Origin of the sequence: Pseudomonas sp. MWU347, assembly GCF_017947305.1 — a bacterium.
In the GTDB taxonomy this organism is placed as follows: domain Bacteria; phylum Pseudomonadota; class Gammaproteobacteria; order Pseudomonadales; family Pseudomonadaceae; genus Aquipseudomonas; species Aquipseudomonas putida_A.
This window is the reverse complement of the sequence record NZ_JAFGZB010000008.1, coordinates 224948-281487: the sequence shown is the minus strand read 5'-3', so window position 1 is coordinate 281487 and position 56540 is coordinate 224948. Positions and strand designations below refer to the sequence as shown.

Here is a 56540-nt window from a genome sequence, read left to right as displayed (position 1 = left end):
TTGGCGATACGCTGCGACGTGCCCTTGAGCACCAGCCCCGTGGCGAGAAAGGCCAGCAGCTGCACCACCGCAGCAATCACCGCCCACAGCACGAAATCGAGAACGTTGACCGAAAACGCGATCACGTTGCTGGCCGGAATCGCGAAGCCGATGATCGCGCCCGCCAGAGCGATGGCGGCAGCGATGTTGCCGGAGCGAATCAGCTCGAACTCCTTGTGTGGCGTGATGCGGGTGTAGACGAACTGAAACAGCATGAACAGCAGCACGGCGCCGATCAGGTAGACGACGAAACCGACCAGTGCGGTCTTGTTCAGGGAAACGGCCAGCACTTCCAGCATGGAAAACTTCCTTATTTAAATGGTGCTCAAATCAGTCGTGTACAGCGAAATGCCCAGCGAGGTGCTCAGGCTGACGGTGCCTTCCTCGTCCTGTTCGACGGAGAACAGCAGCAGTTCGCGGCGATCGGTCAGGCCGGTCTCGCGCGCGTAAAGCATGGAGTGGTGTTCGATGGTGTAGCTCTCGTCCGGGTTGACCACATGTTCGGTCATCGGTACGAGTTCGGTCTGGCCTTGTTCGGTGCCCCATTCGCGGCTGTACTGGACGCCGTCGTGGGTATAGATCGGCAGGCCGATCGGGCTTTCGGGGCCGGCCAGGCGCTGCAGCTCGGCGTCACTGTTGACGGTCACGTAGCTGAGGTAGTTGAACAGGGTGACCGACTCGATCTGGTCGTCACCGGTGACGTGGATCTGCAGCCAGAAGTCTTCGTTATTGAGGTAGTAGCGATGCAGCTTGTTGGATTGGCCGAGGTCGATCCAGCCGGCGCTCCAGATTGCCTCTGCCGCTGGAACCTGCACCGAGGTGCTGCCATCGAGCAGCAAGGCCAGAGTCGAATCGAATCGCACACCTTTGCCTTGTGCCATCCCGAGTGGGCCACTGGCAACGGTTGGCGTTGGCGCAGCGGTCTGCCAGTTGCTGGTACCCAGCAAGTCTTTGAACCATCCCATGGGTACATTCCTTGAGGCGGGTGGAGGTGTTCGTCGTAAAAAACGCCGCCAGTGTACCGGGCCGGGCGACGAACGACACGCCGTAAACCATGTGGGAGCGGGCTTGCTCGCGAAGGCGGTGTGTCAGGCAGCTAAAGTAACGACTGACAAACCGCTTTCGCGAGCAAGCCCGCTCCCACAGGTTTTGTGCAAACGCTTACTGCGCGGACTTCTGCTTCAGACGCTCGAGGATCGCATTGGCGCTGCCTTCGTTCGGCGTGATGCCGGCGTCGCGCAGTTTGCGTTCCAGGTCATTGCCGGTCGAAGCGTCAGCCAATTCATCGGCGGCACTCAGCTCGGCAGCGCGTTGCTGCTGCTTGGCCTGCAGACGGTTCAGCGTGCCCACCGCGGTTTCCAGCTTGCCATTGGCGCCGCCGCTGGCGATGGATGCGCTGACCTGTGCTTTCTGCACGCTTTCACGGGCCTTGGCCATGTCCACCTGCTGGCGCAGGCTCTTGATCCGCGACTCGGCCTTGCTGATGTCCTTGCGCATGTTTTCGGCGTAGGTGCCGAATTCGTCGCTCTGGGCTTTCTCGGCGGTCAGGTCGTTGGTCAGGGTCGAAATCGCTTCAGCCACTTCCATCGCCAGGTCTTCGCGGCCGGCGTTCAGCGCTGAAACCGCCTTGGCTTCCAGATCCTTGATCTTGGCGTCGTACTCGCTCACGCGATCAGCGGCCAGCTTGTGCTTGGCCATGATGGTGACCAGCTCACGGCGGGCATTCGACAGCGCGGTGTCGGCGTCGCGGATTTCCTGGTCGAGGATGCGCAGGGCCTGTTGGTCGACGATCGCTTCGCCGACTTCATTGGCGCCGCCGCGCAGCGCGGTGAACAACTTGCTCCAGATGGACTGAGTCATTGGATATTCCCTGTTGATTACTTGAAGAAGTGTTCGAAGGCTTCGCTCGCGCGCTGCACGTTGTCGACCAGGGTTTTCACCTCGGTGACGACGTTGGTCAGGCTCGAGTCGGCGCTGAGGGCGCCAAACATGTTGTAAACGGTCTGGCCGTTAGGCATCGACTCGATACCGATCGACGACAGCGGGAACATTTCCCGGCTGCGCAGCACGGCGTCGTTGAAGGCGCGCACGTCAGTGATCGAATCGATGTCCACCAGCACGGTGTCGACGATGATCTGCTGACCGGCCACAGCGATGTGAATCGGCAGACCGCCGAATTCGTTCATTTCCAGCTTGATGCTGGGTTCGGAGCTCTGGATCAGAGACAGCGTGATCTCGTGCGAAGCCACCTCGTCCAGTGCCTTGAGGGCGTTGAAGAGGCTATCGATGTTCCAGTTGTTGCCTGCGCTCATGTAATTCTCCGACATGAATGAGCCAGCCAGAATCGGTTGGCGTAGCTGTTGCTCCATCTGCTTGAGCAAGCTTCGGTTTTCCGGAAGTACCCAAGTTTCGTGTTTCACATAACCGGCGGCAGCCAGGCCCGCGCGCATCTGCTTCATGTAGAAGCTCGACGGCTTTTTCGCGGACGGTTTCGAGCGCTCTCCCTGTGGGCTCTCTGATGCAACGGTGGGGGAGCGACTTTTCATGGCAATGACTCCGTTATGAACATCTCACGCGTGAGCCACACTACAACCAATTCAAAATGCCATCAATGGCTCACGCGTGAGATTTTTTCGGCATGTCGACATCGCTGATGAGGTGGTGGTCGCAAGCGTTGTGCCGGGTGGGGAGTGTATTTCTGATTAATCACTGATGTTTATTGTCTGGAAGGCGAGTTTGTTTCTCAATTCTCGCGCTGTGATTTTTTATTGTTTAAGTATTGAAGATAATTCCTACATTGTTTTTGCATGTTTCCGTAAGAAGTAATAGCGGCCCTTCGTAAGAGTGTAGAAATTTTTTTTTTGTGAGTAATATTAAGAAACAAGGTCGGTTCGCAACCACTAAGAACTTATTCTAGTTTTGGGGTGTGCACACCTTCACTCCGGTGGAACACAGCTTGGACTACCGGCCCTTCAACTTTTGAGGAAATCATTATGACTTTCGAAAAAGCATCTTCCGCTGGCGATTCTCAGATCGGCTGATCTGATCAGTAAGAACCGGGGCCTTCGCGGCCCTGGTTCTTTTACTAACTTGTTTTAATAGCGATCGAGGCTCGAATATGAAGCTTTGTCTTAAACCGACGATTATTCCGTTCAAACTGGATGGTCAGGTAGTTCTGCGTTTTAACGGTCAATACGCAAAAATCCCCGACCTACACGGTGCTGTCTGGGAGTTCATCAAGGCACTTGATGGCCGTACACCCTTTGAGGAGTTGATTACCCAAGTGGCAGACCGTTACCCCGCGGTGGATCAGGACGAAATCCGAAGCGTCGCGCAAGATCTGATCAAATACCGGCTGGTCGAGAGTCCGGATGCCTTTGAGACTACTTCTCTTTCGGATCATGATCGCATCAGATTTTCCCGCAACATCGACTTTTTCGGGTCGATGGCGGCTGTGGGCGAGAACAAGTTCACCCACCAGGAAAAACTGCGCACGGCCAGGGTCTGTGTCCTGGGCTGCGGCGGTCTGGGCACCCATATCCTGTTCGACCTGGTAGCGCTGGGTGTCCACCATCTGACGATCCTCGATTTTGACACGATCGAGTTGAGCAATTTGAACCGGCAGATCCTTTACAAGGAAACCGACGTTGGCATGCCGAAGGTTGCAACGGCCAGGCGCAGGTTGCTTGAATTCAACAGTCACCTCGACATTACTGCTCACGAAACCCGCCTCCAGTCGGCGCAAGACGTCGCCGGCATCGTACGCGGCCACGATATTGTGATTTGTGTCGCCGATAAACCCGCGAACTACATGGCCGACTGGCTGAATGAGGCCTGTGTTGAACAGGGCGTACCCTTCATTTCAGGCGGGCTTGATGTACGGCGCTCGGTGTTTTATTCGGTGGTGCCTGGCTCCTCGGGCTGCGGTGCTTGCTGGCTGACGTCGGCGCGTAACAAGAGCAGCCTGGTGAACAGCGTTTCGACCATGGCCAAACAGCACGACATCACTTATGAGCATCCCGGCCCGGCTCTTGTGACTTTGGTGGCTGTCACCGCCGGGATGATGGTCAGCGAAACAGTCAAGATCATCACCGGCTGCCAACCGCCACAATTGACCAACAAGCTAAAGGAATTCACATTCGACGACCTGGACGTCAGCGTCGCCGAAGTCTGGCAACAGAATCCGGACTGCACGGTGTGTGGACATCTCGCGGACGCGCAACGGTCGCCGCAGGCGGAGACTGTCTAGATGTTCAAACTCCTGGCGTCCTATGCCATCACGTCCATCTGTTCATGGGCCATCGCGTTTCTGATCCCGCTTTATGTTTATGAGCAGACCGGCTCCCCAGTCTGGACGTCGCTGGCTTTTTTCGCCGCGATGGCGCCGTACATACTGGTCACGCCCTTCGCCGGTGTGTGGAGTGATCGCTACAGCAAACGGCGTTTTTTGATCGGTGGTGATCTGATCAACATCGTCACCGGCTGCCTTATATATGCTGCCGTGATTACGCTGTCCGGGAGCAGCTTGAGTATTACTCTGTTACTGCTGAGCTTTCTGTTGGCAAGCGTCGGTGCCACCCACCACCCGGTCTTCCAGAGTATTGCGCCCGCACTGATCGAAGGGCCCAAACTCCACCGGTTCAATGCAATCGTCAATGCCAGTGACAACATCATTCGCATCGTTGCACCAATCGGCGTTGCAGCCTTGCTGGCCTTCAGTACCAAGGAGCAGTTGCTGATTGGCAGCATTGTCGGATTTGCGCTATCCCTGCCGCTTTGCTTCTTGCTGAAAGAGCAGGGTAAGCCTGCGCCGGCCACCACGCGGGTATTCACGGAAATCAAAGCCGGACTGTTGTATGTCATCCAGCAGCGAGAACTGTGTTCGTTTGTCATGCTGTTCTTTTTCTGCAATTTCGGTTTTGCCTTGATCGGTGCCAGCCTTGTCTATGTCTACACCACGCTACTGGCCGTGCCATTGAGTGATGTCGGCTATTACTACGGGCTCATTGGTGCAGGTGCCGTCGCCGGATCAGCTATGGGTGCGTTTCTGGTGAAGAGATATCCGGCCGGCATTCTTATCCGTCGAAGCTGTTTGCTGGCCGGAGTGTTCACGCTGATGGGGGCGATGGCCAACGATCCGTGGTCACTTTCGGCACTGTGGGCGCTTTCTACCGGTTGCCAATCCGTGGTGGTCATCGCTTTTTTCACCTATCGCCAGCAAGTGGTTCCGCAAACCATTCTTGGGCGAACGGTAGGAGTTACACGGCTCATTGCCTACCTCGCGATTCCGCCGGCGAGCCTGCTGAGTGGATGGCTGTTACTGCATTTCTCAAGCAGCGCTGTGATTCTTGCGTCAGGCGGTCTGTGCATCATTTTCGCCTCTCTATGTGCTTACTTTCTGGCCAGGTTTGAGCGCCCGGTCATTTACAGCGACGCACAATGAATACGGTTTTGTAAGTTTTTCGGGGTTTCGGAATAACTGGAAAGTTGCGATCGGCTGGATGGCTGATAAAGAATTAAAAGGAATTTAAAGTTGGAAGTAGATAAAAAGTTGAATCGCGGCGATGGGGCGAAGGTCATTAACTTCATGACCGGAGGCACATTATGGGACCAATGGCTGGACGCTGATGCGTTAGATAGATTGGTTAATCATGAACTGTTGCTGGCAATGCAAAACGGTCATGTTTCCCTGAAGGGGATGCGTTACTTTCTGATCCAGCATCATTACTACTCGCGAAACTTTACCCGCTTTCTATGCGCAATCCTCAATCGCCTCGAGTCCCTTGGCGACATCAAATTACTGTTGGAAAACATGCAAGAGGAAATGGGCATAGATGGTGACAACAAGCTCACGCATTCCGAGCTGTTTCAAAGGTCGCTGCGGATCCTGGGCACCCATCCCTTGGCTGAATTGCCTTTACCTCAGACCGTGGATTTCACCCAATGCATCATGCAGCTTTGCCGCAGTGAAAATCCTGTCGAGGGCCTCGCAGCACTCTGCCTGGGAGCCGAAGCCATTGTGCCGCTGATTTACAAACCGATTCTGCTGGCACTGGAGGGACTGAATGTCAGTGAGGAAGGCCTGGAGTTCTTTCGCCTGCATATCGAAGAGGATGAGGACCACGCGATAACCATGCTGGGAATTCTGCAACGCCTGACTCACCAGACGCCTGAAGCCAAGCGGCTTGCGATTCAAATCGGGCGTCAGGCTATGCTCAAACGTTGTGTCATGTTCGATGCCATCTGGAAGGAAGTCAGTCAGCAGTAGTCGACGTCCCGTTTCGTGCAAATTGCCGCGGATTCGCTGGCAGTCGTGCAGATTGAAACAGGCCTGATGCCACCATGCTTGTTCCAAGCGATTGAATCATTGGGCATTCCCGGCGCCAGGCGATTGGCCTGATCTCTGCACTTCTCTCATTACATTCATCAATTGGCTTGAAGGGGGACGCATGACCCCGATGTCGAGCAGGAAAGTGGTCGTCGCCCATTCGGTTCGGGCCGGGGCGCCGCAACATGAAGTGCAGACCAACAAGGCACTTGCCCGCTGGCTGGCGCAGATTCTGGGACTCAGCTTCGGCGGAAGTTTTGACCCGCAGAAGCATCGCGGTCGCGATTTATATTGGCTGCCGACCCAGACCATTGTTGGCCCGGCCAGCGCGCGTAATCTGGGGATCAGGGGTCCCGGCGATTTGTGGGGCGGGTACGTCGAACACGATTTCATTTGCACCAAAGCCATCAGTCACGACTTGCGCAGTCATCTGGCTCACGCGCCACAAGGCTGGGCGCCGCAATTCTCCGAGCGCGTGCGCGATGTGGTGCTCGACGGCTTGACGGTGTTTGCCGTGGAAGATGCGCGACCCGCTGCCGAGCATCTGCTGTACAGCGGACCGATCCGCCTGAAGCCGATTCACGCCTGTGCCGGTCGTGGCCAGGAAGTTATCAACAGCCTCGACGCGTTCGATGAAGTACTGGCCCGTGCAGAAGCGGAAGCGTTGTTTCGCGATGGCGTGGTGCTCGAACAGGACTTGAGCAAGGTCTTCACCCACAGCGTTGGCCAGTCATTCATCGGCGACAAAGTGCTTAGCTACTGCGGTGATCAATACTTGACCAAGGATGCCCATGGCGAAGACGTCTATGGTGGTTCGAATCTGTTGGTAGTGCAGGGCGGCTACGAAGATCTGCTGGCGCTGGACTTGCCGGATGACGTGCGACTGGCCATCAAGCAGGCGCAGATTTTCGACCGGGCGGCGGATGAGGCTTATCCAGATTTCTACGCCTCGCGGCGCAACTACGACATTGCCCAAGGCCTGGACAGCAATGGCAAACCCCGCAGCGGGGTGCTCGAACAATCCTGGCGCATGGGCGGTGCCAGCAGCGCTGAATTGGCCGCGTTGCAAAGCTTCGTCAATGATCCGCAGATGCCCGCGATCCGCGTGTCGACCGTAGAAACCTATAGCGATCAAAGCCTGCCGGCGGACACCATCGAAATCTATCGCGGGCCAGCGGAGAACAGCGACTTCCTTCTCAAATACGTAACGGTCAAATCTTATGACGGCTAGAAGCGAAAGCATTCAGATCGACATTGATGATGAACAGATGAGCGGGACGTTTCTCAGTCCAAAATCGAAAGTCCCCGGCGTGTTGTTTGTGCACGGCTGGGGCGGTAGCCAGGAGCGTGATCTTGAACGCGCCAAGGGCATCGCCGGGCTTGGTTGTGTATGCCTGACCTTCGACCTGCGCGGTCACACCGGCGGTACCGGCATTCCGCTGACGCGGGTGACGCGCGAAGACAACCTGCGTGACCTGCTCGCAGCCTACGACCGCCTGCTCGCGCATCCGGCGCTCGACACCTCGGCGATTGCGGTGGTTGGCACCAGTTATGGCGGTTACCTGGCTTCGATCCTCACCTCGTTGCGCCCGGTGCGCTGGCTGGCGCTGCGAGTGCCGGCGCTGTATCGCGACGAGCAATGGCACACGCCCAAGCGTGAACTGGACAAGGCCGACCTGCGCGACTACCGGGCGACGTTGGTCCGTGCAGACAGCAACCGTGCGCTGCACGCCTGTTCGCAGTTCACCGGGGATGTGTTGCTGGTGGAATCGGAAACCGACGACTACGTGCCCCACGCGACGATCATGAGCTACCGTGCCGCCTGTCAGCAGACGCATTCGCTGACGCACCGGATCATCGATGGCGCCGACCATGCCTTGAGCGAGCCGGTTTCGCAGCAGGCCTATACTTCGATTCTGGTGGACTGGATTACCGAGATGGTGGTGGGTGAGCGGTTGAGCATCATCCAGTCCACATGATTTGTTGTGGCTCTTCGGACGCCTTCGCGAGCAAGCCCGCTCCCACATTTGGAATGCGTTCTACCTGTGGGAGCGGGCTCGCTCGCGAAGGGGCCATCAGCCATAGCCACAAAATCAGGACGGTTTCTTCTCGATCCGCAACGCCTTGGCCTTGGCTTCCACCAGCAAATACATCACCACCGTAATCAACAACGGCAACAGAAAATAAATCGCCCGATACGCCAGCAACCCCGCCACCAGACTGCCCCGCGAAGCCTCGTGCTGCAGCAGCGCGACAAACACCGCTTCCAACACTCCAAGCCCCGCCGGAATGTGCGTGATGACTCCGGCAATCGCGCTGATCAACAGCACGCCGAGCACCAACGGATAATCCAGTTTGCTCGGCAGCAGAGTGAAAATCACTGCCGCCATCAGCGACCAGTTCAATGCACCGAGCAGCAACTGCAGCACGGCCATGCGAAGTGATGGCAGGTTGATTTCCACCCCGCGAATCGACCACTCGCGGCGCTTGGAGAACTGGCACGCGGCGAGGTAACCGGCACTCAATAACAACAGCAGCACGCCAATGCCCTGCAACGCGGCGCTGCTGATTTTCCAGCCCGGCGGCATGCTCACCAGGCCGCTGCTGAACACCACGCCGGCAATCGTCATGTAACCGAACCAGTTGGTGGCCAGGCTCAGACCGAGAATCTTGGCGATGTTGCTTTTGCTCACCCCCAGGCGCGAATACAGCCGATAGCGCATGGCAATCCCGCCGACCCAGGCGCTGAGATTGAGGTTGAACGCATAACTGATGATCCCCACCGGGAGGATCTGTTTCCAGGTCAGGTCCTGGCGAATGTAGGTGCGGCCGATCAGGTCGAAACTGGCGTAGGTGAGAAAGCTCAGCAGGGTCAGGCTGGCGGCAATGATCAGCGTGCGCACCTTGAAGTCAGCCAGGGTTTGCAGAACTTCCGCCCATTCGATACGGGTGGCGAACATCGTCAGCAACACGATCAGCGCGAGGAAGAACAGCAACGTTAGTGGGCGTTTCCAGCGACTCCAGCGAGAGTGAGTGGCGGGCGCAGACTGTGCGTGGGAATGGCTCATGACGTGCGCCCCCGAAACGGCTTGAGCCGCGGTTTGTGCGCCGGCAACCAACCGGCCATTGACGGGAAATGCCGCAGGAAGTGAAACACCAGAAATCCCACGGTCATGTGCCAGATCCGTCCTCGCGGGGACATGCTGGCGTCCATGGCCTTGCAGTGATTCTGGCTCAGGTCTTCGAGGCGCTGAAACAAATGCTGATTGAACGCGCGATCGCGGATCAGCACATTGGCTTCCAGGTTCAGCGACAGGCTCAGCGGGTCGAGATTGCTCGAGCCGACGGTGCTCCATTCCTCATCCACCAATGCGACTTTGCCGTGCAGCGGGCGCTGGCAATATTCGTGGATCTGCACGCCGGCCTTGAGCAGGTAGTCGTAGGTCATGCGTGCCGCGAGTTTGGCCACCAGCATGTCCGGTTGACCTTGCAGAATCAGCCGCACCTCGACGCCACGGCGCGCGGCGTTGCGGATCTCGCGCAGCAGGCGGTAGCCGGGGAAGAAATAGGCGTTGGCGATCACCACCCGGCGTTTGGCCCGGCGCAATGCGTGCAAGTACACATCTTCGATGTCGGTGTGATGCTGATCGTTGTCGCGAAACACCAGACGTACCTGACCGTCGTGATCGTTGAAAGCCATGTCCGCCCGGCGCTGACGCCGGCGCTGCCACCAGAACCGTGCGCGTCCCGGACGACCACTTTGCAGCAGGGCGAAATGATGGATGTCAGCGACCGCTGGCCCTTGAATCTGCACCGCATAATCCTGTTTCGCCTCGGGGCCGAAATCGGCCAGGTGATCGCCGGAAAAGTTGATCCCGCCAATGAACGCGATCAGTCCGTCGACCACCACAATCTTGCGGTGCAGGCGGCGGAACCAGTTGGTGCGAATGCCCAGGTGCTTGGGCGCCGGGTCAAACATTTGCAGATGCACGCCCGCTTCGCTCAGTGCCGCGAGATAACCGGTGGTCAACTCGCCGCAACCAAAACCGTCGAGGCTGACAGTGGTGCGCACGCCACGCCGCGCGGCGTCGATCAGGATCTGCTGCAACTCTGCGCCGACCTTATCTTCGAAAACGATGAAAGTCTCCAGCAGAATTTCACTCTTCGCCGCACGCATGGCGTCGAACACCCGTGGGAAATATTCCTCGCCGTTTTCCAGCAACTCGACGCGGTTATTGCCCTGCCAGCCGTACTCGACATCGACATGCCCGGGCTCGCGTACCGGCGGGTTGATGCTGATCGGTTCCACGGCGGATTTCTCCAGCGGTGCGCTGCTCATAGTTCGATCTCCACCGATAACGGGACGTGGTCGGAAAGGTGTGACCAGGGCCGGTTGTCCAGGACTTTCGGTTGGCTGGCCTTGAGGTTGCGTACGTAAATACGATCGAGCCGCAGCGTCGGCAGACGCGCCGGAAAGCTGCGCGCCGGTTTGCCGTGATGCTCGGCGAACACCTCGCGCAGACCGCAGGGTTCAAGCAGCGCGTCGGCGCGCTGGCGCCAGTCGTTGAAGTCACCGGCGACGATCACCGGCGCGTCAACCGGCAGCTCCGCCAGACGCTCGCCGAGCAGTTTCAATTGCGCATTACGATGGCTTTCGCGCAGACCCAGATGCACGCAGATCGCATGCACTTCGACGCCATCGCCGGGCAGGCGCAGCACGCAATGCAGCAGCCCGCGGTTCTCGTGGCCGCTGATCGAGACGTCGAGGTTGTCGTGGCGGATGATCTGGAATTTCGACAGCAACGCATTGCCGTGATCGCCCTCCGGGTACACCGCGTTGCGCCCGTAGGCGAACTGCGGCCACAGACTGTCGGCGAGGAACTCGTATTGCGGCATCGTCGGCCAGTTGCTGTAGCGCTTGGGATGATGCTCGTGGGTGCCGTGGACTTCCTGCAGAAACACCACGTCGGCGGCCACGCTGCGCACCGCTTCGCGCAACTCCGGGAGGATGAAACGTCGGTTGAGCGCGGTGAAACCCTTGTGTGTGTTGACCGTCAGCACGGTGAAACGACGCACCGACACTTCAACGCTGGTCTGCTCGTCGGTGAACCCGACCGGCTCTGGAATACTCATGCCAGCACCCCTTCGGCAGCCGGTTCACCGGGGGTGGTGGCGAGCGTTTTATCCAGCTCGAATCGGTGGAGCAAACTGCGCGCGTCGTAGGGCGCGCGGACTTTGATGTCGTTGTCGAAATAGCAGAACACTTCGCGGGATGTACGCGCCCGCGGCTTGAGGCGCGGCGCGATCAGATGCGCATCGCCGGGTTGCCGGCCGTGATGCCAGGCGTCGATGCGTTCAGCCCATTTGTTCAACGCGGCGTCGGTGTAACCGCTGGCGTACAGCTCTTCGGCACCGTGCAGGCGCAGGTAGACGAAATCGCTGGTGAGGTCTTCGCGGTACGGCCATTTGCCGGCGGTGTCGGCGATCACCAGAGCGGTGTTGTAGCGTTTCAACAAGCGCACGAAGTCGGGGTCGATGAACGTGTCATTGCGCACTTCCACGGCATGGCGCAGCGGTTTTTTGCGCCAGGCTTTGAGGCTGGCGTGGCCGTGAAGATGTGAATCGTGTTGGCGGGCGAGGGCGGCAGCGGCTTCGGTATCGTGGGGCAACAATGAGAGGAAGTGTTCGAAGAGCTCAGGATCGAATTTGAAGTTCGGTGGAAACTGCCAGAGGATCGGCCCGAGCTTTTCCTTGAGTTCCAGCACCCCGGAGGCGAAGAAATTCGCCAGCGGCTTTTCGATCTCGCGCAGGCGCCGGACGTGGGTGATGAAGCGCGGCGCCTTGACGCTGAACACGAAGTCGTCCGGCGTTTCGTTGTACCAATGGGCGTAACGTTCGGGCCGTTGCAGGGCGTAGAACGATCCATTGATTTCGATGCTGTTGACCGCCCGCGAAGCGAACTGCAATTCGCGCTTCTGCGTCAGTCCTTTCGGGTAGAAATCCCCTCGCCACGGAACGTAGCGCCAGCCGGAAATACCGATGTGAATCGTTGCCATGCCGCCCTCCCGTTGTCAGTCCTCGTACAGCCTGTGTCTGTTGATGACTGCGGGCGGTTCGGGAAAGTTTCGGTGGCGTTACGGACGGTACATTCTCAAGAACATCACACAACCAATGTGGGAGGGGGCTTGCTCCCGAAGGCGGTCGTTCAGTCAACATCAATGGCGACTGATACACCGACTTCGGGAGCAAGCCCCCTCCCACAGGGTTACTCAGTGGCCCGTGAATACTCGGCCTTGAGCCGGTTCGGCATAGGCCGGACCGAGCCGATCCAGTCGACCGCTCCATGCGGTGAGTACCAGCGCCACCAGCACCACCAGACCACCGATCCACGCCGTATGAATCAGGCCCAAATGCTCGACGATCAACCCGCCACCCCATGCCCCACCGGCAATCCCGAGGTTGAACGCAGCAATGTTCAGCCCGGATGCCACGTCCACTGCCTGCGGTGTGTGATGTTCAGCCTGACGCACCACATACACCTGCAACCCCGGCACGTTGCCAAACGCCACCGCGCCCCACACCAGCACTGTCGCCAACGCCAGCCATGGATTGGCGGCGGTGAAGGTCAGCACGAACAGCACGGCGGCGAGCAGGGCGAAGATGATTTTCAGGGCGCTGATCGGCCCGCGCTTGTCCGCCAGTTTGCCGCCCCAGATATTGCCGACCGCCACCGACACGCCGTACACCAGCAACACCAGGCTGACGGTGCCGGCGCTGAAGCCGGAGATGTCCTGCAGGATCGGCGCGAGGAAGGTGAAGGCGATGAACGAGCCGCCGTAACCGATCGCGGTCATGGCGTACACCAGCAGCAGACGCGGTTGTTTCAGCACTTGCAGTTGCTGCAGCAAGGACGCCGGTTTGCTGTGGGCGATGTTGTTCGGCACATACAGCAGGCTGCCAATGAAGGCGATCACACCCAACGCCGAGACGGCGAGGAAGGTTTCGCGCCAGCCGAAATGCTGGCCGATGAATGTGCCCAGCGGTACGCCGGTGACCAACGCCACAGTGAGGCCGGTGAACATTATGGCAATCGCGCTGGCAGCCTTTTCCTTGGGCACCAGACTGGTGGCAATGGTCGAGCCGATAGAGAAGAACACCCCATGCGCCAGGCCGGTAACGATCCGCGCCAGCACCAGCGATTCATAACCCGGCGCCAGCCAGGCCAGCAGGTTGCCGAGGGTGAACAACACCATCAGCGACAGCAGCAACAATTTGCGCGGGACTTTGCCGGTGAGGGCGGTCAGCACCGGCGCGCCAATGGCGACGCCCAGTGCATACAGACTGACCAGCAGCCCGGCGGACGGCAGGCTGACGCCGAGATTGGCGCCGATGGTGGGCAACAGGCCAACGATGACGAACTCGGTCGTCCCGATGGCGAATGCGCTGAGAGTCAGCGCGAGCAAGGCAATGGGCATGACAGCACTCCGGTAGAGGTTTGAATGGAGCGCAGTGTCGGAGTTTGGGTTGTGCGGAAAAATACGGGGTTGGGCATTTGATATTTGCCTTGGAGGCAAAGGTCAAAAGCGCTCCCCCTCACCCCAAACCTCTCCCCCAAAGGGGCGAGGGGGAAAGGAGCGGATCTCGGTTGCACTCAATATTGAGTTCGGCTGGATATTTCAGGTCGATGTAGCTCGAGAGCACAACTCGGTCGGCTCCATCTCACCCAAGGGGGTGAGGGGGAAGGGAGCGGATCTCGGTTGCACTCAATATTGAGTTCGGCTGGATATTTCAGGTCGATGTAGCTCGAGAGCACAACCCGGTCGGCTCCCTCTCCCTCGGGGAGAGGGCTGGGGTGAGGGTGCTCTTGAACTTGCCAGACAATTACCGATCAGTTCCTTACAGGTTCAGCCAAGAGGGATCAGAGTTTTGATCAAGTTCAGGATCGCCATTTTGCTGGGAGCGCTGCTGTTTCTCGGCGCCAGCGAACTCGAAGCCGCCACGCTGCCGGGGGTTCCGGCCGCTGCTGAAGAACCGGCCAAACCCGAGCCGATTGTGCAGGGCGGTCTGCTCGGCGCGATCAGTTCGAGCATCGACGACGTGCAGGACAAACTCGATCTCAACGAGCATCTGGTCGACGCCTGGCGCCTGCGTGCCGATCGAGCGGCGGACGAGGTCGACAAACTGGTCAACCAGCCGTCGAACCGCTCCGGCTGGAGTGTCGCCGGGGATTTCCTGATGTTGTCCGGCGTGTGGCTTGGCGCCTTCGCGCTGCTCACGGTGCTCGGCAGCCTGCTGGCCAAACGGCTGAGTCAGGGTCGTTGGCTGCGCACCCGCCAGCGCAGTCAGGACTTGGTTGGCTACCTGCTGCCGTACACGCTGCCAGCGCTGATCTGCCTGCCGCTGACACTGTACGTCAGCCACTTTCTGCAGGCCTCGGTCGGTCGGGCGCTGGCGCTGTGTCTGGCGTACGCCACCAGCAGCGGGATTTTCTCCACCTCGATGTTGTTGTGCGTGGTGGTGATGTTCAACGTCGGCCACAAACGGCCGGCCGCGCGGATCATCCGCGACTATTGCCCGAAGCCGCTGTTCCTGATTGGCTTTCTCGCCGCCCTCAGTGACGCGTTGACCAGTCCACAGATCGCCCGTCAGTTGGGTGGCAACATCACCAGCAGCGTCGCGGTGTTCACTGGGTTGATCGCCTCGATCATCTTCGGTCTGCTGGTGATTCGCCTGCGCCGGCCGGTGGCGCACCTGATCCGTAACCGGCCACTGGCGCAACGTCTTAAACAGCCTTCGTTGCAGGAGTCGCTGCGGATTTTTTCCGGGCTCTGGTACTGGCCCATCGTGCTGATGGTGCTGGTTTCGGCGGTCAATCTGATCGGCATCGGTGAGGACAATCAGAAGGCCCTGCGCTGTGCGCTGTTCACCACCGTGCTGCTGATCGGCACGGTGTTCCTCAGCACCATCCTCCAGCACCTGTTCAAGTCGCGAAAGGCCGAAGCGATCCAGCGCAGCAGCGCCTACAAGGAACGCTTTCTCAGCCTGTTGCACGCGTTGCTGCGGATCGTTATTGCGATTGCCTTCATCGATATTCTCGGGCGGATCTGGGGCGTTTCACTGCTCGATTTCGCCCAGAGCAGCACGATCGGCCGGGCGATCAGTAATGCGTTGAGCAGCATCGGCCTGATCTTCCTCGTCACGTGGCTGTTGTGGGTGGTGCTCGACACGGCGATTCAGGAAGCGCTGAAACCACCGGTCAGCAAACGCTCGTCGCGCCAGCCCAGCACCCGGGTGAAAACCATCCTGCCGCTGCTGCGCAACGCGATCAAAATCATCCTGGTGGTGATCTGCGCGATCACCACCATGGCCAACCTCGGCATCAACGTTGCGCCACTGCTGGCCGGTGCCGGGGTGGTCGGTCTGGCCATCGGTTTCGGTTCGCAGCAACTGGTGCAGGACGTGATCACCGGGCTGTTCATCATCATCGAAGACACGCTGTCGATCGGCGACTGGGTGGTGCTTGATTCCGGGCATGCCGGTACGGTCGAGGGCCTGACCATTCGCACCCTGCGCCTGCGTGACGGCAAGGGCTTCGTGCACTCGGTGCCGTTCGGCCAGATAAAGGCAGTGACCAACCAATCACGCCAGTTCGCCTATGCATTTTTCTCGGTGCAGTTCACCTACGACACCGACGTCGACAAGGCCATCGAGCTGATCCGCGAGACTGGCGATTCGATCCGCGAAGACCCGTTCCTCAAGTACAACCTGCAAGGGCCGCTGGATGTGTTTGGCGTGGACCGGATGGACTTGAACGGCGTGGTGCTGACGGCGCAGTTCCGTACTGTGTCGGGCGGGCAATATGCGGTGAGCCGGGCGTTCAATCAGCGTTTGAAAAAGCTTGTGGATAACAGTCCCGAGGTGCATTTCGCGCAGACTTATCCACAGCAGGTTTTGTTGCCCAAGCGGCAGGGTGAGGGGGAGTTGGTGGCGAGCGAGGTGCCGCAGAAGTCGAGTACTTGATTGCCGATTTTGCAGTGGGATTGCCGGCCTCTTCGCGGGCGAGCCCGCTCCCACATTGGATTTGTGAACGACGCAGATCCCCTGTGGGAGCGAGCTTGCTCGCGAAAGGGCCGGAACTGTCGACATCAATGCCGGATCAGCTTGCTACGCACCTGCTCCATGACCACCTGATCCAGCTCAGTCCAGAAAACCTGCTTGCCGGCAATCTCGGCTGCCACCGGCAAGCCATCCCGATACACTAACCGATTACTCACCAAAGCTGGCACCTTCGCTCCTGGCAGCAAAGTCCCCGCCAGATTCAACGGATCCACCCCGCACACCGCGATCAAACTGCCGTCATGCGCCCGCCGTCGTACTTCGCGCAGCAATGGAATCGCCTCCGTCAAGGCAAACTGTTCCCCCGCCAGACCACTGACAAAGCGCCCGCCGCGAATCTCGCCACGGGCCTCCAGCCGATGAAACGTGCGCAGCAATTCGCGCCAGCTCGGCAGCCAATCCGCCTCGCGCTCCAGCAGACGCCAGAACACCACACCGTAGCGGCGCAGCAACGCCATGGCGACATGTTCGAGGGTTTCCGGCGAAGCGCTCTGGCTGTTCTCCACGAGCGACCCTCGGCGCAACAACGCCCAGCGCCCGGCATCGTCCATGCCACCGACAAACGCCCCGCGCCCGCGTCGACTGCTGCGTTGCTGGCGCTTGCTCGCCGGGGTAATCAGGGCGCGCAAACCGGCGAAGCTGTCGGCGTTCACCAGGCCGGCACCGACCAGTTCCTGCAAGGCGATTTCCAGCTCGGTGCGCAGCAGATGCGCTTCATGGATCAACTCATCGAAAAACAACGCGCCGTGCTGACTCAGCGCCTCGTAGACCTTCTGCGTTTTCGCTGACAGTTCGCTGACCGGTGTTTGCTCGGCCAATCCACTCCACAGTCCGACCTGACTGCGCGGCAACAGCACAATCGGCGTACTGCGCAACGCCGTGCCGCTGACTTTCTGTCGGGCACTGAGGCGCGTCCACACCAGTTTGCCGTTGCGGCACAGGTCATCCAGCCAGCTCGGCGAGTAGTCTTTCAGGCGCGCCGGGAGAATGTCGCTGTCCCACGCGGAGGCCGCTGCCGGGTAACCTTCGAACTGGCCGACAATCGCCGGCAACACCGCGCTGCCCTGACCGCGGGTAGCGGAGGACAGATGCTGCCAGTCGAACAGAAAACGCATGAAATCCTGCAGAGCCACCGGCTCGATTTCCCGGCGCAAACGCTTGACCGTGTAGCGATGAATGCGCGCCAGCAGATGCCGTTCGCACCATTCCTCAACCGTCGCGCCCGGGGTGAATTTACCGCGCAGCACGTAGCCTTCGCGCTCCAGTTGCGCGAGGGCCTGATTGACCTGCGGTATCGGCAACGCGAGTGGTTCGGCAATGGCGGCTAACGGCAGCGGGCCAAATGCGCCCAGTCGCGCGCGGAGCACTTCGACCAGCGCTTCCTCTAACGTCCAAGGTTCGTTGAAACCGGGCAAGGCCTCTTGCTGCGGTTGCAGCGTGGCCTGTGGATAAAGCGCCAACAGGCAGGTCAGGCGTTCTCGCGCCAGCCACAACGAGCCAGGCTGTGGATGTGTAGTGACGGTGAGGCCGTCTTCGCGAGCAGGCTCGCTCCCACAGTTGACAGTGTTCCAACTGGCGGAATGCGGTTGAATGTGGGAGCGAGCCTGCTTGCGAAGCTTTTCTTTTGCCGTTACTGGCGGAACGGCCAAGCGGCAGGCGCGACCGCTCGCAGTCAGCGCGTCAAGCCATTCGCGCCAGTGTTCGCCAGCCTGAACTTCAAGGTCGCTGATGCAGGCCAGGCTCACCAGCGCCTCGTGCATTTCATCGACGTTGGCCGGCGTCGGCCATGCTTCCTCGCGCACCGCGTTGATAGCGTCCGCGTCCAGCGCACCGAGGTCATCGGTGGATTGCGGATCGCTCCAGCGCCGGTTGATCACCGCTTGGGTGCGGCGTTCTTCCAACGGCGCATCGTCGAGAAAGCTGTACGGCCGCGCGCTGAGAATTTCTGCCGCCAGCGGTGACGGCGCCGGCAGATCGCGGCTGATTAACCGCACCTCGCCGCGCTCCATGCGCCGCAGCAGATTGAGCCAGCCGTCGCTGTCCATGGCCTCGTGCAGGCAATCGTCGAGGGTCTGTTCCACCAGCGGATGTTCGGGAACCTCCCGTTCGCCGGCGAGGTTTTCCAGGCATGCGATCTGGTCGGGGAACACGCTGGCAATCAGGTCCTCGCTTTTCATCCGCTGCAATTGCGGCGCAACTTTGCGCCCGCCGGTAAAACGCGGCAGCGCCAACGCCACCCCGGCATTCCAGCGCCAGCGCACGCCGAACAACGGCGCGTCGAGAATTGCCTGAATCAGGATGTGTTCGGCGCTGTTGCTGTGCAGGTAACGCCAGACGTCGTCCAGCTCGAAACTGTGGCTGGTGGACAGCGACAGGACGATCGCATCTTCGCTGGCGGCTGCCTGCAACTCGAAGTTGAACGTGCGGCAGAAACGCTTGCGCAGCGCCAGGCCCCAGGCGCGGTTGATGCGGCTGCCGAACGGTGAATGGATGATCAACTGGGTGCCGCCGGATTCGTCGAAAAAACGCTCCATCAGCAGCGTGTCCTGCGAGGGCAGGGCGCCGAGCGTCAGGCGAGCGCGGGCGAGATAGTCCACCAGCTGTTCGGCGCTGGCGCGGTTCAGGCCGAGGGTTGCGGTCAGCCAGTCGAGCGCCGGTTGCAGATCGCCGGGGCTGGCGCCGAGCAACAGGTCGAGAGTCGCTTGCAGGCGCGCCACCGCCGCCGACAATTCATCGCTGCGCCCCGGGGCTTCGCCGAGCCAGAACGGAATGGTCGGCGGCTGGCCTTGGGCATCCTCGACCCGTACCTTGCCGGTTTCCACCCGCAAGATGCGATAGGAGGTATTGCCGAGCTGGAACACGTCGCCAGCAATGCTTTCCACGGCAAAGTCTTCGTTGACGCTGCCGATGCTCAGGCCCTGCGGCTCCAGCAACACGCTGTAGTCGGCGTTGTCGGGGATGGTGCCGCCACTGGTCACGGCGGTCAGTTGCGCGCCACGGCGGCCACGCAGGGTGCGGCTGACCGCATCGCGGTGCAGGTAGGCGCTGCGGATGCCCTGACGACCGTTGTAGCCTTCGGCGAGCATGGTCAGCAGCGCCTGATAGTGTTTTTCGTCGAGATCGCGATACGGCGAGGCTTTGCGGAACAGCGCCAGCAATGCGTCCTCCGCCCATTCCTTGCAACTGACTTCGGCGATGATCTGCTGCGCGAGTACATCCAGCGGCGCTTCGGGAATGTGCAGGGTGTCGAGTTCGCCACGGCGCACGCAGTCGAGCAGGGCGGCGCACTCGATCAGGTCGTCGCGGGTGGTGGCGAACAAGCGGCCCTTGGGTGTGCCGCCGACTTGGTGCCCGGAGCGCCCGACCCTTTGCAGAAACCCGGCAATCGAACGCGGCGAGGATATTTGGCAGACCAGATCGACTTCGCCGATATCGATGCCCAACTCCAGCGACGCAGTGGCGATCAGCACTTGCAGCTCGCCGCGCTTGAGTCGCTGTTCGGCGTCGAGGCGGAATTCCTTGGCCAGACTGCCGTGGTGCGCGGCGACTGCGTGCTTGCCGAGGCGCTCGCTGAGGTGGCGGCTAAGGCGTTCGGCCAAGCGCCGGGTATTGACGAAAATCAGCGTGGTTCGGTGTTCGCGGGCCAGTTCGGCGAGCCGGTCATAAACCAGCTCCCAGACGTCGTTAGCCATCACTGCCGACAACGGCACCGGCGGCACCTCGATGCCCAGATCCCGTGGCCGGGCGTGGCCGATGTCGATGATTTCGCAGGGGTGATCGGTGCCGACCAGAAACTGCGCCACGGCGTCGATCGGTTTTTGCGTGGCGGACAAGCCGATGCGGGTCAGTGGTTCTGCGCACAGCGCCTGCAGGCGTTCGAGGCTCAGCGCCAGATGACTGCCGCGTTTGCCAGCAGCGATGGCGTGAATCTCGTCGATGATCACCGTGCGTGTGCTGCCGAGCATTTTGCGTCCGGACTCGGAGCCAAGCAGCACGTACAGCGATTCCGGAGTGGTCACCAGAATGTGCGGCGCGCGCTTGCGCATGGCGGCGCGGTCTTTTTGCGGGGTGTCGCCGGTGCGCACAGCGGTGGTGATTTGCAGTTCGGGCAGGCCCATCTGGCGTAATTGTTCGGTGATTCCCGCCAGCGGGTTCTGCAGGTTGATGCGGATGTCGTTGGACAACGCCTTGAGCGGTGAGACGTAGACGACGAGGGTTTCGTCTGGCAGGCCTGCGGGGTTTTCCAGACCCCGGTGGACGAGGTCGTCGAGCACGGCGAGAAACGCGGTAAGGGTTTTACCGGAGCCGGTGGGCGCGGCGATCAGCGTCGAGCGGCGCTGGCGGATCAACGGCCATGCGCGGGCCTGGGCGGCGGTGACCGTCGGGAAAGTGCTGCTGAACCAGGCGCTGACGGCGGGGTGAAAGCCTGCCAGGGCCGCGTCCTTGGGGATGGGCAGATTCATGGCTCAAGTTATGCGGGTGGGGGCGGCAAGATGCAAGTACCGCTGGGATATTCAGCTTTTGGCCGGGCCTCTTCGCGAGCAAGCCCGCTCCCACAGTTGACCGCATTCCCCTGTGGGAGCGGGCTTGCTCGCGAAGAGGCCTGCTGCAACGCCACAAATGCCAGGGATCTACACTTTACGGGTGACGGTTGCGCACTAAACCCGCAAAATGCAACGATTCCGGCAATTATCGATGACGGTGTCACCAGCACCGTCGCTAAAGCCATCGTTCCAATCAGACTGGGCCTGCTGACTCTATGCGAATGCGCCTTATGTTACTGGGCGGCGGAAATGCCCTTGGGCAGGCGCTGATTCGCCTCGGTGCGGAAGAAGACATCGGTTTCCTCGCCCCCCGCCCGCCAGAAGACGGCTGGGATGCCGCGAGCCTGACGCAACTGCTCGACGATACCCGTCCGGATGCGTTGATCAACCTCGCCTACTATTTCGACTGGTTCCAGGCCGAGACCGTCAGCGAAAGCCGTCTGGCCGGGCAGGAACGCGCCATCGAACGGCTGGCCGAGCTGTGCCAGCACCACAACATCATCCTCGTGCAGCCTTCCAGCTATCGGGTGTTCGACGGTTCGCGGGCGACCGCCTACAGCGAAAAAGACGAGCCGGTGCCGTTGGGCCTGCGCGGTCAGGCGCTGTGGCGCATCGAGCAAAGTGTTCGCGCCACTTGCCCGCAACACGTGTTGCTGCGCTTCGGCTGGCTGCTCGATGACAGCCCTGAAGGCACCCTCGGGCGCTTCCTCGCCCGCGCCGAACAACCGGACGAATTGCTCATGGCCGATGACCGCCGGGGCAATCCGACTCCGGTGGATGACGCGGCACGGGTGATCATTTCGGTGCTCAAGCAACTCGATTGCGCGGCGCCGCTGTGGGGCACTTACCATTACGCCGGCCACGAAGCGACCACGCCGCTGGCGCTCGGGCAGGCGATTCTGACCGAGGCGCGCAGCCTGCATCCGCTGGCAATCGAAGCACCGACCGCTCAGGCCCACGCCGCGCGGCCGGACGCCGCCGAGGAGCCGCAGCACGCGGTGCTCGCCTGCAAGAAAATTCTGCACACTTTCGGGATCAAGCCCCGCGCCTGGCGCGCCGCGCTCCCGGCTTTACTGGATAGGTTTTATCGTCATGGCTGAAGGCCCTGTTTTAATCACCGGCGGCGCCGGTTTCATCGGCTCGCACCTGACTGACGCGTTGCTCGCCACCGGCCACTCGGTGCGGATTCTCGATGATCTGTCGACCGGCAAACGCGGCAACCTGCCGCTGGACAACCCGAAGGTCGAACTGATCGTCGGTGACGTCGCCGATGCCGCGCTGGTCGCGCAGGTCATGCAAGGCTGCAGCGCCGTCGCGCATCTGGCGGCGGTGGCCTCGGTGCAGGCGTCGGTGGACGATCCGGTGAAGACGCACCAGAGCAATTTCATCGGCACCCTGAATGTCTGCGAAGCCATGCGCCAGGCCGGGGTCAAGCGCGTGCTCTACGCCTCGAGCGCAGCGGTGTACGGCAACAACGGTGAAGGCGAGTCGATTGACGAAGAGACGCCAAAAGCCCCGCTGACGCCATATGCCTCGGACAAACTGGCCGGCGAGCACTACTTCGATTTCTACCGTCGTCAGCATGGTCTGGAGCCGGTGATCTTCCGCTTCTTCAACATCTTCGGCCCGCGCCAGGATCCGTCCTCGCCGTACTCCGGGGTCATCAGCATTTTCAGCGAGCGGGCACAGAAAGGCCTGCCGATCACGGTGTTCGGCGATGGCGAGCAGACCCGCGATTTCCTCTATGTCGAGGATCTGGTCGATGTGCTGGTGCAGGCAATCGACAAGCCTGAAGTGGAAGTGGGGGCGATGAACGTCGGCTGGAATCAGGCGATGAACCTCAAGCAGATGCTGCAAGCGCTGCAGGAAGTGGTCGGCGAGTTGCCCCCGGTCAGCTACGGCCCGGCGCGCTCCGGCGACATCCGTCACTCGCGGGCGAATAACGCGCGTTTGCTGCAACGCTTCAAGCTGCCAGAGCCGACGCCGATGCGTGTGGGGCTGGCGCGGTTGCTGGGCAAGTAGGTTTACCGCAGACATGAAAAAGGCGCCTTGTTACAGGCGCCTTTTTCACGGCCGGAATTTGTCGCTAATCCTGTGGCGAGGGGATTTATCCCCGATCGATCACGAAGTGATCGTCGTCAGTTCTAAGCCTGCTCACCCAAAGCCTCATTCACCACCACGTGAACGTTCCTGGTTGAATCTGCCTTAGAACTTGTAGCCCAGACCCACCATGTACACAAACGGATCGACATCGACATTCACCTTGGCACGGGTGCCCGGCGCCACGGCGTTGTTCTCGACAGTCGCGCGGGTATCGATGTCGATGTAGCGCACCTGGGCGTTGAGCATGATGTTGTCGGTCAGCATGTAGTCGGCGCCGACCTGCCAGGCCAGGCCCCAGGAGTTTTTCGCCTTGAAGTTGCTGAAGCCATTGGACTGGGCTTCGCTGCCGACGTGCTCGTCGTAGATCCAGGTGTAGTTGATGCCGCCGCCGATGTACGGCTGGAATGGCGATTTCGCATCCAGCGGGTAGTACACGACGCTGAGGGTGGGCGGCAGGTGTTTCAGGGTGCCGAGTTTGCCGTTGGCGGCTGGCAGCGCAGTGCCTTTGATTTTCACGTCATGCTCGAACGGCGAGGCGGCCAGCAACTCGATACCGATGTTGTTGGTCAGCATGTAGGCGAAGTTCAGACCCAGTTGGGTGTCGCTGCTCATGGTCGCCTTGCCGCCCAGGTTGGTGCCGCTCAACGGACCCTGATCGACCTTGACATTGGAGCTGTCGGCCTTCGGGTTGACGGTGATCGCACCGGCGCGAACGATGATGTCGCCGGCTTCGTGAGCGTGGGCGAGCGGGGCTGCGAGCGCGAGGGCAAACAGCGAGGCGCTGAGCAAGGACTTGTTCATGGGGGCTCCAAAAGGACGTTAAAAGTTTCTGATGTCCTATGGTATGAAGCCAACTGATACGGTCTTTTGACTCAGCTCAATGAAACAGTGATGCCGCGGTTTTTTGTGGAACCTTGGCCGGCCCCTTCGCGAGCAAGCCCGCTCCCACTTTGGAACGCGGTCACCTGTGGGAGCGGGCTTGCTCGCGAAGAGGCCGGATCAAACAATACAAAAACTACCGGGATTCACTCCGGCAGCTCATACACATAAATCTTGTCCGCCGCCATCTGATACCCGGCATCGGCCAGTTCGCTGGTGGACGCCTTGACCTGCAACGGTCCCTCGACCCAGTACGGCTGATACAGCTCGTCGAGCTTCACGCCCAGCTCGCTTTTCACATGCACGATCTGGTTCGACGGCGGTGGCGGCACGTGGATGCAGGCGCCGAAGTACGGCACCAGCAGGAAGTCGGTGGTGCGTCCTTCTTCGTTGACCTCCAGCGGCACGATGTAGCCCGGCAGGCGGATGTTCTGCCCGTCGAGACTCTGCACCACCGGCGCGTTGGGCATGTCCTGTTTCGCCGCCGGCGCCGACTCGGCGGACAGCGCATCACTCATCTTCGACATGTCGTGCAACGGCGTCATGTTCGGCACTTCCGGCGCGGCGTCCGGCGGGATCATCTCCGACCAGGTCAGGTCTTTCGGCGCCGCTGCCCACACAGGCAGGGCAACCAGCAACAGCAGCGCAAGCACGGCGCGGGGCATGGTGAACATCCTCATAAACGGATCGACAGGCCATCGGCCAGGGATTGGCGATACGCGCGCCAGGCCGGCACGCTGCCCATCAGCAGCGCGGCCGCCAGAATGCCACCGAGCAGCGTCCATTCATACTCGCTCGGCCACGCCAGTGGCAGATACAAACCGTAATTGGCCTGCACATAGCCCTGCGCGGCGGCGATGCCGATGTACAGCAATGCCAGCCCCGCGATCACTCCGGTCAGCGCCAGGGCGAAGGCCTCCAGCACCAGCAGGCTCGCGATGTGCCACGGCCGCGCACCGACCGAACGCAGAATCGCCATCTCGCGGCGACGCTCGTTGAGGCTGGTGAGAATCGCCGTGAGCATGCCGATCAACCCGGTCAGCACCACGAACAGCGAGACCACGAACAAGGCTTTTTCCGCAGTACTCATCAGGCTCCACAACTCCTGCAAGGCCACGCCCGGCAGGATCGCCAGCATCGGCTCACCACGGAATTCGTTGATCTCGCGTTGCAGGGCAAAGGTGGAAATCTTGCTGTTGAGGCCGAGCATGAACGCGGTGATCGCCTGTGGCGTCAGGTCCATGTTGCGTGCCTGATCTGCGGTGATCCGGCCGTTGCCCCGGGCCGGCACGCCGTTGTGCCAGTCGATGTGAATCGCCTCCATGCCGCCGAGGCTGATGTGCAGCGTGCGGTCCACCGGCGTGCCGGTGCGCTTGAGAATGCCGACCACGGTGAACGGTTTGTCGTCGTGCTTGACCAGACTGATCGCAGCCACGCCGTGAGCCAGTACCAGTTGGTCGCCGAGCTTGTAATGCAGCGCCTCGGCCACTTCGGCACCGAGCACCACTTCGAACGGGTCGGTGGCAAATGCCCGGCCATCAGCCAGTTGCAGATGCTGCTGGCGCCCGTACTGGTAATGCTCGAAATAGGCTTCGGTGGTGCCCATCACCCGGTAGCCGCGATGGGAGTCGCCGAGGGACATCGGGATCGCCCACTTCACTTTCGGGTTGCTGGCGAAATGTTCGAAGCTGTCCCAACGGATGTTGTTGGTCGCGTTGCCGATGCGGAACACCGAGTACAACAGCAGGTTCACCGAACCTGAGCGGGCGCCGACGATCAGGTCGGTGCCGCTGATGGTGCTGGCGAAACTGGCCTTGGCCTCGGTGCGCACGCGCTCGACGGCGAGCAACAGGCACACCGACAGGGCAATGGCGAACGCGGTGAGCAGGGCGGTAAAGCGGCGGTTGGCCAAGCTGGCCATGGCCAGACGAAACAGATACATCTCAGACCTCGGCAGACGTGGCGGCGCGATTGAGCTCGGCCAGGGACAGGTGACGGTCGAACAGCGGCGCCAGGCTCTGGTCGTGGCTGACGAACAACAGGCTCGAGCCAGCTTCGCGGCATTCGGCGAACAGCAGACGGATAAAGTTTTCCCGGGCGTCGTAATCCAGCGCCGAGGTCGGTTCGTCGGCGATCACCAGTTCCGGTTGGCCGATCAAGGCACGAGCGGCGGCGACCCGTTGCTGTTGACCGATCGACAGCGAATCGGCGCGACGACCGAGGATGCTTTCATCTTTCAGGCCCAAGTGGGCGAGCAGGGTGGTGGCGGCCTGATCGACGCTGCCGTGACGCTGTTTCGCCCGCTCGGCACGCAATCTGGAGAAGTGGCACGGCAACTCGACGTTCTCACGCACCGAGAGAAACGGCAGCAGGTTGAACTGCTGGAAGATGTAGCCGGTGTGATCGACACGAAAGCGGTCGCGGGCGCCGGCACCCAGCTCGGTCAGTTCCTGGCCGAGCAGGCGAATGCTGCCGCGCCCGGGCTTCTGTACCCCGCCCAGCAGGCCGAGCAGGGTGGTCTTGCCACTGCCGCTCGGGCCTTTGAGGAACAGGGTTTCGCCCGGCGCTAGGCGAAACGCCGGGATGTCCAGCAGCGGCGGGTGACCGGGCCAGTTGAAGCCCAGGTTGGACAGTTCGATGAGTGCTTGGGTCATGGCACCAATTTCAAGGAGTGAACACTTAACCCTGTGGGAGCGGGCTTGCTCGCGAACGCGGTGGATCAGCCAAATCTATGTTGACTGACACACCGCATTCGCGAGCAAGCCCGCTCCCACAGGGGATTATCGGTGTGATCAGAAATTCAAGGCAGCCGCCTTGGCCGTCACTTCCGTGCCTTGCTGGCCGCTCGGGCCGATCAGTTGTACCTGAATTTTCTGCGTGGCCGGGAAGGTATTGAAGAGGTTCGCCAGATCCAGCGTCTTCAGAGCACCCGGGGCCGCGCAACTGAACTGATAGTGCGCGTGGATTTCGCTGTGATCGTGGTGATGCGCTTCACCGCCCTTGGCATCTTCGTCGTGATCATCATCGTCATGCTCGTCGGCAGCCGGTTTGTCGCCGAACAGCGGGCTTTCCAGTTCCTGGCTGGTGACCTTGCAACCGGCGGCGGCTGGCAGGCTGAACAGCGCCAGCGGGTTTTCCAGTTTGGTGCGCGCGGCCAGGACTTTGGCTTTGTCGGCGTCGCTGGCGGCAGCGTGTTCGAAGCCCACCAGGTTCATCGCCGGGCTTTCCAGTTCCAGCTCCAGGGTCTGGCCGTCGAGTGCGGCGTTCAAGCGGCCGACGCCATGTTCGTGGGCGCCGAGGCTGCCGTGCTCATGGTCATGATCGTGCTCATCGGCGGCATGGGCGATGGCCAGCGGCAACAGGGCAAACGGCAAAGCGAGCAGCAGACGACGCATGGCGGTCTCCGGAAAGTAAAGTGAAGAGTTTGTTATGTAATCTTATAACGAAACTTCGCAGAGTTTGCCCGTGCGCTTGGCGTTGCACAAGTCCCGTGGGAGCATGCAGGTCAGAAATGTGCAGGAGCGAAGCAGATGTTGCGGATACGCGGAACCGTTGGCGCGACGCCGGTGGATTTGACGGTGGAGCTGGATGACAGCGATTGGGTGAAGCTCGGCGCAGCCCTTGGCGCGCAGCCGCAGGGCGATCAGCCTGAAGCGGCATTGAGCACGCCGGCAGTGAAGCCACTGAACCAGGACGATGCGTTGTGGCAGGTCGCGCAGGATCTGTTGCGCAAGGCCGGGCAACTCAGCGGGCCAGATCTTCTGGAGCAGCTTGAGGGATTGACCGGCAGCGCGGCCGCAGGCAAACGCCTGCTGGTGCGCTTGCGCCACAGTTCACAGGTGAAAGTGGCGAGCGGCGGCGATACGCCGCTCTACAGCTGGGTCGAGTGAGCGCTTAGTACAGCGCAGCGAAGACCTTGCGCCGGTAAGCGGTCACCAGCGGATGATCGTTGCCCAGCAGTTCGAACACCTGCAGCAACGTCTTGTGCGGCAACCCTTCGCCGTAGCTGCGGTTACGGATGAACAGCTTGAGCAAGGCCTCCAGCGCGGCTTCGTATTGCTGACGCGCCAGTTGCTGGATCGCCAGTTGATACACCGCTTCGTCGTCCTGCGGATCTTTGGCCAGACGCGCCTTGAGGTCGGCAGCATCCGGCAGATCACGGGCAAGTCCCAGAAATTTGATCTGCGCCTTGGCGCCGGCCAGTGCAGCCTTGTGCTCATCGCTCTTGACCGCGTCGAGCACGGTTTGCGCTTCGCCCAGTTCGCCGCGTTCGGTCAGGCAGCGGGCGTAGAGGATCAGCGCCTTGGCGTTGCTGTTGTCTTCGGTGAGCATGACCACCAGCGCGGCTTCTGCTTCAGCGAAACGTCCTTCATCGAACAGCGCCTGCGCCTGTTCGAACGGATCGGTAGCGGCCGGCGGCGGCATTTGCACATGCGGCTCAAGCAACGCGCGCACTGCGGATTCCGGTTGCGCACCGGCAAAACCGTCCACCGGTTGACCGTCCTTGAACAGCACCACGGTTGGCAGGCTGCGGATGCCGAAGCGGGCGACGATGTCCTGTTCGATGTCGCAGTTGACCTTGGCCAGCAGCAGTTCGCCCTGATAGCTCTCGGCAATGCCTTGCAGCATCGGCATCAACGCCTTGCACGGCGCACACCACTCGGCCCAGAAATCCACCAGCACCGGTTTGTTGAAGGAAGCTTCGATCACCGACTGGTCGAAATCGGCAGTCGTGGCGTCGAAGATGTACGGCGTTTGCTGACTCATGGGGGATCTCGTAAAAGCGTGGATGGGGCAACTATACGGCTTGGCGGGGTGTGGCCGGAAGCGGGGGCAGGTTTAGAGATGTGTTGCCTGATAGGACGCCTTCGCGAGCAAGCTCGCTCCCACAGGGGGAACGCAATCCAAATGTGGGAGCGGGCTTGCTCCGGGCGGCGATCCGACGAAGCTTTTTAGCTCCGCCGCGCGTGGTACAGGCTCACATGCCGAAATTCTTCCGGCTCTGCCAGATCCGGCAAGGTCATCGCCTCAAGCATTTCGATTCGCTCATACAACGGATGGCGAAAATCCCGGACCCGTGAGTCTGCCACCAGCGCCTCGCGGCCACGGCTGAGAAACGCATCGAGCAGCGGCAGGTTCTCACGGTCGTAGAGCACATCCGCCACCAGGATCAGATCGAAGCGATCAGCCTCGGCAAAGAAGTCCGTCGAATAACTCATCTGCACATCATTGAGTTCAGCGTTGGCCCGGCACGCAGCAATCGCCAGCGGATCCAGATCACAGGCCACCACCTCCAAAGCCCCGGCCTTGACTGCAGCAATCGCGGCGATGCCGGAGCCGGCGCCGAAATCCAGCACCCGCTTGCCGCGCACCCACTCGGGGAACTCCGCGAGATAACGCGCCACCGCCAGACCGCTGGCCCAGCAGAAACTCCAATAGGGCGGCTCGTGGAGAATGCGTCGGGTTTCATCCGAGCTGAATTCACGATCCATGTTCTCGCCGTCGATCAGCCAAAGCTGCAAATCGGTGCCCGGTAAAGCACAGGCCTTGAGCCGCGCATCACCGAGCAATTCACCCAACGCCTGTTGCAGGTCGAGCGGTACGGTCATGGTGCTTTGACAAATTGCAGCTGGCCCAGCGCCTGGGTGGTCGGCTGGGTAATGGTTTGCGACGGCAGGTGCAGGATCAACTGGCCCGACTGCGTGGCACGACCGCGCAGCTCAACCCGTGCGCCGGCCGGAAATGACTCCGGATTGAAGCGCAGGCGAAACGGCAGAATCTGGTTGTTGCCGATCAGGCTGGAACTGGCGAGCAGTTGTTGCGGGCGCGACTTTTCATCGATCACCAGCAGCGCCAGTTCGACTTCGGCCCCGGCCGGCACGCCTTGCAGGGTGCCGCTCAGTTCCCGTTGATAGGCCGGCAGCGGACCAAGATCAGCGGCCTCGCGGGCTTTTTTTTGCGCCTGTTGTGGTGCAGGTCCCGGTGTTGGCGGTTGCGGTTTGGGCTTGTCGCTGCCGCAGGCCACCAGCAGGGCGAAAAGACTGAGCAAAACGAGCGGTCGTAGCGACATTGGCAGCTCCAGAAAATGAAATCCGTGGATCAAACGATCATGGCAGTCTGTATACCGCAAACCCTATGGCTTGTCTTGCCACCGGGATGCGCTACCATGGCCCTCCCTTTTTTTGTTGCCAGCCACCATGCACTGTCCCTTCTGCGGTGCCAACGACACCAAGGTCATCGACTCGCGTCTGGTCGCCGAGGGCGAACAGGTGCGCCGCCGGCGTGAATGCCTGGCCTGCGGCGAACGTTTCACGACATTCGAGACGGCCGAACTGGTGTTGCCGCGCCTGATCAAAACCGACGGCAGCCGCCAACCGTTCGACGAAGAAAAACTCCGCGCCGGCATGCAACGCGCGCTGGAGAAACGTCCGGTGAGCGTCGAGCGCCTCGAATCCTCTCTGGTTCACATCAAGCACAAGCTGCGCGCCACCGGCGAGCGCGAGGTCAAATCCCTCGTGGTCGGCGAACTGGTGATGGCCGAGCTGCAAAAGCTCGATGAAGTGGCCTACATCCGTTTCGCTTCGGTATACCGGCGCTTCCAGGACCTTAACGAGTTCCGTGAAGAGATCGACCGCCTCGCCCGCGAACCGGTGAAAGAATGACCCGCGCCGCCGAGCAGGCGATCCTCGACGCCCACTTCATGGCGCGCGCGCTGGAACTGGCGCGCAAGGGCCACTACACCACCCATCCCAATCCACGGGTTGGCTGCGTGATCGTGCGTGACGGGCAGATTGTCGGCGAAGGCTTTCACGAGCGCGCCGGCGAACCCCACGCCGAGGTCCACGCCCTGCGCGCTGCCGGTGAACTGGCCCGGGGTGCCACGGCTTACGTGACCCTTGAGCCGTGCAGCCACCATGGCCGCACACCGCCGTGCGCCGATGCGTTGGTGACTGCCGGGGTTGCTCGGGTGGTCGCCGCGATGCGCGATCCGAATCCGCAGGTCGCCGGGCGTGGCTTGCAGCGTCTGAGCGATGCCGGGATCGCCACCGAAAGCGGCGTGCTGGAAGTCGAGGCGCGCCAGCTCAATCAAGGTTTCCTGAAGCGCATGGAACATGGCTTGCCGTTCGTGCGGGTCAAGTTGGCGATGAGTCTCGACGGGCGCACGGCGATGGAAAGTGGCGAGAGCCAGTGGATCACCGGCCCGGCCGCGCGTTCCGCCGTGCAGCGTTTGCGCGCGCAGGCGGCCGTGGTGTTGACCGGCGCCGACACCGTACTGGCCGACGGCGCGCGCCTGACCGTGCGCGCCGACGAACTGGGTCTGGATGCCGAACAAACCGCACGGGCCATGAGCCGTTCGCCGCTGCGGGTGCTGATCGACGGGCGCTTGCGAGTGCCGCTGGATGCGCCGTTCTTCAAGGCCGGCCCGGCGCTGGTCGCCACCTGCATGGCGGTCGAAGAGCAATACGCCAATGGCCCGGAATGCCTGATCGTGCCGGGTGACGACGGTCAGGTCGATCTGCATCAACTGCTGATCGAACTGGCCAACCGTGGCGTCAACGAAGTGCTGGTCGAGGCCGGCCCGCGTCTGGCTGGTGCATTCGCTCAGCTCGGTCTGGTCGACGAGTTCGTGATCTTCATCGCCGGCAAGTTTCTCGGCTCCTCGGCGCGGCCGCTGCTGGACTGGCCGCTGGCCTATATGAAGGACGCTCCCGAGCTGAAAATCACTGAAATCCGCGCGGTTGGCGATGACTGGCGAGTCACTGCGACGCCAGTCGTTTCGGCGAGCGTATAATTCCCGGCCATCGCCTTAGCGCTGGCTTCGTTCTCAAGGAGAACCCCATGTTTACCGGCATCATCGAATCCATCGGCAGTATCCGTGCACTGACCCCCAAGGGCGGTGATGTGCGGGTGCATGTCGAAACCGGCAAGCTCGACCTGAGCGACGTCAAACTCGGCGACAGCATCGCGGTCAACGGCGTGTGCCTGACGGCGGTTGAACTGCCGGGCAACGGTTTTGCCGCCGACGTCAGCCGCGAAACCCTCGACTGCACCGCCATGAATGACCTGAAAAGCGGCAGCCCGGTCAACCTGGAAAAAGCCCTGACCCCGACCACCCGTCTCGGCGGGCATCTGGTCAGCGGTCACGTCGACGGTGTCGGCGAAGTGGTATCGCGCAGCGACAATGCCCGCGCCGTCGAATTTCGCATCCGCGCGCCGAAAGAACTGGCCAAGTACATCGCCCATAAAGGCTCGATCACCGTCGACGGCACCAGCCTCACCGTGAACGCGGTCGATGGCGCCGAATTCCTGCTGACGATCATTCCGCACACCCTGAGCGAAACCATCATGGCTTCCTACAAGCCGGGCCGCCGGGTGAACCTGGAAGTCGATTTGCTGGCGCGTTATCTGGAGCGTTTGCTCCTCGGCGACAAGGCTGCTGAGCCAAGCGCTGGCGGTATTACTGAAAGCTTTCTGGCCGCCAACGGCTATCTCAAATCCTGACTGAAGGGGGTGCCTTGTGGCGCTCAATAGCATCGAAGAACTGGTTGAAGACATCCGCCAAGGCAAGATGGTCATCCTCATGGATGACGAAGACCGCGAGAACGAAGGCGACCTGATCATGGCCGCCGAATGCTGCAAGGCCGAGCACATCAACTTCATGGCCAAGCACGCCCGCGGCCTGATCTGCATGCCGATGAGCCGCGAGCGCTGCGAGCTGTTGAAGCTGCCGTTGATGGCCCCGCGCAACGGTTCCGGTTTCGGCACCAAGTTCACCGTGTCGATCGAAGCTGCCGAAGGCGTGACCACCGGTATCTCCGCCGCCGACCGTGCGCGCACCGTGCAAGCGGCGGCGGCCAAAGACGCCAAGGCTGAAGACATCGTCAGCCCGGGCCACATCTTCCCGCTGATGGCCCAGGCCGGCGGCACCCTGGCGCGCGCTGGTCATACTGAAGCGGCCTGCGACCTGGCGCGCATGGCCGGTTTCGAACCAAGCGGCGTGATCTGCGAAGTGATGAACGACGACGGCACCATGTCCCGTCGCGCCGAGCTGGAAGCGTTCGCCGCCGAACACAACATCAAGATCGGCACCATCGCCGACCTGATTCACTACCGGATGATCCACGAACGTACCGTTCAGCGGATTGCCGAGCAGCCGCTGGACAGCGAACTGGGCCAATTCAACCTGGTGACCTATCGTGATTCGGTGGAAGGCGACGTGCACATGGCCCTCACGCTGGGCACCGTTTGCGCCGAGGAACCGACCCTGGTTCGCGTGCACAACATGGACCCGCTGCGCGACCTGCTGATGGTCAAGCAACCGGGCCGCTGGAGCCTGCGCGCCGCGATGGCTGCGGTGGCCGAGGCCGGCAGCGGTGTGGTGCTGTTGCTCGGCCACCCGCTGGACGGCGACGTGCTGCTGGCGCATATCCGCGAAACCGGTGAGCAGGCGGCGGTGAAAAAACCGACCACTTACAGCATCGTCGGTGCCGGCTCGCAGATCCTGCGTGACCTCGGTGTGCGCAAAATGCGCCTGATGTCGGCGCCAATGAAATTTAATGCGATATCCGGTTTCGATCTGGAAGTTGTAGAATACGTGCCCTCCGAATAATGACCCGGTGAATTCGGCATTGTTGATGTAGATCCTTGTGGTGAGGGGATTCATCCCCGACGGGCTGCGTAGCGGCCCTATTTGGTTGGGACTGCTGCGCAGTCCATCGGGGATGAATCCCCTCGCCACAGGGGTGTAGTCGAACAGCAATGCGGTGTTTCCGGTCATGAATTTGTGGCTAATATCACTGAGGGATGCGTACGAAACGCGTCCCGGCTCTTTAAGAGATCTGACGAATGACCCTGAAGACCATCGAAGGTACCTTCATCGCCCCTAAAGGCCGCTACGCTCTGGTAGTGGGCCGTTTCAACAGCTTCGTGGTTGAAAGCCTGGTCAGCGGTGCAGTTGATGCCCTGGTTCGCCACGGCGTGAGCGAAAGCGACATCACCATCATCCGCGCGCCTGGCGCCTTCGAAATCCCGCTGGTTGCGCAGAAAGTCGCCCAGAAAGGCGAGTTCGCAGCCATCATCGCCCTCGGCGCGGTCATTCGTGGCGGCACTCCACACTTCGAATACGTGGCAGGCGAGTGCACCAAGGGTCTGGCCCAGGTGTCCATGGAGTTCGGCGTACCGGTCGCGTTCGGCGTCCTGACCGTTGATTCCATCGAGCAAGCCATCGAACGTTCCGGCACCAAGGCCGGCAACAAAGGTGCTGAAGCTGCCCTGTCCGCTCTGGAAATGGTCAGCCTGCTGGCGCAGTTGGAGGCCAAGTGATTAGCGACGATAGCGATCGTTTCAACCCGCGCGATCCGAAACCTGCGGATGCCGGCAAGCCATCGAAAAGCGTCAAGCGTCGCGAAGCCCGTCAGCTCGCGACTCAGGCCCTGTATCAGTGGCACATGGCCAAGGCTTCGCTGAACGAGATCGAAGCGCAGTTCCGCGTTGATAACGATTTCACCGATGTCGATGGCGCGTATTTCCGCGAAATCCTCCACGGGGTTCCGGCGAGCCGCACCGAAATCGACACCGCGCTCAAGCCGTGCCTGGACATCGAAATCGAAGAGCTGGACCCGGTTGAACTGGCGGTTCTGCGCCTGTCCACCTGGGAGCTGCTCAAGCGCGTCGATGTGCCGTACCGCGTTGTGATCAACGAAGGTATCGAGCTGGCGAAAGTCTTCGGTTCGACCGACGGCCACAAGTTCGTCAACGGCGTACTCGACAAGCTGGCTCCGCGCCTGCGTGAAGCTGAAGTGAAGGCGTTCAAGCGCTGATACGCGCTTGAGACCTCATGGGCGAGTTTGAGCTGATCCGCAATTTCTTCGCCGTCGCGCCTTGTGCGCAGGGCGGCGAGGGCGTTGCCCTGGGGATCGGCGACGACTGCGCCTTGCTCGCGGTTCCCTCCGGGGAACAGCTGGCGATTTCCACCGATACGCTGGTGGCCGGCGTGCACTTCGCCGATCCCTGCGATCCATTTCTGCTCGGTCAGCGCTCGCTGGCCGTTGCGGTCAGCGACCTGGCCGCCATGGGCGCCACGCCCGTTGCCTTTACCCTTGCCCTGACTGTGCCGACGGTGACCGCCGATTGGCTGCAAGCCTATGCCCGCGGTTTGAACCGCATGGCGCAGTGCTGCAGCGTCGCGCTGGTCGGCGGCGACACCACGCGTGGGCCGTTGAGCCTGACGGTCACGGTGTTCGGTCGGGTGCCGGCCGGGCAGGCCTTGACCCGCAGCGGCGCACAACCGGGTGATCTGCTTTGTGTTGGCGGCGAACTGGGCAATGCCGCCGGTGCCTTGCCGCTGGTGCTTGGCCAGCGTGAAGCCGACACTGATATTGCCGAGCCGCTGCTCAGTCATTACTGGGCGCCGCAACCGCAACTCGGGCTCGGTCAGGCCTTGCGCGGCAAGGCCACCTCGGCCCTGGATATCTCCGATGGCCTGCTTGCCGATTGCGGCCATATCGCTCTGGCTTCGCAGGTGCGGCTTGAGGTTGAACGCGAGCGCGTACCGTTGTCCGATGCTTTAGTGGCGTTTCTCGGTCAGCGCGGTGCCGAACGGGCGGCGTTGAGCGGCGGCGATGACTATGTGCTGGCCTTCACGCTACCGTCCGTCGAGTTGCCGGCGCTGCTGGCCGATGGCTGGCCGATCCATGTGATCGGGCGTGTGGCGCAGGGCCAGGGTGTGGTCCTGCTGGATCGCGAAGGACACGACATCACCCCGCAAATCCGGGGTTATCAACATTTTCAGGAGACACCGTGACAGATCACCCGAAACAGGTTCCGGCCGAATTCGTTCCGCCGTCGGTCTGGCGCAATCCCTGGCATTTCCTCGCGTTCGGCTTCGGCTCCGGCACCTTGCCGAAAGCGCCGGGCACGTGGGGTTCGTTAGTTGCGCTACCCTTTATCCCGTTGTGGCAGATGTTGCCCGACTGGGGTTACTGGCTGATGCTCGGAATCACCATGCTGTTCGGCTTCTGGCTGTGCGGCAAGGTCGCCGACGATCTGCGGGTCCACGACCATGAAGGCATCGTCTGGGACGAAATGGTCGGGATGTGGATCACCCTGTGGCTGGTGCCGGAGGGCTGGTACTGGTTGCTCGCGGGTTTTCTGGTGTTCCGTTTCTTCGACATTCTCAAGCCGTGGCCGATTCGCTGGATCGACCGGCATGTCCATGGCGGCGTCGGCATCATGCTCGACGACGTGCTGGCCGGCGTGTTCGCCTGGCTGGCGATGCAGGGACTGGTGTGGATTTTCGCCTGATCCGGATTGTCCGGGTTCAGTGAGGAGACTAGGGATGGCTCGACGCTGGCTGGCGCTGGTGTTTCTGACTTTGCTGGGCACTGTCGCCAGTGCGCAGGAAACCGCGCACGCGCCGTCGGTCATCCATCTGGCCAGCGAAGACTGGGAAGACTACACCGCCGCCGACGGCCACGGCCTGGGCTGGGACGTGCTGCGCAAGGTGTTCGAACCGGCGGGAGTGAAACTCGACATTCGCAGCGAACCGTACACTCGTTCAGTTGGGCTGGCCCAGCGTGGCGAGGTCGATGCTTGTGTCGGTTCTTATCATGAAGAATTCAGCGACCTGCTCTATCCGCGCTGGAATTTCGACACCGACCACATCTACGCCCTGGGCCTGGCGAGTAATCCAGCACCGACCCCGGAAACCCTCGGTCAATATCGGCTGGCCTGGGTTCGTGGTTACGACTATCAGAATTATCTACCCGGCGTGCGCAACTTCAACGAGGTCGTGCGACGTACCGGGATCCTCTCGATGCTCACCCACAACCGCGCCGACTATTACATCGATGCTTTGACCGAAATCGATTACGTGCTTGGCCGGGCCAGGGAACCGACGCAGTTTCGCAAGACGCATATCGCCGAACTGCCGCTGTACCTGTGCTTCGCCAACACACCGCAAGCGCGCATGTTGATGGCAGTGTTCGACCGGCGCATGGAGCAGTTGGTCAAGAGCGGCGAGCTGAAGCCAATTTTCGAACAGTGGAAGCAGCCGTATCCGTTCGAGCCGAACTGACAGGGCAGTCCCCCCTGTGGGAGCGGGCTTGCTCGCGAATACGGTGGTTCCGCCAGCCTATTGCCGACTGACACGACGCCTTCGCGAGCAAGCCCGCTCCCACAGGGGGGCCAGGCAAGTCGGGTGTTATCAAACTTTTTGATCGTTATGCCCGATAATTCAGCCTAAGCGTCTGCAGGAACCTGCTGTTACAATGCCGGCCTGCGAATTTTCAGACTTTTAGATCAGGAGCACACCGGTGCCTGTCGTTTTTGTCGCCGCTTCCAAGCTGCCAACGCCTTTTGCGCAATTCACCATGCACGGTTTTCTCGATGAGGCTACCGGCCGCGAGCACGTTGTGCTGAGCCTGGGTGATTTCGCCGACGGTGCCCCGGTTCTCGGCCGGTTGCACTCCGAGTGCCTGACCGGTGATGCGCTGTTCAGCCAGCGCTGCGACTGCGGCTCGCAACTCGAAGCGGCGCTCAAGGCCATCGCCCGTGAAGGCCGTGGCGTGCTGCTGTACCTGCGTCAGGAAGGTCGCGGCATCGGTCTGCTGAACAAGATCCGCGCCTACGAGTTGCAGGACGGCGGCGCCGACACCGTTGAAGCCAACGAGCGTCTGGGCTTTGCCGCCGATCAGCGTGACTACGCCATGTGCCTGCCAATGCTCGAGCATCTGGGTGTGAAGTCGCTGCGTCTGATGACCAACAACCCGCGCAAGGTCAAAGCCCTGACCGACATGGGCATCGTCGTCGCCGAGCGCGTGCCGCTGCACACCGGCCACAACCCGCACAACAAACTGTACCTGGCGACCAAGGCCAGCAAGCTCGACCACATGATGGGCAACGAGCATCAGGGCGAGGTCGACCGCGCGTGACCCGCGGTCAGGTGCGCCGCCGTCTGGCGGTCGATTGGTGGAAGTATCTGGCGCTGGCGCTGGTACCCCTGTTTGTCCTGAATGGCCTGTTCGGCCAGGGCGAAGGCATTCTGCCGGTGCTGACCATGCCATTGTTCATCGCCGGCGTTGCGTCGATGTTTGTCAGCCTGAAGTTCTTCGGGCGCTACAAACACGCGTTGATCGCCACGCAGAAAGCCCTCGACACCCCTGATGAACCGGCGGCCTGGATTGCTTTGGCCACTCAGCGCCGTATTGCATTGCTCGCGGCATCGTTGCCGGCATGGATCGGTGCGCTGGCGGTGTTCGTCGGCCTCGAAGCCGTACCGCTGATGCTGCTGGCGTTGTCCACGGCGGTGCTGTTCTACCTCTATCGCATCCCGCGTCAACTCGGCTGATGCGTCGTCTGTGGCTGGCGGTTCTGCTGCTGGCCTGCGCCGGCCCGGTGCTGGCGAGTCTGCGAGTGGTCAGTCTCGCGCCTTCTCTGTCTGAAATCGTTGTTGAGCTGGGCTCGGCCGATCTGCTGGTTGGCGTGCTCGATGCCGGCGAGCGTCCGGCTGCCATTGCCGATGTTCCCTCGGTGGGGCGTTATGGCCAACTCGACATGGAGCGCCTGCTCAGTCTCAAGCCGGATTTGCTGCTGCTGTGGCCCGGCAGTGTCGGCCCGGCACAACGCGATCAGCTCAAACGCCTGAACATTCCGACCTACGTCGCCGAGCCGCACAATCTCGAACAGCTGTCTGCGCAGATCGAGACGATTGCCGCGCAACTGGGGCGACCTGAGCGTGGGACGAAACTGGCGGCGGACCTGCGCCAGAAGCTCGATGACCTGCGCCAACGCTATCGCCGGGACACGCCGCTGACCGTGTTCTATCAAGTCTGGGACAAGCCGCTGTACACCGTCGGTGGCGGGCAGATCATCAGCGATGCGCTCGAAGTCTGTGGCGCACGCAATGTGTTTGCCGATCTGAGTTTGCCGGCGCCACAGGTCAGCATCGAAGCCGTGTTGCAGCGTGATCCGCAGGTGATTCTGGCAGGTGATCAGGCCCAGCTCGATGCGTGGAAGGCCTGGCCGCAGGTGAGTGCGGTGGCACATGGTCAGTTGCTGCTGATCAGCGACAAAGGCCTGGAGCGCCCAAGCGGCCAGATGATCGAAGCCACCGCCAAACTCTGCCAATTGATCGCGCCTGAGCGCTGAGACCGAGGTGAATTCTTCGCGAGCAAGCCCGCTCCCACAGGTGGAATGCGTTACCCCTGTGGGAGCGGGCTTGCTCGCGAAGAGGCCAGTCAAAACAGCGTCAATTCCGGATCAGAGCCCCGGTGTCCAGGTCACCCCAAACACCCACGCCCGACCTTCCTCGCGATAGCCATACTGGCTGCCGTCATAGCTGTACAACGCGCGGCTGTAACCCTTGTCCAGCAGGTTATCGACCTTCAGATCCAGTTTGATCTCGCGATTCAGCGCCCAGTTGCTGCGCAGTCCAAGCGTGCCGTAGCCACCCAACGGCTGGGTGTTGTTCAGATCGTCGTAACTGCCGCTGACCAATTGCCAGCTCGCGCCGACGCCCAACCGGTCAAACTGTCGATCCAGATCCCAACTCATCGTGCGCCGCGCACGACGCGCCAACGTGTGCCCGCTATCGCGATCACGTGGGTCGATAATCGCCACACCGAGATTGCTCTGCCAGCCGAACAGTTCCTGTTTCAGCGCCGCTTCAAAGCCATTGATCCGCGCCGAGGCCACGTTCTCCGGGCGTGAGTTGCTGCCGAAGATGATCGCGTCTTGCAGATCAGTGCGGTAAATCGATGCCTCCAGCCGACTGCTATCGCTCAACTGACTGCGCCATTGCAGCTCATAGCTTTTCGAGGCTTCCGGCTTTAGATCCGGGTTGCTGAAATCCGGGTAGTACAGGTCGTTGAAGGTCGGCGCGCGGAAGCCTTCGCTGTAGCTCAGCAACAGATCGTTGTCCGGGTTCAGCGGCAGGGTAAAAGTGCCGCTCCAGGTGTTCTGGCTGCCGAACTGCTGGTTGTCGTCGTGACGCAGGCCCAGTTCGGTGGAGAAGCTGTCGGCCTGATAACGATGCTGGATGAACGCGGCGCGGTTCCAGCGGCTGTCCTCGTCGAACGCGGTGCTGCTGTTGACCCGGTCTTCGTACCAGTCGCCGCCGAGGATCAGGCTGTTGCGCGCATCCAGAGTCAGGTCGTTCTGCCAGTTCACCGAATCGCGATAGGTGTTGAACACCGTGCGCTCGTCGCTGAGTTTGTCGAGGGTCTTTTCGCGGTTTTCGGTGTGACCGAATTCGACGCGGGTTTTCCAGATTTCGTTGACCCGGGCATCGACGTAGCTGCTGACACTGCTGACGTTGAAGTCGCTGTAGGGCTGCTGTTGCACCGACTCGAAAGTGGTCGTATCGAAGCGGCCGAACGGGTTGTCGAATTCGCTTTTGCCGCGGTTATCCAGCAGGTTGGCGCCGACTTCGATGTCATCGGTCAGCGCATGGCTGAGGCTCAGGCTGACGGATTTATTGCGATAGGCATCATGATCGCTGTCGCTGGGGTACGACTCGTGAGTGCGGTCCAGGCCTGCGGTGTCATCGAGGCTGGCGCCCAGGTTGAAGCGGGTCTTGTCATCGCCACCGGACAGGCCGAGGCTGCGTTCCCAGGTCTGGTTGCTGCCGAAGCCGACGTGCAAGCGCGGCTGCAGGCCTTGTTCGGTGCCGCGCCGGGTGAAGATCTGAATCACCCCGCCAATCGCATCGCTGCCGTAAATCACCGAGCGCGAACCGCGCAACACTTCCACGCGCTCGATCTGGTCGATGCTCAGGTGCTGCAGGTTGCTGTCGCCAGAGGTCGAGCTGCCGATGCGCTGGCCGTCGACCAGCACCAGACTCTGCGCCGATTGCGTGCCGCGAATGTAGATCCCCGGCAGGCTACCGCGCCCACCGGCCTGCGCTACTTGCACACCCGGCACCCGCTGCAGCAGATCGGTGACGCTGCCCGGTTGCAGGCGGTCGATGTCTTCGCGGGTGAACACGGTGTTGGCGGCGCTGCTGTCGTTGCGCGCTTCGACCTGGCGGTTGGCGCTGATCAGCGTGTCAGGCAGCTTCAGGGCCTGATCGCGTTCGAAGCTGTCGGCGAGGGTGCTGGTGGCTGGCAGCAGGAAGAAGGGCAGGGCGAGGCGCGAGAGGTTCATCGGTGTTCCAGTGGATATTTCTGATGTACACAAATCAAATGTGGGAGCGGGCTTGCTCGCGAAGGCGCCGGTTCAGTCAACTCATCATCGACTGAACCGGCGCCTTCGCGAGCAAGCCCGCTCCCACATGGGTATTGCGTGTTACTTGTTGAGCAGTTCCAGGCGCTCGCGAATCGAGGCTTCGATTCCCGCTTCATCCAGCCCGCACTCGGCCAGCATCTGCGCGGGTTTGGCGTGCTCGACGTAGATGTCCGGCAAGCCCAGATGCAGCATCGACTTGAGGATGTTCTCGCGCGCCAGGAACTCGCTGACCGCGCCACCGGCGCCGCCCATGATTGCGTTCTCCTCGATGGTCACCAGCAACTCGTGGCTGCCGGCGATCTCGCGTACCAGCGCTTCATCCAGCGGCTTGACGAAGCGCATGTCGACCACGGTCGCATCCAGCTTCTCGGCGACTTTCAGCGCTTCGGTCAGTTGCACGCCGAACACCAGCAGGGCGACTTTGCTGCCCTGACGACGGACGATGCCCTTGCCGATTTCGATCGGCTCGAGATCCTTGTCGATGGTCGCATTCGGGCCGGTGCCGCGCGGATAACGCACTGCCGCCGGGCCGTTGTACAGGTGGCCGGTGGTGAGCATCTTGCGCAGTTCGTTTTCATCGCTTGGGGTCATGATGACCATGCCCGGAATGCAGCGCAGGTAAGACAGATCGAAGCTGCCGGCGTGAGTTGGGCCGTCTTCACCCACCAGACCGGCGCGGTCGATGGCGAACAGCACGTCGAGGTTCTGCACCGCGACGTCATGCACCAACTGGTCGTAGCCGCGTTGCAAGAATGTCGAGTAGATCGCCACCACCGGTTTGGCGCCTTCGCAGGCCATGCCGGCGGCGAACGTCACGGCGTGCTGTTCGGCAATCGCCACGTCGAAGTAGCGCAGCGGGAAACGTTCGCTGAACGCCACCAGATCCGAGCCTTCCTTCATCGCCGGGGTGATCCCGACCAGACGCGGGTCAGCCGCGGCCATGTCGCACAGCCATTCGCCGAACACCGCCGAATACTTCGGCCCGCCGGCCTTTTTCGGCGCAGCGGCCGGGGCGTCGAGCGGTTCGAGCTTGGTGATCGCGTGGTAACCGATCGGGTCGACTTCCGCCGGGGCGAAGCCTTTACCTTTCTTGGTGACGATGTGCAGAAACTGCGGGCCTTTCAGATCGCGCATGTTGCGCAGGGTGGCGATCAGGGTCGGCAGGTCGTGGCCGTCGATCGGGCCGATGTAGTTCCAGCCCAGCTCTTCGAACAGGGTGCCGGGAACCAGCATGCCTTTGGCGTATTCTTCGGTGCGACGGGCGATTTCCCAGGCGCCGGGCAGGCGCGACAGGACTTTCTTGCTGCCCTCACGCATGCTCGCGTAAGTGCGGCTGGAAAGAATCTTCGCCAGATAATTGGACAGGCCACCGACGTTGCGCGAGATCGACATGTCGTTGTCGTTGAGGATCACCAGCATGTTGGCGTTGACTTCCGGCGCGTGGTTCAGCGCCTCGAAGGCCATGCCGGCGGTCAGCGCGCCGTCACCGATCACCGCAATCGCCTTGCGATCGCTGTTTTGCAGGCGGGCGGCAATCGCCATGCCCAGCGCTGCGCTGATCGAGGTGCTGGAGTGGCCGACGCCAAAGGTGTCGTATTCGCTCTCGGCGCGACGCGGGAAGGCGGCGATGCCGTCCTTCTGACGCAGGGTTTCCATGCGCTGGCGGCGACCGGTGAGGATCTTGTGCGGATACGCCTGATGACCGACGTCCCACACCAACCGGTCATCCGGGGTGTCGAAGACGTAATGCAACGCGATGGTCAGCTCGATGACGCCCAGGCCGGCACCGAAATGCCCACCGGTCTGGCCGACCGTGTAGAGCAATTCCAGGCGCAACTCATCGGCCAGGGTTTCCAGCTCGGCTTCGCCTAACCGGCGCAGGCCGTCCGGCGTGTTCGCGCGGTCGAGCAGGGGCGTGGTCGGGCGCTTGCGGGGAATCTCATGAAACGTCGTGGGCATCAGGCGAATCGTTATAGGTATAAAAGATGCGGCAGTTTACCTGATGCATCGCCCCCTGCCCACGCGTTGGTCTTTTTTGGCAGGTTGGCGTTCAGTTGCGCCGCTCGACGATATACCGGGCCAGGTCGCGCAAAGGCTCGGCTGCCGCGTCAAACGGTCGCAGCGCGTGCAGGGCCTGATCGCGCAGTTCCAGAGCGTAGGCTTTGGCGGCGTCCAGCCCCAGCAAGGCCGGGTAGGTCGGTTTGTCGCGGGCGATGTCGGCGCCCTGGCGTTTGCCGAGGGTTTCGGTATCGCTTTCGACGTCGAGAATGTCGTCCTGCACCTGAAAGGCCAGACCGATGGCCTGTGCATAAGCCTGCAGGGCTTTGAGTTGATCCTGCTCGGCGCGGCCGCTGGCCAGGGCGCCGAGCTTGACGCTGACTTCGATCAACGCGCCGGTCTTGTGCCGGTGCATTTGCTCCAGCGCTTGCTGATCCAGCTTCAGGCCGACCGAGCCGAGGTCGATGGCCTGACCGCCGACCATACCCGCCGGGCCTGCCGCGTGCGCCAGCGCCGTGACCTGTTGCAGACGGATGTCAGCGTCGAGGCTGCTCAGGCGCGGGTCGAGCAGGGCGCTGAAGGCCAGGCTCTGCAAGCCGTCACCGGCGAGAATCGCGCAGGCTTCGTCGAATTTCTTGTGGGTGGTGGGCTGGCCGCGACGCAGATCGTCGTCGTCCATCGCCGGCAAATCGTCGTGCACCAGCGAATAAGCGTGGATCAGCTCCACCGCGCAAGCCGCACCGTTGGCTTGCTCAGCCTTGCCACCCAGCGCTTCGCACGCAGCGTAGGCGAGTAGCGGACGTACGCGTTTGCCGCCGATCATCACGCTGTAGTGCATCGCCTCATACAGGCGCGATAGCTCCGGCAGCGGAGCCTTGAAGAGGATTTCCAGTGCTGCATTGACCCGCGCCTGGCTGGTCTCCGAATACGCCGCAATCATTCTGGCTGTTCCGCGTCGAAGGGTTCCTCGGCGAGTTCGCCATCGCGCTCCAGCAGCACTTGCACCTTCTGCTCGGCCTGGGCCAGCGCTGCCTGGCAGTCACGGGTCAGGCCGATGCCCTGCTCGAAAGCGGTCAGCGAGTCTTCCAGCGACAATTCCCCGTTCTCCAGACGCTCGACCAGTGTTTGCAGGTCGGCGAGGGACTGTTCGAAATCCAGTGCAGCTTTTTTGCGGGCCATGGCGGCGATTTCCGGTTGACGTTAAACCGGCGCGACACTAGCAGATAGGGGGTTTATGGGCAAATGAGCGGGGCGCGGCCGACCCTTATCCCCTCACTACAGACGCCAGTGGTCAGTTTGAGGAATCGCCCGGGTAATTGATTTTGTAGCGGGTACTCCGTCCCCCCCCCGGCATTCTTTGCAGGCAGCCCTTTTCCAGCAGTTCCGCCAGATGGCGGGTTGCCGTGGCTTTCGAGACCTTGGCCACCGCTTGATACTGTGCCGCGCTGATGCCGTGCTCGAAGCCTCGTTCTCCACCGTCGAGCAGGCGATTGAGCACTTTACTCTGCTCCACCGAAAGCTCGGATTCACGGTGCGCCTGCCAGAAGCGGGTTTTACCCAGCACACTTTCGATACGCGCGATGGCTTGCTGCAGACTGCGTAAAAGAGTCTGCAGAAACCAGGTGAGCCATTGGGTGACGTCCAGCGTCGCCTTTTGGCTGGCCTCGAGTACTCGGTAGTAGCCGTTGCGGTCATCGAGGATGCTGGCCGACATCGCGTAAAAGCGGATCGCCTGGGCTTCACCTTGCGCCAGCGCCAGATCGGTGATGGTCCGAGTCAGGCGACCGTTGCCGTCATCAAACGGATGCAGCGTGACAAACCAGAAATGCGCAATGCCAGCACGCAGCAACGGATCCAGCGCTGTTTGATGCTGGCTGGCCTCGAACCAAGTGAGAAATTTATCCACCTGCCGTTCGAGACCTTGGCGCGCAGGGGCCTCGAAATGCACAGTGGGACGGTCGAGACGACCGGAAACTACCTGCATCGGTTCGTCACCGCGAAGCGCACCGACATGCATCGACCTTGCGGTGAAGTCGCTTTCCTGATCCGGAAACAGCCATCGATGCCATTCCAGTAATCGCTCCAGCGTCAGTGGTTCAGCGAAGCGCCGGGTGGCGTCGAGCATCAGTTGGGCCAGGCCTTCGCTCCGTTGACTGACTTTATCGCTATCGGGCAACTCCAGCCCCAGGCGTCGAGCCAATGACGAGCGCACCGAGCCGACATTCAACTGTTCACCCTCAATGGCCGAAGAGGTCACGATGTTTTGCAACAGTGCGTCGAGTTCGGTCTGAGCGCTCAGGGAGTTGCCCACGGATCCAGCCATGCCCATCAATTGGCCTTGTGCCTGAACGCATTCACGCAGCAGCGGCGCCAGACGTTCTGCCTGCCAGTTGAAGTCGGGCCAATTCGGTTGCTGCCAGATCCATTGAGTGGTCATCGGTTACTGCCTGTAATAGGGCCGTGAGCCGAATAGAAATGCTATTCGGCTCATTTAGTGAGCCGAATATGACGGCTATTCGGCTCACCGTCTACTTTACGGCGTGATTCCCACCGCAAATCCAGATGTATCCGATTGTTAAAAAACTGCCGAATCGCTAATCTTCGCGCCTTCTACGACCCGCTAGTCACGGGGTCTTTCAGACGAAACGCAGTTTCCACCGCTGTGAAGTACCGAGGATCGGGTGCAAGGTTTCGTTCAGGCATGGCAGGAGGCATTACATGCGTTCATTTCTTTGGCTGCTGATCGGTCTGGCTTGCGCGCCTGCGCTGTGGGCGGCGCCGACTGCCGAGCTGTCTGAGCCATCCGGTGGCTGGCGTTATAACGGTCTGCTCGACCGCAGTGAAAACCCGCAAGTCGCCTATCCCACGCCGCCGATCGATCGCGGCATTCAGCGCAATCGCACGATGATTCAGGGCCAGCTCAAGGCCATTGGCAATCAGCGCGGGCCGCACACGCTGGCGGTCAACGGCAATCCATTGAATCTGTACACCGACGATGACGGGCGATTCGCCCGGCCGTATGCGTTCGGCGCCGGTTCCAACAGTGTCGAAGTGCGCAGTGCCGAGGGGCAGTCGCTCAAGCGCGTGCAGTTCTATGAAGCGAACAACCTGCGCACCCCGGCGAAGATCCGAGTGGTGCTCGGCTGGGACGATCCCAAGGCCGAGCTCGACCTGCACATCATCACCCCGGACGGCCAGCACGCGTTTTTCGCCCATACGGCGTTGACCAACGGTGGCGGTCTGGACCCGGATGGTGTCGATGGCCCCGGCCCGGAAATGTTCACCATGACCGCGCCGCTGCATGGCACCTATCTGGTTTACGTCAACTATTGGGGCAACTTCGGCGACGGCGGCTATAACTTCGAGGAGGCCAGCAATCAGAACGAGGTCATCACCTCGCAAATCACGCTGGTGCTCAACGAAAACACGGTCGACGAAAAACGCGAAACATTCATCGTGCCCCTGCGGGCGATCGGTGATCTGCTGCTGGTCAAGACTTTCAACTATTAAGCATCCCGCACCACGGATGAACTTCGGGTTTTGTGAACATGAGTGATAACGCTGCTTCTCCGGCCGTCCCGACACCTGCCGGCCAACCTTCCCGGCGCTGGCCGGCGCTGCTGATCGGCCTGGTCCTGGTGGCCGGGGTGGCCGGTGGTCTTGGCTGGCTGCTGCACAAGCCCAAGGTGCCGGCGGCGGCACTGGCCAGTGACAAACTCGGCCTGAGTCGTCCGGATGCGCTGCTGGAAACCCGCTCCTTGAGCCAGTTGCCCAAGGACCTGCTGACGGTGCCGTTCCTCAAGGCCACGCTCACCGAGGATTTCGTCTTCTATTACGAAACCCACGCAGACCGCCTGGGGCTGATCGGTAGCCTGCGGCGGATCATCTACGAACACGATCTGAAGCTGCAGGACAGCCTGATCGAGCAGCTTTTCGATCAACCGGCAGATGTGGCGTTGTGGCGCGGTGCGGATGGCCGGCTCAAGGATTTCCTGCTGGTGATGGACCGCGGCGGCCTGGCGAAACTGCTCGAACCGTTGGCGAAAGTGGCGTTGGACGATTCGCAACTCAGCGTCTTCGGCAGCCTCAAGGTCGGCGGTGACGAAGTACCGCTGTACCAGCTCAGCTACAACGCCAGCAAATCGCTGCTGTTCGCGTCGCGCGGCGACAAACTGGTGGTGCTGTCCAACCCGAACAAATATTACGACCCGGCCAGTGGCGAATCGGAAGAGTCCGGGCATGTCTCGCCGCAAGCGCTGGCAGCGCTGCTCAACGGCGACAAACTGTTCCCCGAGGCTTTCGGTCTGCCGGCCAAGGCGCCGGAGATCAAACAGCGTCTGTCGGTCAATTCCAGCGTCCTTGCGATGGGCTATCAGCGCTTCATCCCGAACTTCGCCGGGCTGCGTTTCGACATGGACGACAAGGGCTGGCACAGCTACCTGGCCATGGATGAACTGGATAACCAGCCGGACTTCGATTTCAAACCGGTGTGGCAAGCCATGCCGCTGGGCGCCAGTGCCTGTGTGACTCTGCCGGTGGCGGCCGAGCCGCAGAAACCGCTGCTGGTGAAACTCGGCGCCGACGAAGCGGTGGCGCAGAAGCTCACCGAGCATGTGGCTGGCGCGGCGGGCCTGTGCTGGTACGCCGATTCGCGGTTGTACACGCCGTTGCTGGTTGCCAGCCTGAAGGACGAGGACAGCGGCAAGCTCGATGGCGACCTGGGCACGTTGTTCGGTTCGATGGTGGGCGCCTACGAGACGAATGTCGATGAACACGCATTCCCGGTGGTCGAGAAACAGGAAGGCCAGAGCCATGTCTGGCAGCGTCAGGTCAGCTCCAATTTCGGCCCGTACGCCGCCAAGACTGCCGAGAATCCGGACGCGATCAGCGGTAAAGCGTTCATGAAAGTCAGCCTCGCCCGTCACGGTTCGACGCTGCTGTTTTCCCTCGACGACAAACTGGTGGACAAGGCTCTCGGTACTCTCGACAAGCGCTTCCCGCCGATGGCCGACGTGCTGCCGAAAGATGTGCTGATGCCGATCTACTTCGGTCCGGATTCGATGGCGCAACTGATGCAGCAGGAAACCCTCGACAGCCTGCCGCAGGACATGGAGCCGGTGTTCTACAACGCCGCGCAAACCTACCTGATTCCGAAACTGCGCACCCTCGGCGGCTACGGCAAATACGCCCTGACCCTGCCGGAAGGCAGCGAGCCTGACGGCCACTGGCAATGGCTGCCGCTGGAGTGGAAAGCGCTGTGACGGCATTGATCCGCAGCCTCGGCCTGCTCGCGCTACTGCTCAGCGCGGGCGCCCGCGCCGTCGAAGCACCGGCGCTGGATCCGGCGCAGTCCCAGGTGTTCCGCGCCTGGTTCGTGCGCATCGCTCAGGAACAACTGAGCCAGGGCCCGAGCCCGCGCTGGTATCAGCAGGACTGCGCAGGCCTTGTGCGTTTCGCCGCCAACGAAGCGCTGAAAGTCCACGACGACAAGTGGCTGCGCAGCAATGGCCTGTCCAATCGCTACCTGCCGCCGGAGCTGACGCTCAGCGATGAGCAGCGCAAGCTCGCCCAGCAATGGCAGCAGGGCGGCGGCAAGGTCGGGCCGTACGTCAACGCGATCAAACTGATTCAGTTCAACAGCCATCTGGTCAGCCGCGACGTGTCCCAGGCACGCCCCGGCGACCTGATGTTTTTCGATCAGGGCGACGACCAGCACCTGATGATCTGGATGGGCCGCTACATCGCCTATCACACCGGCACGACCACCCCCACTGACAACGGCATGCGTTCGGCAAGCCTGCAGCAACTCATGACATGGAAGGACACCCGATGGATACCCGACGCAGCCAACCCCAACTTCATCGGCGTCTATCGACTGAACTTTCTCTCCCAATGACCGGTGCCCGCATGCTGCGACTCTGCGCTCGAATTCCCCTGCTGCTGGCGCTGTTGCTGCCATTGGCGACCGTCAACGCTGAAGATTCGGTGGAGCCGAGCGGCTACACGCCGGTCGCCGGTGAAAGCTTCTTCCTGCTGGCCGACAGCAGTTTCGCCGCCGACGAGCAGGCGATGGTGCGTCTCGAAGCACCGGGCCGCGACTACCGGCGCTTCCGCATGGAACCGTATGGCGGCGCCGACATTCGCGTGTACCGGATCGACAAACCGCTGGACTTCCTCAAGCGCCAGAAGAACCTGCACCGCGTGGTCAGCGACGGTCAGTTCAAGGGCGAAGGCTTGTCCAACACCCTCGCGTACCTGTGGGACAACTGGTACCGCAAATCGCGGCGGGTGATGCAGCGCGCGTTCTCCTACGAGTCGCGCAAGCAGGTCACCGAGGAAGTGCCGGAACTGAAGATGGGCAACGCCATCACCGCGCCGACGCCGTACGACGCGCAGCCGCAATTCGCGCTGATTCCGGGTCTGCCGGTGGTCAGCCAGTTCCGTTATCCGCTGTGGCAAGCCAAGCCGATCCAGCCGCCGGCCGGGGTCAACCTGGCCGGGTCTTCCAGCGAGTTCGTCAGCGTTGCGCCGGGTAACGTGTACATCCCGTTGGGCAACCTGAAACCGGGCCTGTACCTGGTCGAAGCGCTGATCGGCAAGTACCGCGCGACCACCATGGTGTTCGTTTCCAACACCGTGGCGGTGAGCAAAATTGCCGGCGATGAATTGCTGGTCTGGGCCGCACGCAAACACGAAGGCAGTTCGGTGCCGAAGGTCAATGTGCTGTGGACTGACGGCCTCGGCGTGATGAGCAGCGGTGCCACTGATGCCGATGGTTTGCTGCGCCTGAAACACGTCAGCCCCGAGCGTTCGTTCGTCATTGGCGAGGACGAAGAGGGCGGGGTATTCGTCTCGGAAAACTTCTATTACGACAGCGAAATCTACGACACCAAACTCTATGCGTTCACCGACCGACCGCTGTATCGCCCGGGGGATTGGGTGTCGCTGAAAATCGTCGGTCGCGAGTTCAAGAATGCGCGGGATTCGGTGCTGCCGGGCGCTGCTGACGTCAACGTCAGTGTGCTTGATGCCACCGGCACCGAGCTGCAACGCCTCGACCTGAAACTCGATTCCAAGGCCGGTACCCAGGGCCGCTTCCAGTTGCCGGATAACGCTGTGGCCGGTGGTTACGAGATCCGCTTCAACTACAAGGATCAGGCCTACAGCAGCGCTTTCCGTGTGGCCGAGTACATCAAGCCGCACTTCGAAATTTCGCTGAATCTGGCCAAGCAGGATTACCGCACCGGCGAGCCGGTGAAGGGCAGTCTGGTGCTGCTGTACCCGGACGGCAAACCGGTGGCCAACGCCAAACTGAGCCTGAGCCTGCGTGCCCAGCAACTGTCGATGGTCGACAATGAGCTGCAATACCTCGGGCAATTCCCGGTGGAGTTGACCAGCACCGAATTGACCACCGACAGCAAAGGCAATGCGAGCCTCGACCTGCCGGCCGCCGACAAGCCGAGCCGCTATATGCTCACCGTGTTTGCCAGCGATGGCGCGGCGTATCGGGTCAAGAGCACCAAGGAAATCCTCATCGACCGTGGCGCCGCGAGCTTCCGCCTGAGCGCGCCGCAACGCTTCAGTGCGGTCAACGACAAAGTCGCGTTCAGCTACGCCAACGAAGGTGGCAGCGAGCAGAGCAAAGCGGTGACCCCAAGCAGCTACAGCTGGGTGCGTCTGGAAGACCAGAGCACTGGCGAAGGCAAACTCGCGGCGACTGACAAAGGCTTTAGTCTGGCCTTCGAGCGTCCGGGTACTTACAACCTGACGCTGAAAGATCAACACGGTCGCGTCCTCGGCGCCACCGGCCATTCGGTCACCGGCGACGGCGTCAAAGCGGTGCCGGGCACCGTGGAAATCGTCCTCGACAAGCCCGAGTACAAGGCCGGCGATGAAGCGCTGGCACTGATCACCTTCCCTGAGCCGGTCAGCGATGCACTGCTGTCGCTGGAGCGCGACAAGGTCGAAGCCACTGCGTTGCTGGCCAAGGGCGGCGACTGGCTGAAACTGGAAAAACTCAGCGACACCCAATACCGCGCGCGCATTCCGGTGAAGGACAACTTCGCGCCGAACCTGACCTTCTCGGTGCTCTACACCAAGGGCGGGCAGTACAGCTTCCAGAACGCCGGGATCAAAGTGATTGCCCCGCAAATCGACGTGGCGATCAGCACCGACAAAGCGGTGTATCTGCCGGGCGATACCGTCACCGTCGACCTGACCACGCAGTTCGCCGGCAAAGCGGTCCCGGCGCATCTGACCGTCAGCGTCGTCGATGAAATGGTCTACGCGCTGCAACCGGAAGTCGCACCGACCATCGACCAGTTCTTCTACCACCCGCGTCGCAATAATGTGCGCACCAGCGCCAGCCTGTCGTTCATCAGTTACGACGTGGCGTTGCCGGGCAGCCCCGGCGCGCCGGGCAAGGCCAACCGCAGCGAACGTGGGGTGAAAGTGCTGGAGCGCCCACGTCGTGAAGACGTCGACACCGCCGCGTGGCAGCCGGAATTGCTCACAGGTGCCGACGGCAAAACCCGTTTCACCTTCAAGATGCCGGACTCGCTGACCCGCTGGCGCATCACCGCCCGGGCTATCGCCGACGACGGCCAGGTCGGGCAGAAGAAGCAGTTTGTCCGTTCGGAAAAACCGCTGTACCTGAAGTGGAGCGGGCCGAGCAAATTCCGCAAGGGCGATCAGCCGCAACTCGGTGTGTTCGCCTTCAGCCAGGCGGAAAAACCGGTCAAGGCTGAGCTGGTCACGCATTACGCTGGCGCCGAACAACGCCTGCCGGTGACCCTGAACAACGGCATCAACTACGTGCCACTGCCAGCGTTTGCGCTGGCGACGGGTGAGTGGACCGCCGAGCTGGTGCAGGACGGCAAAACCGCTGACGCCCTCGCCGTGCGCCTGAGCGCGACCGGTGACGGCTGGCAAGTCACGCAAACCCAGAGCCTCGACGTGGCCAGCGGCGACACCCTGTTGAGCCTGCCGGCCGACGCCACCGACATTCGTCTGCGTCTGGATGACAGTCCGCAAGCGCTGTTCCGTTCCGCGCTCGACGATCTGCTGAGCTACCCGTACGGCGGCGTCGAGCAGACGGCCAGCCGTTTGCTGCCGCTGAGCATCGCTTATCCGTCGCTGGCGTCGAGCCCGCAGATCCGCGATCGCCTGCGCCTGATCATGCAGAACAGCCGCCTGCGTCTGGTGCAAATGGCCGGGCCGTCGGCGAGCTTCACCTGGTGGGGCTTCGACGGCGAGCCGGACGCGTTCCCCACCGCTTACGCCTACTACGCCGACTGGAACGCCAGTCAGGTGCTGGAACTGACCTTGCCACCGGAGCACTGGCAGCGAGTGCTGGAGGTCTACGCCAAGCAAGCGCCGAACACGCCGCTGCTGCAGCGGGCACTGATTCTGTCGTTCGCCAAGCAGATGCACCTGCCGGTGAATACCCTGCTCAGCGGTTTGATGGACGATCTGGCCAAGGCCGGTGAGGGCAATGCCGAAAACCTGATGGACGACGGTGAAGACAGCCTGGTGATGAGCGACCCGGATTCAGCGCTCGGTCTGGCGGCGGCGCGGGTATTGACCGCGGCGCTGGCGACTCAGTCGAAAGTTGCGTTGCCCGACGCGTTCAATCGCCAGGTCGCTGCGGCACAACAGCGTCTGGCGGTCAGTTCGCAGCCGTTTGTCGAAGCGCTGAACCTGTCGCTGCAAGCGTTCGATCAGGCCCGTGCGACAGCGTTGCTGCAACGTCTGCTGCCACAGCAATCGACCCTCGAACGCGCCCTGGCGCTGAGCTGGTTGCAACGCAGCATCGCTCAGGCCTCGGCGACCATCGCGCTGCTGCCGGGTGAAGGCTGGAAGAAAAACTACGGCGCCACCGGCGAGATGTACTGGACCTGGCAGGGTGCGACGCCAGTGCCGAATGTGTTGTCGGTGTCCGGTACTCAGGAGCGACCGCTGCGGGCGGCACTGAGCTTCCAGACCCAGCAACCGGCCGTCGATCCAATGGCCGTGACTATCACCCGCCGTTTGTCGCGGCTGGTGCCGGGCGACGAAGCGTTCACTTTCAAATTGGAGCCGGTCGGCAGCAAACCGCTGTCCAGCGACAGCCTGTATCTGGACGAAGTGATCCTCACCAGCAAGGCGCCGAAACCGCTGCGCTACGGCATGCTCGAAGTGCCGCTGCCACCGGGCGCCGATGTCGAGCGCACCACCTGGGGCATCAAGTTGCAGGGCAAGGACGGCACCGAGCCGACCGCGCTGGAAAAGGCGCGCTTCGAACCGGGGCAATTGGCCTACGCGGTGCCGGTGGATGCGCTGAGCGGCGAATTGCGCCTGCGCCATCTGGTGCGCTTCTCGCAGAAGGGTCAGTTCAACCTGCCGCCGGTGCGTTTCACTCAGGTCTACGCGCCGCAGCATCAGGCCCGGGAAGCGAAAGCCGCCCTCGGTCAGGTCACGGTCAACTGACATGAACCGGCCGCTGCTGTGGCTGCTGATGTGTGTGATGCCTGCGCTGGCGACGGCGCAGGATGAGCCGCTGCGGCTGGCGTACAAGGGCGAGTTGCTGTCGTTGAATCAGACGCAACTGACCGCCCGCGAGCCCTTGCCGTCGACGCTGGATACCCCGCTGGGCAGCCTGTGGAAATTGTTCGTCTATGCGTGGCTGGTGGATACCGGCGCGCACGAGCCAGCGTATGAATGTCACGGGCAATCCAAGGAAGAGGTTTATTGCTGCTCGGCGGGCGGCAGGATCGAGCGTGATCAGGCGTTGGTCAAATCCTGCGGCTTGTACTTTGAGCCGGCGAGATTGGGCATCGCTGCTGCCGATTGGCGCACCTATTGGCAGGTGCGGCAGGCGCCGTCGTGGTTGCTGGATTTGCCGACCGTGCAACCGGCTACTCGGGTTTCCGTGACGGACTTGCTGAAGGTGTTGTCGGTGCTGCCAGCGCAGGAGCAGATGCGCCGCGTGTTGCTCGACGTCGTGCTGAATGCGGCGGACGGCAATGTCGTCGGCGAACTGGGTGGTCGCCTGCGGGTTAAGACCTGGAGCTGGCTCGGCGATCAGGATCCGCAATCGCGCCAGGGTGGTTTTGCCGGTTGGACGGCGGACGGCTCGCCGATCTGGGCTGGTGGGCGCGGCACCAGTCAGATGGTTTTGCGCCATTACGGGCAGGCGTTGGCGACGGTCCTTCCTGCTTCGTGGCCGGCGGAAGCAGGGCGTTGTGTAGAGGTCGGACTGTTCTCGCGCTATCCGCTGACGCGTGTTCTGGCAGGGGATCGGGTGGTGTCTTCCGGCCCGTTGCAAGGCGACTACCGCGTCGAGTTCGCCAACGGCAATGCGCTGGATATTCACAGCGCCGGCGAACTGTTTCTGCTCAACGAGAAACTGGTCGCCCGGCTTGATCGCGAAGAATACGTTGCCCGTGTTCTTGAACGCGAAGCCAAACCTGAACCTGCCGAAGCGGCCAAAGCCTTGGCCGTGGCGATCCGCACCTATCTGCTGCAAAACGCCACGCGCAACGGCGATTGCCTGAGCATCGACGACAGCAGCAACCGTCAGCGCGTCGCTCCGCGTCCGGCCTCCGCCGAGTCGCGCAACATCGCCGCATGGACAGCGGATCTGGTGCTGGCCGGCAGCACCGTCACCTATCACTCCGATCAACCCGGCCCGGACAAACTCGCTTGGCAACAAGCCGTCGAGCAGGCCAACGCCGGCCAGCGCTACGACGCGATTCTGCTGCACGCCTATCCGCGCGCGAGCCTCAGCCGTTGGGACAACCCGGTTGCTTCCTGCGAAGCACTGCCCGCCGCACAGGACTGGCTGCAAAAGCAGCGCCGCGGCTGGCGTCCGACGCTGGAAAGCGAAACCGGCTACAACGAAGTCAGCTCGTTCGCCGTGTGCAAACTGGCGTTCGGCCGCCCGTTTGTCGATCGCGAACGCCAGCGCATTTACGTGCGCGGCGTGCTCACGCTGCAGGATCGCCTCGACCTGACTCACGAATACCTGCACCTGGCCTTTGAAGCACATCCCAATGGCCAGGATGAAACCTACATCGAAGGGCTCGCCCGTCACCTCTTGCTGGAATAGACCATGACACTCCGTTATCCACAGGTCTTGCTGTTGCTCTGCGCGTTCAATGCATGGCCGATGGCAATGGCCGCTGACAGCGTCAAACTCGACACCCCGGTCGGCGGCTGGCGCACCGGCGCGCCCGAGGGCGAAGGCGAAAACTTCCGCCAGACCGTCAACTACCCGGCCTCTTCGGTCAACACCCCGGTCGGCCAGGCCAACACCGCGCGCATCAGCGGCGAAATCAAAGCCACCCCCAAGAGCAAGGATCCCGGCCGGCTGATCGTCAACGGTGTCAGCATGCCGCTGAAAATCGACGACAGTGGCCGCTTCGACCGCCCGTTCTCCTTCCCCAACGGCAGCAACAGCGTCGAAGTGCGCAGCCCCGACGGCCAGCAACGCAACCGCACCCAATTCCTCAACGCCAGCGGCGGCGCCACCCCGGCCAAACTGCGCGTGCTGCTCTCCTGGGACAGCGACGGCACCGACCTCGATCTGCACCTGATCACCCCCGACGGCGCGCACATCTGGTACGGCGACCGCGTCGCACCCAATGGCGCCGCGCTCGACGTCGACGTCACCACCGGCTACGGCCCGGAAATCTTCGCCATGCCGGCGCCGATCAAGGGCCAATATCTGGTGTATGTGAACTACTTCGGCGGAGGTTATCGGGGGGATGATGAAGGCGGGGAGGAGGCGGTGCAGCCGCTGACCACGGCGCAGGTGACGGTGATTACCGAAGAGGGTACGCCGAGCGAGAAGATGGAGACGTTTGTGGTGCCGATGCGGGCGGTGGGGGAGTTGACGTTGGTGAAATCGTTCAGTTATCCCTGAGCAGCAGCCTGCTCAGGGTTGCACTAGAAACCGGGCGGAATGTAACCAGGCACGAACGGCACGTTGATGCACTTGCCGTGAATGATCTTTCCGTCCTCGATCCTGAACAGCACGATCTTTTTCGCCTTGTTGACGGTGGCTTCGAGTTTGCAATCGGAACTGTGACCGACCGTCTCGTAGTACTCGGTGTAAATCATGCCGTTGCCGGTGTGATTCATTGAAGTGCCGGCCGCTTCCGTGGTGGTCCAGCTGGACGATTTATACCAGGTGAGCACAGCCAGATTCTCGCCGTTGGCACCGGTCTGTTTTTTCATCGAGTCCGGTTTGCCGAACAGGTCTAGCGCTTCCTGAACATCACGTCCTTCCCAGCGCGACTGCGCAATCAAGTGGCAGCCATTGATCAGCA

The 56540-nt window shown here is 61.6% G+C and carries 51 protein-coding genes (2 of these 51 running past the window's edge); 27 read left to right on the top strand and 24 right to left on the bottom strand.

Annotation, left to right across the window (positions count from 1 at the left end):
• The 4 genes from KCG87_RS18920 to KCG87_RS18905 all read right to left on the bottom strand — a co-directional run.
• On the bottom strand, nucleotides 1-338 hold the 5' portion of the coding sequence (locus KCG87_RS18920) for a DUF350 domain-containing protein (RefSeq protein ID WP_027614247.1). The gene continues 88 nt to the left of window position 1, outside the view; only the first 338 of its 426 coding nucleotides appear in the window; its start codon is at nucleotides 336-338; its stop codon lies off the left edge, out of view.
• A gap of 15 nt (nucleotides 339-353) precedes the next feature.
• Nucleotides 354-1004, bottom strand: coding sequence for a DUF2491 family protein (locus tag KCG87_RS18915; protein ID WP_098965856.1), 651 nt, complete (start codon nucleotides 1002-1004; stop codon nucleotides 354-356).
• A gap of 196 nt (nucleotides 1005-1200) precedes the next feature.
• A complete protein-coding gene (locus KCG87_RS18910; protein WP_007966153.1) occupies nucleotides 1201-1899 on the bottom strand; it encodes a PspA/IM30 family protein in 699 nt (232 codons plus the stop codon).
• A gap of 17 nt (nucleotides 1900-1916) precedes the next feature.
• A complete protein-coding gene (locus KCG87_RS18905) occupies nucleotides 1917-2498 on the bottom strand; it encodes a YjfI family protein (RefSeq protein ID WP_230679397.1) in 582 nt (193 codons plus the stop codon).
• Nucleotides 2499-3157: 659 nt separating this feature from the next.
• Between KCG87_RS18905 and KCG87_RS18900 the strand changes: the two genes are divergently transcribed.
• The 5 genes from KCG87_RS18900 (at nucleotide 3158) to KCG87_RS18880 (ending at nucleotide 8346) form a co-directional block, all read left to right on the top strand.
• Nucleotides 3158-4288: a ThiF family adenylyltransferase gene (locus KCG87_RS18900; protein ID WP_210558574.1), complete on the top strand. Its 1131-nt coding sequence runs from the start codon at nucleotides 3158-3160 to the stop codon at nucleotides 4286-4288.
• Nucleotides 4289-5482: an MFS transporter gene (locus KCG87_RS18895; protein ID WP_098965850.1), complete on the top strand. Its 1194-nt coding sequence runs from the start codon at nucleotides 4289-4291 to the stop codon at nucleotides 5480-5482. It begins immediately after the preceding gene.
• A 90-nt stretch (nucleotides 5483-5572) separates the two neighbouring features.
• Nucleotides 5573-6307 (top strand): iron-containing redox enzyme family protein, encoded by a 735-nt coding sequence (locus tag KCG87_RS18890; protein WP_210558575.1) that lies wholly within the window; start codon nucleotides 5573-5575, stop codon nucleotides 6305-6307.
• Nucleotides 6308-6488: 181 nt separating this feature from the next.
• Nucleotides 6489-7598, top strand: a complete 1110-nt coding sequence (locus KCG87_RS18885) for a DUF3182 family protein (protein WP_210558576.1) — start codon at nucleotides 6489-6491, stop codon at nucleotides 7596-7598.
• The gene (locus tag KCG87_RS18880) at nucleotides 7588-8346 is read left to right on the top strand and encodes an alpha/beta fold hydrolase (RefSeq protein WP_027614239.1); all 759 of its coding nucleotides are present in this window, start codon (nucleotides 7588-7590) and stop codon (nucleotides 8344-8346) included. The genes KCG87_RS18885 and KCG87_RS18880 overlap by 11 nt, the downstream gene beginning before the upstream one ends.
• 114 nt (nucleotides 8347-8460) lie before the next feature.
• Here the strand turns inward: KCG87_RS18880 and KCG87_RS18875 are convergent, their stop codons facing one another.
• The 5 genes from KCG87_RS18875 to KCG87_RS18855 form a co-directional block, all read right to left on the bottom strand.
• The gene (locus tag KCG87_RS18875) at nucleotides 8461-9435 is read right to left on the bottom strand and encodes a lysylphosphatidylglycerol synthase domain-containing protein (RefSeq protein WP_027612952.1); all 975 of its coding nucleotides are present in this window, start codon (nucleotides 9433-9435) and stop codon (nucleotides 8461-8463) included.
• Nucleotides 9432-10706: a cardiolipin synthase ClsB gene (clsB, locus tag KCG87_RS18870; RefSeq protein WP_027612951.1), complete on the bottom strand. Its 1275-nt coding sequence runs from the start codon at nucleotides 10704-10706 to the stop codon at nucleotides 9432-9434. The genes KCG87_RS18875 and clsB overlap by 4 nt, the downstream gene beginning before the upstream one ends.
• Nucleotides 10703-11500 (bottom strand): endonuclease/exonuclease/phosphatase family protein, encoded by a 798-nt coding sequence (locus tag KCG87_RS18865; RefSeq protein WP_210558577.1) that lies wholly within the window; start codon nucleotides 11498-11500, stop codon nucleotides 10703-10705. The genes clsB and KCG87_RS18865 overlap by 4 nt, the downstream gene beginning before the upstream one ends.
• Nucleotides 11497-12423 (bottom strand): DUF72 domain-containing protein, encoded by a 927-nt coding sequence (locus KCG87_RS18860; protein WP_210558578.1) that lies wholly within the window; start codon nucleotides 12421-12423, stop codon nucleotides 11497-11499. Before KCG87_RS18860 ends, KCG87_RS18865 begins: the two co-directional genes overlap by 4 nt.
• A 213-nt stretch (nucleotides 12424-12636) precedes the next feature.
• Nucleotides 12637-13842, bottom strand: coding sequence for an MFS transporter (locus tag KCG87_RS18855; RefSeq protein ID WP_210558579.1), 1206 nt, complete (start codon nucleotides 13840-13842; stop codon nucleotides 12637-12639).
• A gap of 451 nt (nucleotides 13843-14293) precedes the next feature.
• Here KCG87_RS18855 and KCG87_RS18850 point away from each other — a divergent pair, with 451 nt between their 5' ends.
• A complete protein-coding gene (locus tag KCG87_RS18850) occupies nucleotides 14294-16387 on the top strand; it encodes a mechanosensitive ion channel family protein (RefSeq protein WP_210558580.1) in 2094 nt (697 codons plus the stop codon).
• Between the two features lie 125 nt (nucleotides 16388-16512).
• Here KCG87_RS18850 and KCG87_RS18845 read toward each other — a convergent pair whose 3' ends face one another.
• Nucleotides 16513-20946, bottom strand: coding sequence for a DEAD/DEAH box helicase (locus KCG87_RS18845; RefSeq protein ID WP_210558581.1), 4434 nt, complete (start codon nucleotides 20944-20946; stop codon nucleotides 16513-16515).
• 296 nt (nucleotides 20947-21242) lie between these two features.
• On the opposite strand from KCG87_RS18845, the gene KCG87_RS18840 reads away from it, so the two are divergent.
• Both KCG87_RS18840 and KCG87_RS18835 read left to right on the top strand, forming a co-directional pair.
• Nucleotides 21243-22127, top strand: a complete 885-nt coding sequence (locus KCG87_RS18840) for a sugar nucleotide-binding protein (RefSeq protein WP_041074483.1) — start codon at nucleotides 21243-21245, stop codon at nucleotides 22125-22127.
• Complete coding sequence (locus KCG87_RS18835) at nucleotides 22120-23049, top strand: NAD-dependent epimerase/dehydratase family protein (RefSeq protein ID WP_134787439.1); 930 nt, start codon at nucleotides 22120-22122, stop codon at nucleotides 23047-23049. Before KCG87_RS18840 ends, KCG87_RS18835 begins: the two co-directional genes overlap by 8 nt.
• Before the next feature lie 183 nt (nucleotides 23050-23232).
• Here the strand turns inward: KCG87_RS18835 and KCG87_RS18830 are convergent, their stop codons facing one another.
• From KCG87_RS18830 to KCG87_RS18810, 5 genes are all read right to left on the bottom strand, one after another.
• Nucleotides 23233-23931 carry an OmpW family outer membrane protein gene (locus KCG87_RS18830; RefSeq protein ID WP_027612943.1) on the bottom strand — a complete coding sequence of 233 codons (699 nt, stop codon included), beginning with the start codon at nucleotides 23929-23931 and terminating at the stop codon, nucleotides 23233-23235.
• A 224-nt stretch (nucleotides 23932-24155) separates the two neighbouring features.
• Nucleotides 24156-24674 carry a DUF3299 domain-containing protein gene (locus tag KCG87_RS18825; protein WP_003228673.1) on the bottom strand — a complete coding sequence of 173 codons (519 nt, stop codon included), beginning with the start codon at nucleotides 24672-24674 and terminating at the stop codon, nucleotides 24156-24158.
• Nucleotides 24675-24685: 11 nt separating this feature from the next.
• Entirely contained in the window at nucleotides 24686-25951 is a 1266-nt protein-coding gene (locus KCG87_RS18820) for an ABC transporter permease (RefSeq protein ID WP_007966122.1), read from the bottom strand.
• Between the two features lies 1 nt (nucleotide 25952).
• A complete protein-coding gene (locus KCG87_RS18815) occupies nucleotides 25953-26663 on the bottom strand; it encodes an ABC transporter ATP-binding protein (RefSeq protein WP_210558582.1) in 711 nt (236 codons plus the stop codon).
• Between the two features lie 138 nt (nucleotides 26664-26801).
• Entirely contained in the window at nucleotides 26802-27404 is a 603-nt protein-coding gene (locus KCG87_RS18810) for a DUF2796 domain-containing protein (protein ID WP_210558583.1), read from the bottom strand.
• 135 nt (nucleotides 27405-27539) lie between these two features.
• Between KCG87_RS18810 and KCG87_RS18805 the strand changes: the two genes are divergently transcribed.
• The gene (locus tag KCG87_RS18805) at nucleotides 27540-27899 is read left to right on the top strand and encodes a hypothetical protein (protein WP_115988796.1); all 360 of its coding nucleotides are present in this window, start codon (nucleotides 27540-27542) and stop codon (nucleotides 27897-27899) included.
• A gap of 4 nt (nucleotides 27900-27903) precedes the next feature.
• Here the strand turns inward: KCG87_RS18805 and trxA are convergent, their stop codons facing one another.
• The 3 genes from trxA to KCG87_RS18790 all read right to left on the bottom strand — a co-directional run bounded on the left by trxA (nucleotide 27904) and on the right by KCG87_RS18790 (nucleotide 30079).
• Nucleotides 27904-28776: a thioredoxin gene (gene trxA / locus KCG87_RS18800; protein WP_210558584.1), complete on the bottom strand. Its 873-nt coding sequence runs from the start codon at nucleotides 28774-28776 to the stop codon at nucleotides 27904-27906.
• A 185-nt stretch (nucleotides 28777-28961) separates the two neighbouring features.
• Nucleotides 28962-29618, bottom strand: a complete 657-nt coding sequence (locus KCG87_RS18795; RefSeq protein WP_210558585.1) for a 50S ribosomal protein L11 methyltransferase — start codon at nucleotides 29616-29618, stop codon at nucleotides 28962-28964.
• Complete coding sequence (locus KCG87_RS18790) at nucleotides 29615-30079, bottom strand: YbaY family lipoprotein (protein ID WP_098965824.1); 465 nt, start codon at nucleotides 30077-30079, stop codon at nucleotides 29615-29617. The genes KCG87_RS18795 and KCG87_RS18790 overlap by 4 nt, the downstream gene beginning before the upstream one ends.
• 127 nt (nucleotides 30080-30206) lie before the next feature.
• Here KCG87_RS18790 and nrdR point away from each other — a divergent pair, with 127 nt between their 5' ends.
• The 12 genes from nrdR (at nucleotide 30207) to KCG87_RS18730 (ending at nucleotide 39156) form a co-directional block, all read left to right on the top strand.
• Nucleotides 30207-30671 (top strand): transcriptional regulator NrdR, encoded by a 465-nt coding sequence (gene nrdR / locus KCG87_RS18785; protein WP_003228656.1) that lies wholly within the window; start codon nucleotides 30207-30209, stop codon nucleotides 30669-30671.
• Entirely contained in the window at nucleotides 30668-31801 is a 1134-nt protein-coding gene (gene ribD / locus KCG87_RS18780; RefSeq protein WP_210558586.1) for a bifunctional diaminohydroxyphosphoribosylaminopyrimidine deaminase/5-amino-6-(5-phosphoribosylamino)uracil reductase RibD, read from the top strand. The genes nrdR and ribD overlap by 4 nt, the downstream gene beginning before the upstream one ends.
• Nucleotides 31802-31848: 47 nt before the next feature.
• A complete protein-coding gene (locus KCG87_RS18775) occupies nucleotides 31849-32511 on the top strand; it encodes a riboflavin synthase (protein WP_095139117.1) in 663 nt (220 codons plus the stop codon).
• A 16-nt stretch (nucleotides 32512-32527) separates the two neighbouring features.
• Nucleotides 32528-33619 (top strand): bifunctional 3,4-dihydroxy-2-butanone-4-phosphate synthase/GTP cyclohydrolase II, encoded by a 1092-nt coding sequence (gene ribBA / locus KCG87_RS18770; RefSeq protein WP_003228650.1) that lies wholly within the window; start codon nucleotides 32528-32530, stop codon nucleotides 33617-33619.
• A gap of 236 nt (nucleotides 33620-33855) precedes the next feature.
• Complete coding sequence (gene ribE, locus KCG87_RS18765; protein WP_003228649.1) at nucleotides 33856-34332, top strand: 6,7-dimethyl-8-ribityllumazine synthase; 477 nt, start codon at nucleotides 33856-33858, stop codon at nucleotides 34330-34332.
• Nucleotides 34329-34829 carry a transcription antitermination factor NusB gene (gene nusB / locus KCG87_RS18760; RefSeq protein WP_003228643.1) on the top strand — a complete coding sequence of 167 codons (501 nt, stop codon included), beginning with the start codon at nucleotides 34329-34331 and terminating at the stop codon, nucleotides 34827-34829. The genes ribE and nusB overlap by 4 nt, the downstream gene beginning before the upstream one ends.
• 17 nt (nucleotides 34830-34846) lie before the next feature.
• Nucleotides 34847-35812, top strand: a complete 966-nt coding sequence (thiL, locus tag KCG87_RS18755; protein ID WP_210558587.1) for a thiamine-phosphate kinase — start codon at nucleotides 34847-34849, stop codon at nucleotides 35810-35812.
• Nucleotides 35809-36312 (top strand): phosphatidylglycerophosphatase A, encoded by a 504-nt coding sequence (locus KCG87_RS18750; RefSeq protein WP_007910933.1) that lies wholly within the window; start codon nucleotides 35809-35811, stop codon nucleotides 36310-36312. Before thiL ends, KCG87_RS18750 begins: the two co-directional genes overlap by 4 nt.
• Before the next feature lie 34 nt (nucleotides 36313-36346).
• Nucleotides 36347-37084 (top strand): transporter substrate-binding domain-containing protein, encoded by a 738-nt coding sequence (locus KCG87_RS18745; RefSeq protein WP_134787430.1) that lies wholly within the window; start codon nucleotides 36347-36349, stop codon nucleotides 37082-37084.
• Nucleotides 37085-37322: 238 nt separating this feature from the next.
• Nucleotides 37323-37940: a GTP cyclohydrolase II gene (ribA, locus tag KCG87_RS18740; protein WP_027612931.1), complete on the top strand. Its 618-nt coding sequence runs from the start codon at nucleotides 37323-37325 to the stop codon at nucleotides 37938-37940.
• Nucleotides 37937-38356 (top strand): MFS transporter, encoded by a 420-nt coding sequence (locus KCG87_RS18735; protein WP_210558588.1) that lies wholly within the window; start codon nucleotides 37937-37939, stop codon nucleotides 38354-38356. The genes ribA and KCG87_RS18735 overlap by 4 nt, the downstream gene beginning before the upstream one ends.
• Nucleotides 38356-39156: a cobalamin-binding protein gene (locus KCG87_RS18730; RefSeq protein WP_210558589.1), complete on the top strand. Its 801-nt coding sequence runs from the start codon at nucleotides 38356-38358 to the stop codon at nucleotides 39154-39156. The genes KCG87_RS18735 and KCG87_RS18730 overlap by 1 nt, the downstream gene beginning before the upstream one ends.
• A 111-nt stretch (nucleotides 39157-39267) precedes the next feature.
• Here KCG87_RS18730 and KCG87_RS18725 read toward each other — a convergent pair whose 3' ends face one another.
• The 5 genes from KCG87_RS18725 to KCG87_RS18705 form a co-directional block, all read right to left on the bottom strand.
• Complete coding sequence (locus KCG87_RS18725; protein ID WP_210558590.1) at nucleotides 39268-41151, bottom strand: TonB-dependent receptor; 1884 nt, start codon at nucleotides 41149-41151, stop codon at nucleotides 39268-39270.
• Nucleotides 41152-41292: 141 nt separating this feature from the next.
• Nucleotides 41293-43191, bottom strand: a complete 1899-nt coding sequence (gene dxs, locus KCG87_RS18720; RefSeq protein WP_098965812.1) for a 1-deoxy-D-xylulose-5-phosphate synthase — start codon at nucleotides 43189-43191, stop codon at nucleotides 41293-41295.
• Nucleotides 43192-43282: 91 nt separating this feature from the next.
• Complete coding sequence (gene ispA, locus KCG87_RS18715) at nucleotides 43283-44170, bottom strand: (2E,6E)-farnesyl diphosphate synthase (protein WP_135296652.1); 888 nt, start codon at nucleotides 44168-44170, stop codon at nucleotides 43283-43285.
• Entirely contained in the window at nucleotides 44167-44409 is a 243-nt protein-coding gene (locus KCG87_RS18710) for an exodeoxyribonuclease VII small subunit (protein ID WP_003228627.1), read from the bottom strand. The genes ispA and KCG87_RS18710 overlap by 4 nt, the downstream gene beginning before the upstream one ends.
• A gap of 112 nt (nucleotides 44410-44521) precedes the next feature.
• Nucleotides 44522-45667 carry a Fic family protein gene (locus tag KCG87_RS18705; protein ID WP_098965809.1) on the bottom strand — a complete coding sequence of 382 codons (1146 nt, stop codon included), beginning with the start codon at nucleotides 45665-45667 and terminating at the stop codon, nucleotides 44522-44524.
• A gap of 281 nt (nucleotides 45668-45948) precedes the next feature.
• On the opposite strand from KCG87_RS18705, the gene KCG87_RS18700 reads away from it, so the two are divergent.
• From KCG87_RS18700 to KCG87_RS18675, 6 genes are read left to right on the top strand one after another with little or no spacing between them, the layout of a single operon-like run.
• Nucleotides 45949-46740, top strand: coding sequence for a DUF2135 domain-containing protein (locus KCG87_RS18700; RefSeq protein WP_135296650.1), 792 nt, complete (start codon nucleotides 45949-45951; stop codon nucleotides 46738-46740).
• Between the two features lie 38 nt (nucleotides 46741-46778).
• Complete coding sequence (locus KCG87_RS18695) at nucleotides 46779-48491, top strand: DUF2138 domain-containing protein (RefSeq protein WP_135296649.1); 1713 nt, start codon at nucleotides 46779-46781, stop codon at nucleotides 48489-48491.
• A complete protein-coding gene (locus tag KCG87_RS18690; protein WP_049827900.1) occupies nucleotides 48461-49126 on the top strand; it encodes a DUF1175 family protein in 666 nt (221 codons plus the stop codon). The genes KCG87_RS18695 and KCG87_RS18690 overlap by 31 nt, the downstream gene beginning before the upstream one ends.
• Entirely contained in the window at nucleotides 49123-53697 is a 4575-nt protein-coding gene (locus KCG87_RS18685) for an alpha-2-macroglobulin (protein ID WP_210558591.1), read from the top strand. Before KCG87_RS18690 ends, KCG87_RS18685 begins: the two co-directional genes overlap by 4 nt.
• Before the next feature lies 1 nt (nucleotide 53698).
• Nucleotides 53699-55318 carry a DUF2300 domain-containing protein gene (locus tag KCG87_RS18680; protein ID WP_210558592.1) on the top strand — a complete coding sequence of 540 codons (1620 nt, stop codon included), beginning with the start codon at nucleotides 53699-53701 and terminating at the stop codon, nucleotides 55316-55318.
• Between the two features lie 3 nt (nucleotides 55319-55321).
• On the top strand, nucleotides 55322-56134 hold the full coding sequence (locus KCG87_RS18675; protein ID WP_210558593.1) for a DUF2135 domain-containing protein: 813 nt from the start codon (nucleotides 55322-55324) through the stop codon (nucleotides 56132-56134).
• A gap of 23 nt (nucleotides 56135-56157) precedes the next feature.
• On the opposite strand, the gene KCG87_RS18670 is transcribed toward KCG87_RS18675, so the two are convergent.
• Nucleotides 56158-56540 carry the 3' portion of a hypothetical protein gene (locus KCG87_RS18670; protein ID WP_098968457.1) on the bottom strand. 52 nt of this gene lie beyond the right edge of the window, so only the last 383 of its 435 coding nucleotides appear in the window; its start codon lies beyond the right edge, outside the window; it ends in the stop codon at nucleotides 56158-56160.

What these genes read in the sequence shown, in the direction of transcription:
- KCG87_RS18915 (WP_098965856.1), bottom strand. Translation starts at nt 1,004, where the DNA reads ATGGGATGGTTCAAAGACTTGCTGGGTACCAGCAACTGGCAGACCGCT.
- KCG87_RS18910 (WP_007966153.1), bottom strand. Translation starts at nt 1,899, where the DNA reads ATGACTCAGTCCATCTGGAGCAAGTTGTTCACCGCGCTGCGCGGCGGC.
- KCG87_RS18905 (WP_230679397.1), bottom strand. Translation starts at nt 2,498, where the DNA reads ATGAAGCAGATGCGCGCGGGCCTGGCTGCCGCCGGTTATGTGAAACAC.
- KCG87_RS18900 (WP_210558574.1), top strand. Translation starts at nt 3,158, where the DNA reads ATGAAGCTTTGTCTTAAACCGACGATTATTCCGTTCAAACTGGATGGT.
- KCG87_RS18895 (WP_098965850.1), top strand. Translation starts at nt 4,289, where the DNA reads ATGTTCAAACTCCTGGCGTCCTATGCCATCACGTCCATCTGTTCATGG.
- KCG87_RS18885 (WP_210558576.1), top strand. Translation starts at nt 6,489, where the DNA reads ATGACCCCGATGTCGAGCAGGAAAGTGGTCGTCGCCCATTCGGTTCGG.
- KCG87_RS18880 (WP_027614239.1), top strand. Translation starts at nt 7,588, where the DNA reads ATGACGGCTAGAAGCGAAAGCATTCAGATCGACATTGATGATGAACAG.
- KCG87_RS18875 (WP_027612952.1), bottom strand. Translation starts at nt 9,435, where the DNA reads ATGAGCCATTCCCACGCACAGTCTGCGCCCGCCACTCACTCTCGCTGG.
- clsB (WP_027612951.1), bottom strand. Translation starts at nt 10,706, where the DNA reads ATGAGCAGCGCACCGCTGGAGAAATCCGCCGTGGAACCGATCAGCATC.
- KCG87_RS18865 (WP_210558577.1), bottom strand. Translation starts at nt 11,500, where the DNA reads ATGAGTATTCCAGAGCCGGTCGGGTTCACCGACGAGCAGACCAGCGTT.
- KCG87_RS18860 (WP_210558578.1), bottom strand. Translation starts at nt 12,423, where the DNA reads ATGGCAACGATTCACATCGGTATTTCCGGCTGGCGCTACGTTCCGTGG.
- KCG87_RS18855 (WP_210558579.1), bottom strand. Translation starts at nt 13,842, where the DNA reads ATGCCCATTGCCTTGCTCGCGCTGACTCTCAGCGCATTCGCCATCGGG.
- KCG87_RS18845 (WP_210558581.1), bottom strand. Translation starts at nt 20,946, where the DNA reads ATGAATCTGCCCATCCCCAAGGACGCGGCCCTGGCAGGCTTTCACCCC.
- KCG87_RS18840 (WP_041074483.1), top strand. Translation starts at nt 21,243, where the DNA reads ATGCGAATGCGCCTTATGTTACTGGGCGGCGGAAATGCCCTTGGGCAG.
- KCG87_RS18835 (WP_134787439.1), top strand. Translation starts at nt 22,120, where the DNA reads ATGGCTGAAGGCCCTGTTTTAATCACCGGCGGCGCCGGTTTCATCGGC.
- KCG87_RS18830 (WP_027612943.1), bottom strand. Translation starts at nt 23,931, where the DNA reads ATGAACAAGTCCTTGCTCAGCGCCTCGCTGTTTGCCCTCGCGCTCGCA.
- KCG87_RS18825 (WP_003228673.1), bottom strand. Translation starts at nt 24,674, where the DNA reads ATGCCCCGCGCCGTGCTTGCGCTGCTGTTGCTGGTTGCCCTGCCTGTG.
- KCG87_RS18820 (WP_007966122.1), bottom strand. Translation starts at nt 25,951, where the DNA reads ATGTATCTGTTTCGTCTGGCCATGGCCAGCTTGGCCAACCGCCGCTTT.
- KCG87_RS18815 (WP_210558582.1), bottom strand. Translation starts at nt 26,663, where the DNA reads ATGACCCAAGCACTCATCGAACTGTCCAACCTGGGCTTCAACTGGCCC.
- KCG87_RS18810 (WP_210558583.1), bottom strand. Translation starts at nt 27,404, where the DNA reads ATGCGTCGTCTGCTGCTCGCTTTGCCGTTTGCCCTGTTGCCGCTGGCC.
- KCG87_RS18805 (WP_115988796.1), top strand. Translation starts at nt 27,540, where the DNA reads ATGTTGCGGATACGCGGAACCGTTGGCGCGACGCCGGTGGATTTGACG.
- trxA (WP_210558584.1), bottom strand. Translation starts at nt 28,776, where the DNA reads ATGAGTCAGCAAACGCCGTACATCTTCGACGCCACGACTGCCGATTTC.
- KCG87_RS18795 (WP_210558585.1), bottom strand. Translation starts at nt 29,618, where the DNA reads ATGACCGTACCGCTCGACCTGCAACAGGCGTTGGGTGAATTGCTCGGT.
- KCG87_RS18790 (WP_098965824.1), bottom strand. Translation starts at nt 30,079, where the DNA reads ATGTCGCTACGACCGCTCGTTTTGCTCAGTCTTTTCGCCCTGCTGGTG.
- nrdR (WP_003228656.1), top strand. Translation starts at nt 30,207, where the DNA reads ATGCACTGTCCCTTCTGCGGTGCCAACGACACCAAGGTCATCGACTCG.
- ribD (WP_210558586.1), top strand. Translation starts at nt 30,668, where the DNA reads ATGACCCGCGCCGCCGAGCAGGCGATCCTCGACGCCCACTTCATGGCG.
- KCG87_RS18775 (WP_095139117.1), top strand. Translation starts at nt 31,849, where the DNA reads ATGTTTACCGGCATCATCGAATCCATCGGCAGTATCCGTGCACTGACC.
- ribE (WP_003228649.1), top strand. Translation starts at nt 33,856, where the DNA reads ATGACCCTGAAGACCATCGAAGGTACCTTCATCGCCCCTAAAGGCCGC.
- thiL (WP_210558587.1), top strand. Translation starts at nt 34,847, where the DNA reads ATGGGCGAGTTTGAGCTGATCCGCAATTTCTTCGCCGTCGCGCCTTGT.
- KCG87_RS18745 (WP_134787430.1), top strand. Translation starts at nt 36,347, where the DNA reads ATGGCTCGACGCTGGCTGGCGCTGGTGTTTCTGACTTTGCTGGGCACT.
- KCG87_RS18730 (WP_210558589.1), top strand. Translation starts at nt 38,356, where the DNA reads ATGCGTCGTCTGTGGCTGGCGGTTCTGCTGCTGGCCTGCGCCGGCCCG.
- KCG87_RS18725 (WP_210558590.1), bottom strand. Translation starts at nt 41,151, where the DNA reads ATGAACCTCTCGCGCCTCGCCCTGCCCTTCTTCCTGCTGCCAGCCACC.
- dxs (WP_098965812.1), bottom strand. Translation starts at nt 43,191, where the DNA reads ATGCCCACGACGTTTCATGAGATTCCCCGCAAGCGCCCGACCACGCCC.
- ispA (WP_135296652.1), bottom strand. Translation starts at nt 44,170, where the DNA reads ATGATTGCGGCGTATTCGGAGACCAGCCAGGCGCGGGTCAATGCAGCA.
- KCG87_RS18710 (WP_003228627.1), bottom strand. Translation starts at nt 44,409, where the DNA reads ATGGCCCGCAAAAAAGCTGCACTGGATTTCGAACAGTCCCTCGCCGAC.
- KCG87_RS18705 (WP_098965809.1), bottom strand. Translation starts at nt 45,667, where the DNA reads ATGACCACTCAATGGATCTGGCAGCAACCGAATTGGCCCGACTTCAAC.
- KCG87_RS18700 (WP_135296650.1), top strand. Translation starts at nt 45,949, where the DNA reads ATGCGTTCATTTCTTTGGCTGCTGATCGGTCTGGCTTGCGCGCCTGCG.
- KCG87_RS18695 (WP_135296649.1), top strand. Translation starts at nt 46,779, where the DNA reads ATGAGTGATAACGCTGCTTCTCCGGCCGTCCCGACACCTGCCGGCCAA.
- KCG87_RS18690 (WP_049827900.1), top strand. Translation starts at nt 48,461, where the DNA reads ATGGCTGCCGCTGGAGTGGAAAGCGCTGTGACGGCATTGATCCGCAGC.
- KCG87_RS18685 (WP_210558591.1), top strand. Translation starts at nt 49,123, where the DNA reads ATGACCGGTGCCCGCATGCTGCGACTCTGCGCTCGAATTCCCCTGCTG.
- KCG87_RS18680 (WP_210558592.1), top strand. Translation starts at nt 53,699, where the DNA reads ATGAACCGGCCGCTGCTGTGGCTGCTGATGTGTGTGATGCCTGCGCTG.
- KCG87_RS18675 (WP_210558593.1), top strand. Translation starts at nt 55,322, where the DNA reads ATGACACTCCGTTATCCACAGGTCTTGCTGTTGCTCTGCGCGTTCAAT.